Annotated in this window: 44 protein-coding genes, 1 tRNA gene and 3 pseudogenes (1 of these 48 running past the window's edge); 18 read left to right on the forward strand and 30 right to left on the reverse strand. The window is 61.9% G+C overall.

Features of this window, described 5'->3' with window-relative positions; translation table 11 throughout:
* The 10 genes from AC07VG_RS08975 to AC07VG_RS09020 all read right to left on the reverse strand — a co-directional run.
* Positions 1-827, reverse strand: the 5' portion of a protein-coding gene (locus tag AC07VG_RS08975) for a phage baseplate assembly protein (RefSeq protein WP_494999459.1). Its footprint begins 220 nt before the window's first position; 827 of the gene's 1,047 nt are visible here — the first part of the coding sequence; the start codon lies at positions 825-827; its stop codon lies off the left edge, out of view.
* A 3-nt stretch (positions 828-830) separates the two neighbouring features.
* Positions 831-2,117: a DNA circularization protein gene (locus tag AC07VG_RS08980; RefSeq protein WP_494999458.1), complete on the reverse strand. Its 1,287-nt coding sequence runs from the start codon at positions 2,115-2,117 to the stop codon at positions 831-833.
* Positions 2,098-3,822 carry a phage tail protein gene (locus AC07VG_RS08985; RefSeq protein WP_494999457.1) on the reverse strand — a complete coding sequence of 575 codons (1,725 nt, stop codon included), beginning with the start codon at positions 3,820-3,822 and terminating at the stop codon, positions 2,098-2,100. Before AC07VG_RS08985 ends, AC07VG_RS08980 begins: the two co-directional genes overlap by 20 nt.
* 181 nt (positions 3,823-4,003) lie before the next feature.
* A complete protein-coding gene (locus AC07VG_RS08990; RefSeq protein WP_100938666.1) occupies positions 4,004-4,300 on the reverse strand; it encodes a phage tail assembly protein in 297 nt (98 codons plus the stop codon).
* Positions 4,297-4,644, reverse strand: coding sequence for a phage tail tube protein (locus AC07VG_RS08995; protein WP_248794566.1), 348 nt, complete (start codon positions 4,642-4,644; stop codon positions 4,297-4,299). The genes AC07VG_RS08990 and AC07VG_RS08995 overlap by 4 nt, the downstream gene beginning before the upstream one ends.
* A gap of 66 nt (positions 4,645-4,710) precedes the next feature.
* On the reverse strand, positions 4,711-6,207 hold the full coding sequence (locus tag AC07VG_RS09000; RefSeq protein ID WP_494999455.1) for a phage tail sheath subtilisin-like domain-containing protein: 1,497 nt from the start codon (positions 6,205-6,207) through the stop codon (positions 4,711-4,713).
* Entirely contained in the window at positions 6,207-6,389 is a 183-nt protein-coding gene (locus AC07VG_RS09005) for a DUF2635 domain-containing protein (RefSeq protein ID WP_248794568.1), read from the reverse strand. Before AC07VG_RS09005 ends, AC07VG_RS09000 begins: the two co-directional genes overlap by 1 nt.
* On the reverse strand, positions 6,386-6,970 hold the full coding sequence (locus AC07VG_RS09010) for a phage tail terminator protein (protein ID WP_495020889.1): 585 nt from the start codon (positions 6,968-6,970) through the stop codon (positions 6,386-6,388). The genes AC07VG_RS09005 and AC07VG_RS09010 overlap by 4 nt, the downstream gene beginning before the upstream one ends.
* A 171-nt stretch (positions 6,971-7,141) precedes the next feature.
* Positions 7,142-7,489, reverse strand: a complete 348-nt coding sequence (locus AC07VG_RS09015; RefSeq protein ID WP_100938660.1) for a phage holin family protein — start codon at positions 7,487-7,489, stop codon at positions 7,142-7,144.
* Between the two features lie 603 nt (positions 7,490-8,092).
* Positions 8,093-8,836, reverse strand: a complete 744-nt coding sequence (locus AC07VG_RS09020) for a LexA family transcriptional regulator (RefSeq protein WP_494999453.1) — start codon at positions 8,834-8,836, stop codon at positions 8,093-8,095.
* 188 nt (positions 8,837-9,024) lie between these two features.
* Between AC07VG_RS09020 and mutS the strand changes: the two genes are divergently transcribed.
* Entirely contained in the window at positions 9,025-11,604 is a 2,580-nt protein-coding gene (gene mutS / locus AC07VG_RS09025) for a DNA mismatch repair protein MutS (protein WP_495020890.1), read from the forward strand.
* A gap of 142 nt (positions 11,605-11,746) precedes the next feature.
* On the forward strand, positions 11,747-12,070 hold the full coding sequence (gene fdxA / locus AC07VG_RS09030; RefSeq protein ID WP_100938647.1) for a ferredoxin FdxA: 324 nt from the start codon (positions 11,747-11,749) through the stop codon (positions 12,068-12,070).
* Positions 12,071-12,585: 515 nt separating this feature from the next.
* Here fdxA and AC07VG_RS09035 read toward each other — a convergent pair.
* The 8 genes and pseudogenes from AC07VG_RS09035 to AC07VG_RS09070 form a co-directional block, all read right to left on the reverse strand.
* Positions 12,586-12,810 carry a hypothetical protein gene (locus AC07VG_RS09035; RefSeq protein WP_495020891.1) on the reverse strand — a complete coding sequence of 75 codons (225 nt, stop codon included), beginning with the start codon at positions 12,808-12,810 and terminating at the stop codon, positions 12,586-12,588.
* A 178-nt stretch (positions 12,811-12,988) separates the two neighbouring features.
* Positions 12,989-14,269, reverse strand: coding sequence for a sensor histidine kinase (locus AC07VG_RS09040; RefSeq protein WP_494999450.1), 1,281 nt, complete (start codon positions 14,267-14,269; stop codon positions 12,989-12,991).
* On the reverse strand, positions 14,259-14,942 hold the full coding sequence (gene colR, locus AC07VG_RS09045; RefSeq protein WP_494999449.1) for a two-component system response regulator ColR: 684 nt from the start codon (positions 14,940-14,942) through the stop codon (positions 14,259-14,261). Before colR ends, AC07VG_RS09040 begins: the two co-directional genes overlap by 11 nt.
* Before the next feature lie 168 nt (positions 14,943-15,110).
* Positions 15,111-16,754: a chaperonin GroEL gene (gene groL, locus AC07VG_RS09050; RefSeq protein WP_494999448.1), complete on the reverse strand. Its 1,644-nt coding sequence runs from the start codon at positions 16,752-16,754 to the stop codon at positions 15,111-15,113.
* A 49-nt stretch (positions 16,755-16,803) separates the two neighbouring features.
* A complete protein-coding gene (locus tag AC07VG_RS09055) occupies positions 16,804-17,097 on the reverse strand; it encodes a co-chaperone GroES (RefSeq protein WP_121137262.1) in 294 nt (97 codons plus the stop codon).
* A gap of 250 nt (positions 17,098-17,347) precedes the next feature.
* Complete coding sequence (locus AC07VG_RS09060) at positions 17,348-17,821, reverse strand: FxsA family protein (RefSeq protein WP_494999447.1); 474 nt, start codon at positions 17,819-17,821, stop codon at positions 17,348-17,350.
* 71 nt (positions 17,822-17,892) lie between these two features.
* On the reverse strand, positions 17,893-18,618 hold the full coding sequence (locus tag AC07VG_RS09065; protein WP_495020892.1) for a HugZ family pyridoxamine 5'-phosphate oxidase: 726 nt from the start codon (positions 18,616-18,618) through the stop codon (positions 17,893-17,895).
* 87 nt (positions 18,619-18,705) lie between these two features.
* A pseudogene (locus AC07VG_RS09070) lies at positions 18,706-18,828 on the reverse strand (DUF481 domain-containing protein); the annotation flags it as partial.
* Between the two features lie 74 nt (positions 18,829-18,902).
* Here AC07VG_RS09070 and AC07VG_RS09075 point away from each other — a divergent pair.
* The 4 genes from AC07VG_RS09075 (at position 18,903) to AC07VG_RS09090 (ending at position 23,648) form a co-directional block, all read left to right on the forward strand.
* Complete coding sequence (locus AC07VG_RS09075) at positions 18,903-19,256, forward strand: MGMT family protein (RefSeq protein ID WP_494999445.1); 354 nt, start codon at positions 18,903-18,905, stop codon at positions 19,254-19,256.
* A 43-nt stretch (positions 19,257-19,299) separates the two neighbouring features.
* On the forward strand, positions 19,300-20,844 hold the full coding sequence (locus AC07VG_RS09080) for an AmpG family muropeptide MFS transporter (protein ID WP_494999444.1): 1,545 nt from the start codon (positions 19,300-19,302) through the stop codon (positions 20,842-20,844).
* A gap of 117 nt (positions 20,845-20,961) precedes the next feature.
* Positions 20,962-22,677: a proline--tRNA ligase gene (locus AC07VG_RS09085; RefSeq protein ID WP_494999443.1), complete on the forward strand. Its 1,716-nt coding sequence runs from the start codon at positions 20,962-20,964 to the stop codon at positions 22,675-22,677.
* A 17-nt stretch (positions 22,678-22,694) separates the two neighbouring features.
* Entirely contained in the window at positions 22,695-23,648 is a 954-nt protein-coding gene (locus AC07VG_RS09090; protein WP_494999442.1) for a hypothetical protein, read from the forward strand.
* 146 nt (positions 23,649-23,794) lie between these two features.
* Here AC07VG_RS09090 and dinB read toward each other — a convergent pair whose 3' ends face one another.
* On the reverse strand, positions 23,795-24,856 hold the full coding sequence (gene dinB / locus AC07VG_RS09095; protein ID WP_494999441.1) for a DNA polymerase IV: 1,062 nt from the start codon (positions 24,854-24,856) through the stop codon (positions 23,795-23,797).
* Between the two features lie 293 nt (positions 24,857-25,149).
* On the opposite strand from dinB, the gene AC07VG_RS09100 reads away from it, so the two are divergent.
* From AC07VG_RS09100 to AC07VG_RS09110, 3 genes are all read left to right on the forward strand, one after another.
* Positions 25,150-25,226, forward strand: a tRNA-Met gene (locus tag AC07VG_RS09100).
* 278 nt (positions 25,227-25,504) lie between these two features.
* Entirely contained in the window at positions 25,505-28,147 is a 2,643-nt protein-coding gene (gene mprF, locus AC07VG_RS09105; protein WP_495020893.1) for a bifunctional lysylphosphatidylglycerol flippase/synthetase MprF, read from the forward strand.
* Complete coding sequence (locus AC07VG_RS09110) at positions 28,147-29,427, forward strand: virulence factor family protein (RefSeq protein ID WP_495020894.1); 1,281 nt, start codon at positions 28,147-28,149, stop codon at positions 29,425-29,427. The genes mprF and AC07VG_RS09110 overlap by 1 nt, the downstream gene beginning before the upstream one ends.
* Positions 29,428-29,656: 229 nt before the next feature.
* On the opposite strand, the gene AC07VG_RS09115 is transcribed toward AC07VG_RS09110, so the two are convergent.
* Entirely contained in the window at positions 29,657-31,558 is a 1,902-nt protein-coding gene (locus AC07VG_RS09115; RefSeq protein WP_494999438.1) for a potassium transporter Kup, read from the reverse strand.
* A 299-nt stretch (positions 31,559-31,857) separates the two neighbouring features.
* On the opposite strand from AC07VG_RS09115, the gene rimO reads away from it, so the two are divergent.
* The 5 genes from rimO to AC07VG_RS09140 all read left to right on the forward strand — a co-directional run bounded on the left by rimO (position 31,858) and on the right by AC07VG_RS09140 (position 35,923).
* Positions 31,858-33,195: a 30S ribosomal protein S12 methylthiotransferase RimO gene (gene rimO / locus AC07VG_RS09120; protein WP_494999437.1), complete on the forward strand. Its 1,338-nt coding sequence runs from the start codon at positions 31,858-31,860 to the stop codon at positions 33,193-33,195.
* Between the two features lie 102 nt (positions 33,196-33,297).
* On the forward strand, positions 33,298-33,747 hold the full coding sequence (locus tag AC07VG_RS09125) for a GNAT family N-acetyltransferase (RefSeq protein WP_494999436.1): 450 nt from the start codon (positions 33,298-33,300) through the stop codon (positions 33,745-33,747).
* A gap of 75 nt (positions 33,748-33,822) precedes the next feature.
* A complete protein-coding gene (locus tag AC07VG_RS09130) occupies positions 33,823-34,533 on the forward strand; it encodes an rRNA pseudouridine synthase (RefSeq protein WP_494999435.1) in 711 nt (236 codons plus the stop codon).
* A 54-nt stretch (positions 34,534-34,587) separates the two neighbouring features.
* Positions 34,588-35,049 (forward strand): YehS family protein, encoded by a 462-nt coding sequence (locus AC07VG_RS09135; protein WP_494999434.1) that lies wholly within the window; start codon positions 34,588-34,590, stop codon positions 35,047-35,049.
* A 103-nt stretch (positions 35,050-35,152) separates the two neighbouring features.
* Positions 35,153-35,923, forward strand: coding sequence for an SDR family oxidoreductase (locus tag AC07VG_RS09140; protein WP_494999433.1), 771 nt, complete (start codon positions 35,153-35,155; stop codon positions 35,921-35,923).
* A 186-nt stretch (positions 35,924-36,109) separates the two neighbouring features.
* On the opposite strand, the gene AC07VG_RS09145 is transcribed toward AC07VG_RS09140, so the two are convergent.
* Positions 36,110-37,207, reverse strand: a complete 1,098-nt coding sequence (locus tag AC07VG_RS09145; RefSeq protein WP_495020909.1) for a PLP-dependent cysteine synthase family protein — start codon at positions 37,205-37,207, stop codon at positions 36,110-36,112.
* Positions 37,208-37,524: 317 nt separating this feature from the next.
* Here AC07VG_RS09145 and nhaA point away from each other — a divergent pair, with 317 nt between their 5' ends.
* Positions 37,525-38,697 carry a Na+/H+ antiporter NhaA gene (gene nhaA / locus AC07VG_RS09150; protein ID WP_494999432.1) on the forward strand — a complete coding sequence of 391 codons (1,173 nt, stop codon included), beginning with the start codon at positions 37,525-37,527 and terminating at the stop codon, positions 38,695-38,697.
* Positions 38,698-38,756: 59 nt separating this feature from the next.
* Here nhaA and AC07VG_RS09155 read toward each other — a convergent pair whose 3' ends face one another.
* Positions 38,757-39,221 (reverse strand): outer membrane lipoprotein, encoded by a 465-nt coding sequence (locus tag AC07VG_RS09155; RefSeq protein ID WP_103496413.1) that lies wholly within the window; start codon positions 39,219-39,221, stop codon positions 38,757-38,759.
* Positions 39,222-39,451: 230 nt separating this feature from the next.
* Between AC07VG_RS09155 and AC07VG_RS09160 the strand changes: the two are divergent.
* A pseudogene (locus AC07VG_RS09160) lies at positions 39,452-39,685 on the forward strand (hypothetical protein); the annotation flags it as partial.
* Positions 39,686-39,771: 86 nt separating this feature from the next.
* Here AC07VG_RS09160 and pdxH read toward each other — a convergent pair.
* From pdxH to dinG, 5 genes are all read right to left on the reverse strand, one after another.
* Positions 39,772-40,419, reverse strand: a complete 648-nt coding sequence (pdxH, locus tag AC07VG_RS09165) for a pyridoxamine 5'-phosphate oxidase (RefSeq protein WP_494999431.1) — start codon at positions 40,417-40,419, stop codon at positions 39,772-39,774.
* 25 nt (positions 40,420-40,444) lie between these two features.
* Complete coding sequence (locus AC07VG_RS09170) at positions 40,445-41,536, reverse strand: OmpA family protein (RefSeq protein ID WP_495020895.1); 1,092 nt, start codon at positions 41,534-41,536, stop codon at positions 40,445-40,447.
* A 110-nt stretch (positions 41,537-41,646) separates the two neighbouring features.
* Positions 41,647-42,792, reverse strand: a complete 1,146-nt coding sequence (locus tag AC07VG_RS09175; RefSeq protein WP_494999871.1) for a serine hydrolase domain-containing protein — start codon at positions 42,790-42,792, stop codon at positions 41,647-41,649.
* 306 nt (positions 42,793-43,098) lie between these two features.
* Entirely contained in the window at positions 43,099-45,462 is a 2,364-nt protein-coding gene (locus tag AC07VG_RS09180; protein ID WP_495020896.1) for a beta-agarase, read from the reverse strand.
* A 97-nt stretch (positions 45,463-45,559) separates the two neighbouring features.
* Positions 45,560-47,704, reverse strand: a complete 2,145-nt coding sequence (gene dinG, locus AC07VG_RS09185) for an ATP-dependent DNA helicase DinG (protein ID WP_494999428.1) — start codon at positions 47,702-47,704, stop codon at positions 45,560-45,562.
* A 99-nt stretch (positions 47,705-47,803) separates the two neighbouring features.
* Between dinG and AC07VG_RS09190 the strand changes: the two genes are divergently transcribed.
* Complete coding sequence (locus tag AC07VG_RS09190; protein WP_495020897.1) at positions 47,804-48,268, forward strand: CopD family protein; 465 nt, start codon at positions 47,804-47,806, stop codon at positions 48,266-48,268.
* A gap of 154 nt (positions 48,269-48,422) precedes the next feature.
* On the opposite strand, the gene AC07VG_RS09195 is transcribed toward AC07VG_RS09190, so the two are convergent.
* The gene (locus AC07VG_RS09195; RefSeq protein WP_494999426.1) at positions 48,423-49,181 is read right to left on the reverse strand and encodes a collagen-like protein; all 759 of its coding nucleotides are present in this window, start codon (positions 49,179-49,181) and stop codon (positions 48,423-48,425) included.
* The gene (locus AC07VG_RS09200) at positions 49,174-49,452 is read right to left on the reverse strand and encodes a DUF1145 domain-containing protein (protein ID WP_494999425.1); all 279 of its coding nucleotides are present in this window, start codon (positions 49,450-49,452) and stop codon (positions 49,174-49,176) included. The genes AC07VG_RS09195 and AC07VG_RS09200 overlap by 8 nt, the downstream gene beginning before the upstream one ends.
* Positions 49,453-49,561: 109 nt before the next feature.
* On the opposite strand from AC07VG_RS09200, the gene AC07VG_RS09205 reads away from it, so the two are divergent.
* Positions 49,562-50,059, forward strand: a complete 498-nt coding sequence (locus AC07VG_RS09205; protein ID WP_494999424.1) for a DUF6231 family protein — start codon at positions 49,562-49,564, stop codon at positions 50,057-50,059.
* A 457-nt stretch (positions 50,060-50,516) separates the two neighbouring features.
* Here the strand turns inward: AC07VG_RS09205 and AC07VG_RS09210 are convergent.
* Positions 50,517-50,682 (reverse strand): annotated as a pseudogene (locus AC07VG_RS09210) (hypothetical protein); the annotation flags it as partial.
* Positions 50,683-50,900: the final 218 nt, after the last annotated feature.

Consider the following 50,900-nt stretch of genomic DNA (forward strand, 5'->3'; position numbering starts at 1 on the left):
TTCAGCACCCTGGCGCGGCGTGCCGCCCGCTCCCAGTCAGCCCGTTGCTGGGCCAGCACCGGAGTGATCTGCGCGCTTTCGCTGATCACCGTGACGCGCTTGCGATCCGGATTGGCCTCGCTGGACACCCCGAAGACTTCGCTCACCGCACTGCCGCTGTTCTGGTCGCTGCCCTTGTGCTGGCCGATCACCCGGTACTCGGAGAACACCGCGCTGTAGTCCCTCGGCGTATTGGCCGAAAGAATATTCTTGCCCAGTTCCAGTACATCAGTCGCCCGCCCGGCGCTGCCGGGTTTGGCGAGTACCAGGTTGCCGCTCGCATCATCGGTGGAGAACACCCGATACAAGGTCAGCAACCGATCGATGGACTTGAATACCGTCTCACCCGGCACGATGCTGTGGGTTTGCAGTTTGGTGGTTTCCGGGATCTCGCTACGCACAGTGATCTTGTAGGGTTTGGCCAGCGCTTCGACGATCTTCAGCAGGCTCTGTTCACGCCACTGGCTCGGCTGGTTGACGGCCGCACAATCCACCAGGTCCTGGGTCAGCGAACTGCCCTCGACGGTCAGGCTGATCTGATTGCCGTCATAGCTGATAGGCGCCTTGAACACATAACCGGTCAGCACCAAGTCGCAGCCGATCAGCACCGAACAACGGGCACCGGCCTTGATCGGCACGGCCACGGTCTGTCCCGGCCATTTCCAGGTGATACCGAGCTTGAAGGTACGGAACTGACGCTCGAGATCAGCACTGATCTCGATGGTCTTCCAGCCCTCATAACTCAGGCCGTCGACCAACAGGACGACGGCATTGTCGATGTCGTTCATGGCTTACTCCCGGGAGATCTGCAACGGCGCCGGCGGGATGAAACCGGGGTGCGAAATCCGGTTGCGCTGCACCACCTCACCCACTCGCGTGGCATCGCCGAGTTTCTGGTAAGACACGACCAGCGCCGGCTGGGTGCTCTTGGGTGTCAGGTCAACCAGCCGCACCCCGTTGGATGCCACCGCGTTGAGATGCTGCGTTAGTGCCTGACGGACGGTACTGAGTGCCTGGTACTGCACCGCGTCGGCCTTGAGCGCCGCCTGCCAGATCACCTCGTTGAGGCTGTCACGCAGCGCCAGCACATCGTCGACCACCGGTACATCGGCCCGTTGCACCGGCTGCTGGGCTTGTTGGGCCAGTGACGGTGTGGTCGTCAGTTTCACCGCCGGCGTCGCCACCGGAATCATTGACACAAACTGGGAGATCTGGACCAGCAAGGCATCCTGGATCAGGTTCACCGTGGCCTGTGAGGCCGCGGCGGAGTCCTTGCCAATGGTCAGTTGTGAGGTGTCGAGGGACTTGGCGTCCTCGACCTGTTTCGAGAGGTCGGCCAGCATGCCGTGATAGCCCTGGACGGCAAAGTCTTTCAAGCCCCGTACTTCGCCCACAACGCTCTTGACTTCGCCGACCAAGCCCTTGAATTCGCCCAGCACGCCTTTAACCGCGGCACTCACTTGCTGGGGGAACTCCTTGATCGTGCGAACCAGGGCGTAGATGTTCGCGTATGTCTCGATCAGCGGCTGCAACTCCTGTTCGATCACGTGATACGCCAAGGTAATGCCCTTGCGCAGGTTTTCCAGGCCGACCCGCGCCTGGTTGATCTGTGACATCGCCCCATCGAAACGCGCCAGCGAAGAGTCGAGCAATGTGTCCGACGCCACCTGCAATTGCTTCTGGGTGTCGACGACGACCTTGGGGAACTGCAGCGGTTCATCCGGATAGAACTTCAGGTTGAAGGTCACCAGCCCGCCATCCTTGCGGGTCTGGGTCATATCACAGGCGCCGACCTTGACCTGCATCCGGCCCAGCCACGGGTGGACCAGTTCGCCACTGCCCTCCTCCAGAGCCTTGAGCAGGCTGTCGCGCTGCTCAAGGCAATCGGCACCGACGATAAACGCCGTCAGATCATGGATCTTCGCCTGCTGGCCGAGACCTTCGAAGAACGCTTGGTCACGCTGAGGGTATTCGTGCAACTGGCCTTTCTGGCCGACCGGGGTTTTCGCCACGTCGACCCAGAACGGTACGCCGCGAAACGACGCCGGCAACAAACGATCACGCCAGCTGGTCGCCATAGGTACCTCCGAGGGAAAGCGAGCGATAGCCGACGCGAGGCGTCAGGTCCAGGCCCGGTTGATTGGTTTGCGCTTGGTCGACGCGCAAGCCCGCTGGCGCGTCTTTGAAGCTCACGGTCAAACCGCCTTCAAGTTGTGTGCGGTTGTTGGCGGCGGTTTGCTGGACCAGGCCGCTGGCGTTGCTGGTCAGACCGGAGTCAGTACCGCTCGACGAATCGCCCCAGTTCCAGAAAGAAGAACCGCTGTCATTGGCCGCCTTGGCATTGCTCGCCTCTTGTTGCTGCGCCAGGCCCTCGACCTTGCCGGTGACCTTGGCGACAAAGTCACCGAAACCACCACTGAACAACTCTTTGATCGGCGTGATAAAGCTTTGCAACTTGCTCCACCAGCCCGCGAACCAGGCGACAATCGGATCCCAGTTCTTGATGATCATCCCCAGCGGCGACCAGTCGAACATCGTCTGGAAAAAGTCCATGACGGGGGCCGCCAGGCTTTGCAACACCTCCCACAAGGCAGAAAAGACCTGGCTGATGGGCTCCCAGTTGGCAACGATCAGCCCGACAGGAGACCAGTCGAACAAGCTCTGGAAGAAGTCCTTGAGTAACTGCGCCGGGTCTTGCAGTGCCGCCCAGATAGTGTCGAAGTAAGCGCTGATAGCGCCCCAGTTGTTGATGACCGGCCCCAGCGGTGACCAGTCGAACAGCGTCTTGAGAAAGTCCACCGCCGGTGCGCTCAGCGCTTTGATCGTGTCCCAGAACGCCCCGAAGTAAGCGCTGATCGCCCCCCAGTTATTGACGATCAGCCCCAGCGGCGACCAGTCGAACACGCCCTTGAGAAAGTCCATCACCGGCGCGGCCAAGGCCTTGAGCAAGCGCCAGATCGAATCGAAGAGCCCTGTCAGCGGCACCCAGTTGTCCATGACCAGGCCCAGCGGCGTCCAGGAAAACAGCGCCTTGAAAAACTCGAACACCGAAACGGCCGCCGTCGTGATCGACTCCCAAAGGCCAGCGAAAAACCCGCTGATCGTCTCCCAGCCCGCGGTAATCATCGGCATCGGCGACCAATCGAGCACCGCGTGCAATCCCGACATGAAGCTGGCCGCCGCGCTTTTGATGCCGTCCCAAAGCCCGCTGAAAAAGCCTGAAATCGGTTTCCAGTAAGCAACAATCAGCGCCGCGGCAAGGGCAAAGCCCACCACGACCAAACCGATCGGCGAAGCGAGCACAGCCACCACCGCCGCCACCCCGGCCACCGCCGCTTGCAGGACGGTGAACGCCACCGCACCCGCCGCCAGGCCCTGGACCAGATTCGGATTGGCCGCCACGAACTCGGCGACGCGGCTCACCAGCGGCACCAACGCCGTCACTACGGAGTTCACCACAGGCAACAACGCCTGGCCGAACTTCAGGGAAACCTTGTCGACCGCTTCACTCAAACTGGCCAGATTTTTTGCCGTGGGCCCTGAATCAGCCCCCTCGGCCCCCTCGGCCCCCTTGCGGGCCGAGGCCAGGGTGTTTTCTGCCTCGATCGCTGCCTTGACACCCTCGACAAAAGGCGCCGCCAGTCCTTCGCCCTTGAACAGCGCCGAGAGATCCAGCTCACCCAGGCCGCTGTCCTCGAGGCTCTTTTTGAAACTTTCGACTTTCTTGCTGACCGCTGACATGTCGTCGTCCATTTTCTGGACGCCATTCACGACAAGAGCCATGTTCACAACCGTCTGGGGATTTGCCGTGAGCGTATTAGTTGTCGTAGCCATCACTGCACCTGCTGCATCGCATTGATCCGTTGCGCGTGCTCCAGGGATTCCCGGAGCACATCCAGTGGCCTGGCCATCATCTGTTCGGGGTCAACCTTCCAGAACCAGGCCAGGTCATAGGCGACCGCAATCAGCTCGCCGATGGCTGCGATGCCGCACTCATGAAAAAACCCGCCACCGCCCAGCTCAAGGTGTTGAGGTCGGACAGGTCCAGCTGGTTGACCGACGATGGCGGGATACCGGCGCAGACCGCGATGTACTTGGCCGCGACATCCATGTCGAGGCTGACGTCTTCGCCCTTGTCGATCTTGTACGGCAGCGCCTTGATCGCCCGCACTTCCTGCACCGTCGGACGACGCAGGGTGAGTTCGCTCAGTGGTTCGCCGTGGGCCTCGATGGGCACCTGCAACTTCACTGGATCAGTCATTGCCAGGTCCCCTTGATGCCTTCGAATTTCAACGCGATGGTCGCATCGTCACCCTTGGCGGATGGGGTGTCGGTCAGATAGGCACCGGCCAGGACGTAGACCTTGCCATTGCTGAACTCGCAGGTGACGGTCATGTCGGTACCGGCGACCAGTTGCTTGAGCGGGAAATCCGGCGTGTACAGCGCGGTTACCGCGAAAGTGGGGGCGACGTCGGTTTCCTTGTAGAAACCCGGCACGACCGTTTCCCGTTTGACGAACATCAGCGGGGCTTCGCAGCCGCCGTTGATAGTCAGTTGAGCGCCGTCCACTTTGACGTAGCAGGTGCCCGCAATCAGTTGACCCATGGTGTATCTCCTTGCAATAAAAAGCCCGCATCGAGCGGGCTGGGGTTACGCAGTGTGGGCAGGCGATCAGGCCGCCGCGTCGTACTGCAGGCGGAACTGGTTGAGCAGCGCAAACACCCGCAGGCCATTGATGTAGTCCGGCGGGAACAGCACGTTGACCCGGCTCGGGTCCAGGCTGTCGCGCTCGACGATCAGGTGCTCGGCGAACATTTCGGCGTTCTCCACATGGCCTTCCAGTTCGAGCTTGGCGTACTGGGCGATCAGTTCACCGCGGATGGTGCTTGGGGTGATGATCGGCTGGCCGGCGCCGAAGCGGGTGCCGTCGGCCGCGAGCTTGTGCCGACCGTACTTGCTGGTGATCACGCTTTGCAGGCGGCGCACGATAAAGGCCGACTGGTGCATGGTCTCGCTGTCCAGGTAGGAGTTGTCCGCCTGGCCGTAAGCGTTCTTCTGGTAGGTGGTGATCGCCCGCTGGATACGCACGTAACCGCCTTCGTAGTACGCGGTGGCCAGACCGTAGCTGAGCAGCGACTGGCGTTCGGTCAGGGTGAAACGCTCACTCGCGGCAGCCGGGTCGATACCCGGCAGGCTGCCGCTCTGGGTCGGACGGCTGGCGTCGGCGGAGATGAACACCGAAGTGCGCGCGGCCAAGGCAGCGGCCTGGACCCAGACCGGTTGTGGCACACCCGGCTCCATGGCCAGGAGGGTCACGTGCTGGTCGTTGCGGGTTTGACCGGCGGCCACCAGGGTGCCGACAGTGCCGCGCTTGGCGCTGTAGACATGGCCGAACAGCTGCTTGGACCAGGACCAGCGGCCGACGCTGTCGTCCATCGCCGCTTGCCAGGCATTCAGGGTCACCACATCGGACCAGGGCTGGCAGATGAACTCGAAGGGCTCGTCGCCGAGTGCCGCGAGCGCGGCAACTTGATCCGGTACACCGCTACCACCGGCCATTGGCGCGGTGACGATGGTCAGGCCGGCCGGGGTCTGCTCGCCATTGCTTTTGCCCAGGCGGTTGAACTGCAGGCTGATGTCGTTGCCGCTGTCACCGGTCCATTTGCAGCTCAGCGTCACGGTACTATCGACAGCCACGGCGCTGACCGGCAGGTCGGTAGCGGCATTGACTTGCAGCGCCAGGGTGGTGGCAACCTGGGCAGCGGTCGCTCCGTTGACCACGGCGGCCTGGACCCGCACACCACCGACATACAGGTTGAGCACGCCGCTTTCGGTGGCGGCGCCCGTCAGTTTCAGATCGGCCTTGGCCAGGCCGCCCACGGTATTGCGCAGTGGCAGGCACCAGATCTCGCCGACCGGATCGGTCTTGCGCCAGGTGTCGTACATCGCGGCGAGCATCGAGCCCTGGCCGCCAATGCTTTTCGCCAGGGCGACGCTGGAAACCAGTACCAGGCTGCCGACTTCGGTGCTGGTGACGTTGTCATTGACCTGGGCGACGATCAGCCGACGCAGGGTCGACGACGCGCTATTGGCCGCCGAGTTGTCCATTTCGGCGTAGAACAGCGGAACACGCAGGTCCGCGGGGATATTGCTGAATCCGATAGCCATTATTGGGCATCCTGTGGTTGTGCCGCTTGCACGGCGTTGAGGGTGATATCGCCATCGGCCAGACGACGGCGCCACCAGGCGCCGTCAGCCACTTCACGGCCTTCGAGCGGTAGCAGGTCGCCGGCTTCCGGGTCCGGTACGGCGCGGCCTGGGGCCGGCACTACGGTGATGCGTTGGGTCATTGCGTTACGTCTCCAGAGAAAGTCAGCTCCAGGCGCCCGTCGGGGCCTGGGCGGTGCAGATTGGGGTCGGCGGGATCGATGGCATCGACCTTCACCGTGACCCCGGTAAAAGACGGCAAGCCGTCCAATTCGCGCTCGTGCCAGGTTTCCGCTGGGTCCGTGGAGCGGTTGCGCCCCAGTTGGAACTCGGCGAAGAAATGCAGGCGATAGAGCAGGCGGCTGGCGTTGATCGAGATCAGTTCGCCACCGTCGTATTCGATGGGGTTGTAATCGGTGTCGGGTTTGAAGCCGACCAGGGCGCGCCAGAGCTCGGCGCGCAAGCCGTGGAGTTGGTCGAAGGCTTGAGCGCCGTTGCTGGCGTCGAGCACCAGGGTCAGTTCCAGGCGATCGGTCAAGGTTTGGTGGGTGACGTTTTGTGAGGCGTCCTTGCTTGCCAGATCGGTGATCACGCTGACAAATGCCGCTGGGGTTTGCAGCGTGGTGTTGCTTTGCAACAGGTCGAGATCAAGGCCGGTCGAGATGTGTTGGGCAAGACTGGGGCATTGAGCACGCAGTTGCGTGAGGATCGGGGTGATGTTCATGGGGGGGCACCGGGTAATAAGAAACCGTCGATTGACGGGTTCGACAGACGATCACTCGCCTTCAGAAAGCCCGCGTCCTTGCGGGCTGGGCCCTGCTCTCGGGCCCGGCAGCTCCAGTCCGTTGGTGATATCCGAGGGGGGCATGAGCATTTTGTGCGGATCGCTGTCCGTCTATTGTTCCGGCCGGGTCTCCGGGGGAGGCACTTCGTCCACCCCCAGGCGCTTGGCCGCCCAGCGTTCATAAAGGCCGATGGCGGCATCCGCACCAGCCATGGCGGTCAGGCAGCCAAAGGCACCGGCGGTCCAGATCGACACCCCGGCGGCATACAGCAGCATGATGGTCGACACGCCACAGACCATGCAGGCCCCGGAACGCAGTACCAGGCGCCGCAGCAGCACCCAACCGCGGGCACCGTCCTTGTCGGCGCGCCACATTTCGCCGGAAACCCCGCCGACCACGGCCAGCAAGATGACCAGCCAGATAGGCATGTCCACCAACGCTTGTTGCTCGCTCGTCATGTCGCGCCTCCTGCAATAAAAAAGGGCCATTCATTGGCCGGTGATGGTTTGGGCTTGTCGTTCAAGGTGAAGGGTTCTCTTCAGAGCCCGCGTTCGGTGGGCATTCCAAAAAGCCCGGTCGCCCAGGCTTTTCAGTAATGCGGTCCTGATGCCCTGCCCTGAAACCGCTCGCGCTTTCGGCGATGGCGGCGCCAGCCGGACACCTGATCTTTCGGCGCTACTGGCGCGGTACGGATCGATTCAAATTGTTTCTCCGACCGCGACCCTGTCCGCCGGATAACTGCTTACGGTGCTTTACGCTGCACACCCGGGTCAGTTGCCAACCCTCTGAACCGTCAAGGCCGGTTCATCGCTGCCTGTTCTTTGAAGCGGTGCCACTAAAGAGCGCTGGGTTGCCCCTGGCATCTCTGCCTGTCACCAACCTTTCCGGCCGGCTTGAGACAAAGAATATGCATGTATGCATATACAGTCAATGCACAAATGCATTTATTTATGCATTGTCGATGCACGAACGCATGGAAGCCGCGCGGCTCAAGGGTTTTGGCTTTTTTGCAGGCGTAAAAAAACCCACATCGCTGTGGGTTTTTTCCGAATCAGGAAGGCTTAGCGGGCGTACATGCCCCACCAGAAGACATGCCCGAGGATGGTGATCTGCTCTTCCTGGATCTCCTGGAAGCTGTAGTCCTCATCTGGATGTTCGTCGCGATTGAAGCTGCGCAGGCGAATCCCGGTCGGTAGACGATAAAGCTGCTTCACCCGCAGTTGGCCGTTGTGGTTGATGGCGTAAAGGTCGCCGTCGACGATATCGCCGATGGCGCTCTTGCCGGCGTTGACCCCGACCGTGGCTCCGTCGCGCAGCACCGGCAACATGCTGTTGCCACGCACGGTCACGCATTTGGCCTGGTCGAACTGCACGCCGTTGTGGCGCAGGCTGCGCTTGCCGAAGCGCAGGCTGGCCTTCTCGCTTTCTTCTATGACGAATCTTCCTGATCCAGCAGCCAATTCAACCTCGCGAAGAAAGGGAACGGACACTTCGTCTTCATCGACGGGCGTGTCATCGTCCCACAGGCTTATATCCTTGAGTTCGGAGTGCAGCGTGCCCTGCTCCTGATCCCGGGCGACGGCAACCGCCGCGCGTCCGCGCAACTGGTCGGTACTGATGCCGAAGTACTCGGCGATCTTCGAAATGTGTTTGTCCGAAGGATCGACGATCTTCCCGCTGAGAATCCGCGACAAGGTGGATTGGGGCACGCCGGTACGACGGTGAAGCTCCGTGGGGGAGATCCCGTGGCGATCGAGCAATGCTCGTAGGACGGTAGAAACGTTGCGTATTTGCATAACGCGCATATTGCTTGCGCTTTTTGAGATTGGCAAATGCCGATTTGCATATTTTATGCATAACCATTTGCACAAGCTTCAAAAGGCCATGCCTGCGGACGCCGGACCGCCCGTGTTAACCTTGCCCTCATCGAAAAAGTCCCGCGCCAGGCGCTCGACTTCGCACTCCACTCAAAACGAATCCGCCTAAGTATCCGATGAGTAAAAATAGCCCCGATCTGTCCAGCCACACGCCAATGATGCAGCAATACTGGCGCCTGAAGAACCAACACCCCGACCAGCTGATGTTCTACCGCATGGGCGACTTCTACGAGATCTTCTACGAAGACGCGAAGAAGGCCGCCAAGCTGCTGGACATCACCCTGACTGCTCGTGGGCAATCGGCCGGACAGGCCATTCCAATGTGTGGGATTCCTTACCATTCCCTCGAGGGCTATCTCGCCAAGCTGGTCAAGCTCGGCGAGTCGGTGGTGATCTGCGAGCAGATCGGCGATCCAGCCACCAGCAAGGGGCCGGTGGAGCGCCAGGTGGTGCGGATCATCACCCCTGGTACCGTCAGCGACGAAGCGCTGCTCGATGAGCGCCGCGATAACCTGATCGCCGCCGTGCTCGGCGACGAGCGCCTGTTCGGCCTGGCCGTGCTGGACATCACCAGCGGTAACTTCACGGTCCTGGAAATCAAGGGCTGGGAAAACCTGCTGGCGGAGCTGGAGCGGATCAATCCGGTCGAACTGATGATCCCGGACGACTGGCCACAGGGCTTGCCTGCGGAAAAGCGTCGTGGGACACGTCGTCGCGCCCCGTGGGATTTCGAACGGGACTCTGCGCTCAAAAGCCTCTGCCAGCAATTCTCCGTGCAGGATCTCAAAGGCTTCGGCTGCGAAACCCTGACCCTGGCCATCGGCGCCGCCGGTTGCCTGCTCAGCTACGCCAAGGAAACCCAGCGCACCGCCCTGCCGCACTTGCGCCGCCTGCGCCATGAACGCCTGGACGACACCGTGGTGCTCGATGGCGCCAGCCGCCGTAACCTGGAACTGGATACCAACCTCGCCGGTGGTCGCGAAAACACCCTGCAATCGGTAGTCGACCGTTGTCAGACCGCCATGGGCAGCCGTCTGCTGACCCGCTGGTTGAACCGCCCGTTGCGCGACCTGCGTGTCTTGCAGGCACGCCAGAGCTCCATCACTTGCCTGCTGGAAAGCTACCGCTTCGAAAAACTGCAGCCGCAGCTCAAGGAAATCGGTGACATCGAGCGGATCCTCGCGCGGATCGGTTTGCGCAACGCCCGCCCTCGTGACCTGGCACGCCTGCGCGATGCCCTCGGCGCCCTGCCGCAGTTGCAGGATGCGATGCTCGAACTGGACGCCCCGCACCTCAAGCAACTGGCCGTCACCACCAAGACCTATCCGGAGCTGGCGATCCTGCTGGAACGCGCCATCATCGATAACCCGCCGGCGATTATCCGTGACGGTGGCGTCCTGAAAACCGGCTACGACGCCGAGCTGGACGAGTTACTGTCGCTGAGCGAAAACGCCGGGCAGTTCCTGATCGACCTGGAGGCCCGGGAAAAAGCCCGCACCGGCCTGGCCAACCTCAAGGTCGGCTACAACCGGGTCCACGGCTACTTCATCGAGTTGCCCAGCAAGCAGGCGGAATCGGCCCCGGCGGACTACATCCGGCGCCAGACCCTCAAGGGTGCCGAGCGCTTTATCACCCCGGAACTCAAGGAGTTCGAGGACAAGGCACTGTCGGCCAAGAGCCGCGCCCTGGCCCGGGAGAAGATGCTCTACGAAGCCTTGCTCGAGACCCTGATCGGCGAACTACCGCCCTTGCAGGACACCGCCGCGGCCCTGGCCGAGCTGGATGTGCTGAGCAATCTGGCCGAGCGGGCACTGAACCTGGACCTGAACTGCCCGCGCTTTGTCGACGAGCCGTGCATGCGCATCAGCCAGGGGCGCCACCCGGTGGTCGAGCAAGTGCTGAGCACACCGTTCGTGGCCAACGACCTGGCGCTCGACGACAACACCCGCATGCTGGTGATCACCGGTCCGAACATGGGCGGTAAATCCACCTACATGCGCCAGACCGCCCTGATCGTGCTGCTGGCCCATATCGGCAGTTTCGTCCCGGCGGCCAGCTGCGAGTTGTCCCAGGTGGATCGGATCTTCACCCGGATCGGTTCCAGCGACGACCTGGCCGGCGGGCGTTCGACCTTCATGGTGGAAATGAGCGAAACCGCCAACATCCTGCACAACGCCACCGAGCGCAGCCTGGTGCTGATGGACGAAGTCGGCCGCGGCACCAGCACCTTCGACGGCCTGTCCCTGGCCTGGGCTGCGGCGGAACGTCTCGCTCACCTGCGGGCCTACACCCTGTTCGCCACTCACTACTTCGAACTGACCGTACTGCCGGAAAGCGAGCCGCTGGTGGCCAACGTGCATCTCAACGCCACCGAGCACAATGAGCGGATCGTCTTCCTCCACCACGTGCTGCCTGGCCCGGCCAGCCAGAGCTACGGCCTGGCGGTGGCGCAGTTGGCCGGCGTGCCGAGCGATGTGATCAGCCGCGCCCGCGAGCACCTGAGCCGCCTGGAAACCACCAGCCTGCCCCACGAGCAACCGGTCGCCAAACCCGGGAAACCGGCCGCGCCGATGCAAAGCGATATGTTCGCCAGCCTGCCGCACCCGGTCCTGGATGAACTGGCCAAGCTCAACCTCGACGACCTGACGCCGCGTCGTGCACTGGAAATGCTCTATACATTAAAGACACGGATCTAACGCAGCGGACAACAAGCTGCTAGAATCTCGCGCGGTTTGGGATGCTGCGGACTATTAGCCTGGTTCGCAGACTATCGCTCCCAAACCTGGCGAGCCCATTCTGATAGGGTCTCGCTGCCGCCGCCTGAGGAGAGAACTAGAAATGACCTTCGTCGTCACCGACAACTGCATCAAGTGCAAGTACACCGACTGCGTAGAAGTCTGTCCGGTGGACTGCTTTTACGAAGGCCCGAACTTCCTGGTCATTCACCCGGATGAGTGCATCGACTGCGCGCTTTGCGAGCCGGAATGCCCTGCTGTGGCTATTTTCTCCGAGGATGAAGTCCCGGAGGACATGCAAGAGTTCATTCAGTTGAACGTTGAGCTGGCCGAGATCTGGCCCAACATCACTGAGAAGAAAGAGTCGCTGCCGGACGCTGAAGAGTGGGATGGCAAAAAAGGCAAGATCAAGGATCTCGAACGCTGATTGCAGCGTGTCCGACAAAAAGGCCCTTTGCGGGCCTTTTTTTGTGCGGCACTTTTCTACAGGCAAAAAAAAGGGGCGGTATGACCCGCCCACATTTTTTCCCTAGTCCCTTTTTTCCCTTTCATCGTCCTGATGAATCGCATCCCGCGATGTTCCTTCCAGCAATCTGTCCTTGATCGCCGTGTCTATCCGTCGACACAGGGGCGATATTAAAGACTTTCTGAGTTGCCGCAACAGGATCCAAAATGCCATCACCGCAACATTGGATCCATTAAAATTACAAAAAACCTATATATTTCAATTGGTTAACTGAAACACTCAGTAATCGAGACGGCAAATTATCCTCGATCGCTTACGCAAGATGTAAGCAATGGCTTACACACTCAAGCAGCTAAAAAAGAACTTCTGGATCCAACTCTGGTCTGGGACGCCCAGGAGCAACCGTGGACCAAGCAAAGGTCGCCCATAAAAAAGGCCTCGATCAATGCGAGGCCTGCGAGGCGGACAGAATGCTTTCAACTTTGCGGCTTGAGCCCTTGGGAAAGGCCGAACATGAACAACAGCAGATCGTGATCGGGTTTGGCATCGGTCACCTTGACGACACGGGGCAGAGGACAATGCCCGGCCCCCACCGCCGCGGTCAGCACCTTGGGACCTGGCTGCTCCCAGGCCACCAGGGCCAGGGAAGCCACAGCCAGCGCGCTGACCAGAAACAAACCTCGAGCGACTTCTAACTTCATTACCATAAGCCTTTGACAGGACTGCTGAACACCTATTCTCAAAATAGCTGAGTTTTCCTTGGGCCGTGGCACTCAACGACGAATGGCGTCGTGGCCGTTTGAGATCAAACTGCGTGTCTCAAGGCTTACCTGGGAGATCAGAAATCCGCCCCTTCCCAGGTGAAAATTTCGCCGCCGATCAGGCATCAGACCCGTGCAGGTCGACATGAAAACGGCAGCCGTTGGGTTGCATGGTGGTCAGGCTGACATGCCAACCCTGGTTTTCGCAGATCCGCTGGACCAGCGAAAGGCCCAGCCCGAGGCCTTCGCCGCGCTTTTCGTTACCCCGTACGAAGGGCTGGAACATGGCTTCGCGCTTCTCTTCGGGAATCCCCACGCCGCTGTCTTCCACCACGAACCCGGCAGGCTCCAGGCTCAAGCGGATAAAGCCCTGGTCGGTGTAGTGCAACGCATTGCGCAGCAGGTTACCCATCACCGCGTGCAAAAAGATGGCGTTGTAGCGGATATCCAGGGGGTTGCCAAGATCGACGATCAAGCTCAGGCCCTTTTCTTCAATGGGGCCGCGCCACAGACCGAGCAGGTCCTCCGCCACCGCGTTCAGGGAAACCTGCGGCGACATGCTCGCGTCCTCGCGCTGGGCCCGGGCCAGCATCAGGAAGGTCTGCACCAGCTCGCGCATTTCCTCGCTGGCCCGGGCAATACGTGCAACCTGATTGCGCCCGCGCGAGTCGATGGCCGGGTTTTCCAGCAGCAGTTCACAGGAGCTCGCCAACACCATCAACGGTGTGCGCAGTTCGTGGCTGACATCGCTGGTGAACAGCCGCTCACGGGTCAGGGCATCACGCAAGCGACCCAGGGTGGCATCGAACGCCACCGCCAGCTCACCCACTTCATCGGCGGCGTAGTCGGGTGCCAAGGGCGGTGCCAGCCCCAGTAACTGATCGCGATGACGCACCTGGCGGGCCAGGCGCACCACCGGGGCCATCACTCGTCGGGCCAGGATCCAGCCAAGGAACACCGCCAGGACCAGGGCCAGGACGAAGCCCACCAGCACCACGGCAAACAGCACGCGCTCACGCTCTTCAAAATCACTCTGGTCCTGCAACAGCACATAACGCCGACCGTCGACCACCTCGACCATGGCGTGGTAGGACACCTGCTCGCGAAACACTTCATGGAACCCGGCATCCAGGTGACGAAGATCCCTTGGCAAGGCAAAGTCGCCCTGACCACCACTGAAGTAGAACAGCTGGTCGGGCTCGGGCCGGTGCTTCCAGTCGCTGACACTGTCCATCAGCAACAGACGTTGCAGATCGCCCCCCAGGCCGGCGGAAATCAGTTTTTCCTCAACCAGGTGAACCGTCGCCACGATGCCCAAGGCAAAAGTCCCCGCCACCAAGGCGCTCATCAGCGCAAAGGCGATGATGATCCGCTGGGCGAGGCTTTGTTTAAACTCCATCGCGGCCTTCGGCCAGGCGATAACCAACACCATGCACGGTATGCAGCAAGGCCTTTTCGAAGGGTTTGTCGATCACCTGGCGCAATTGGTGGACGTGACTGCGCAAGCTGTCGCTGTCCGGGCAATCGTCGCCCCACAGGGCTTCCTCGAGGACTTCGCGGCGTAGCACGTGGGGGCTTTTCTGCATCAGTACCGCCAGCAGTTTCAGGCCCACGGGGTTGAGCTTGAGCAGGCGCCCTTCTCGGGTCACTTCCAGGGTGTCGAGGTCGTAGCTCAGCTCACCGACCTGCAAGGCCCGCCGTCCACCGCCCTGAGCCCGACGCAGCACCGCTTCGATCCGCGCCGCCAGCTCCGACAAGGCGAACGGCTTGAGCAGGTAGTCGTCAGCCCCGGACTTGAAGCCCTGCAGACGATCATCCAGTTGGTCGCGGGCAGTGAGCATGATCACCGGGGTGTCGCGCCGGGCATCTTCACGCAGGCGCTTGCACAGGGTGAAACCATCGATCCCGGGCAACATGATATCCAGCACGATCAGGTCGTAGTGCTCGGTGGCGGCCAGGTGCAAGCCCGACAAGCCGTCCTGCGCACAGTCCACGGTATAGCCTTTAAGCCCCAGGTAATCAGCCAGGTTGGCGAGGATATCGCGGTTGTCTTCAACCAGTAGAATTCGCATGGGTACTCTCTCCGTACGCGGTAACGGCCATGTCTTGGCCCGCGCAGCTTAAGGGCAAGCCTGTGGTAGCTACAAGCTGCACGATAAAAGCAGCCGTTGCGTCTGTGGCTTGCCGAAAAAAAGAAACCCCGCACAAGGCGGGGTTTCTTTGTAGCGGGTGGGGCCGACTTACATCATGCCGCCCATACCGCCCATGCCGCCCATATCTGGCATACCACCGCCAGCTGGAGCGTCTTCCTTGATCTCGGCGATCATGGCTTCGGTGGTGATCATCAGGCTGGCAATCGACGAAGCCGCTTGCAGAGCCGAACGAGTCACTTTGGCCGGATCCAGGATACCCATTTCGATCATGTCGCCGTATTCGCCGGTCGCAGCGTTGTAACCGAAGTTACCCTCGCCTTGCTTGACCTTGTCGACCACGACGCTTGGCTCGTCGCCGGAGTTGGCAACGATCTGACGCAGTGGCGCTTCAACAGCGCGACGCAGCAACTGGATACCGACGTTCTGATCGGAGTTGTCGCCCTTCAGCTCGGAGATGGCCTGCAGAGCGCGAACCAGCGCCACGCCACCGCCAGGTACCACGCCTTCTTCAACGGCCGCACGGGTAGCGTGCAGGGCGTCTTCAACGCGGGCTTTCTTCTCTTTCATTTCAACTTCGGAACCGGCGCCAACCTTGATCACTGCAACGCCGCCGGACAGCTTGGCCAGACGCTCTTGCAGTTTTTCACGGTCGTAGTCGGAGGAAGTATCGGCAACCTGGGCACGGATCTGAGCGATACGGGCTTCGATATCGCCTTGTACGCCAGCACCGTCGACGATGATGGTGTTTTCCTTGGACAGGGTCACGCGCTTGGCGTTACCCAGGTGTTCCAGGGTGGCGCTTTCCAGGCTCAGGCCGATTTCTTCGGAGATCACGGTGCCGCCGGTCAGGACAGCGATGTCCTGCAGCATGGCCTTGCGACGATCGCCGAAGCCCGGAGCCTTGACGGCTGCGACCTTGACGATACCGCGCATGTTGTTCACAACCAGAGTCGCCAGGGCTTCGCCTTCAACGTCTTCGGCCACGATCAGCAGTGGACGGCCGGCTTTGGCAACGGCTTCCAGCACTGGCAGCATTTCGCGGATGTTGGAGATCTTCTTGTCCACCAGCAGGATCAGCGGACCGTCGAGCTCGGCGGTCATGGTCTCTGGCTTGTTGACGAAGTACGGGGACAGGTAGCCACGGTCGAACTGCATGCCTTCTACAACCGACAGTTCGTTTTCCAGGCCCGAGCCTTCTTCAACGGTGATCACGCCTTCTTTACCGACTTTTTCCATGGCTTCGGCAATGATGTCGCCGATGGTGCTGTCGGAGTTGGCGGAGATGGTGCCGACCTGAGCGATGGCCTTGGTGTCAGCGCAAGGCTTGGACAGGGCTTTGAGCTCTTTGACGATGGCGATGGTCGCCTTGTCGATGCCGCGCTTGAGGTCCATCGGGTTCATGCCGGCAGCGACAGCCTTCAGGCCTTCGTTGACGATCGACTGGGCCAGTACGGTGGCGGTGGTGGTGCCGTCGCCAGCGTCATCGTTGGCACGGGAAGCAACGTCCTTGACCAGCTGCGCGCCCATGTTTTCGAAACGGTCTTTCAGCTCGATTTCCTTGGCAACGGAAACGCCGTCCTTGGTGATGGTCGGAGCGCCGAAGCTCTTCTCGATGATCACGTTACGGCCTTTCGGACCCAGGGTCGCTTTTACCGCGTCAGCCAGGACGTTGACACCTTTGAGCATTTTTTTGCGGGCGGAGTCGCCAAACAGAACTTCTTTAGCAGCCATGATCGTAATTCCTTGAATACTTTGTCGTAACGGGAAAAATGAGCGGGTATCAGCCTTCGAGAACAGCGAGAATCTCGTTCTCAGCCATTACCAGCAGGTCTTCGCCGTCTACTTTCACAGTGTTGCTGCCGGAGTAAGGGCCAAACACCACCTTGTCACCCACTTTCACGGCCAACGCACGGACTTCACCGTTGTCCAGCACGCGGCCGGTGCCTACAGCGAGAACTTCACCGTGGTTGGCTTTCTCGGCGGCCGAACCTGGCAGCACGATACCGCCTGCGGTTTTCTTCTCTTCTTCGCTGCGACGGATGACGACGCGGTCATGCAGAGGACGAAGCTTCATTGTCGATCTCTCCTAATTATGGTTTTCAAGGGCCGATGTCGATACCGACCGGTTTAGCAAATCCGGCGTTGCCGGTTGCGGCTCGCCAAGCGAACCGCGAAAGACTGTCTGGCGATTTTCGCCAAAACCTTGCGGTGACCGTTACATAAGGTCACCCAAGGCGATTTCAAGGGCAAGGTGACGTTTTTTTTACCTGAGCGTGTCGAAAACCAACACCGCAGCCGAAGGTGCCGTGTCGATGCCATGACCATCAGGAGTCGCGGTGTTCGAACTCGCCTTCGATCACCTGGGGTTGCCGGCTATTGGCCGGTACCGACCCCGACGGACCACGAGATTGCAAGTCGTCGGCAAAGGCCCGCTGACGCAGCGCCTGCTCTTCGACCCGCCGACGCATCCGGTCGGCCAGCAAGCGACGGCTCATCGGCAGCAGCAGGACCAGACCGATAATGTCGCTGATAAACCCCGGCAGCAGCAGCAGGCCGCCGCTCAGGGCCAGCATCAGGCCCTCGAGCATGGTCTGCGCCGGCAGTTCGCCACGGTTCAGGCTTTCCCGCGCCCGCAACGCCGTGGCGATCCCCGCGACCCGCAGGACCAGCCCACCGAGCATCGAACCGAGAATGATCAACGCCAGGGCCGGGAAAAACCCGATCGCGGTGCTGACCTGGAAAAATACATACAGCTCTAGCACTGGAAACAGCAGAAAGAGCAATAGAAAAGCGCGCATCAAATGGTTCCTCTACGGAAGAATGCCTTCCACTTCACCTTAGATGACGTCGGCAGTTCGTGAATTCAAGCTCAAACCACTGCGTTTTTTGGCCAATGCTCGGCGTGAGCCAGGGAAACCAAGGCTTCGCGAACTTGTGTCGGCGTGTTGCAAGGTGCTTCGAAGGGCAGCCAGTACAGCGCCTGGCCAATGCGCAGGTGCATGCCTTCGGTGTCGATACCCGCCAGTTGTGCCGGCACCACATCCGGCAGGCCGGCCAGGGCGACGTAGTGGGCGATGGCCTTGGCGTGGTCGCTGTTCATGTGCTCGACCATGCCAGCCTCGGCCTTGCCGGCGAAGGGATTGGCCAGGGTCACCTGATCCAGCCAGTGGATCGCCCCGAAGCCGCCAATGTAACGATGCCGCACCGGGTTGAGCACCCAGAAATCGAAATCGTGGGCCTGGTGGTAGTTCTGCGAGTCGGGGAAGTAACGGTAGTAGCGCGCGGCCGCCGCTTCGATCGCCTCGGGATCGCTGAGTTTTTCGGCCTCGGCCAGGTAGGTCAGGCGCCCGGCAGCCTGCACGTCCGCGGCTTCGCGCTCGCCCACCAGCAAGGAACACTTGGGGTCCTTTTGCAGGTTATGGGTGTGCTGGGCGATCCGGCTGATCAGGATCAGCGCCCGGCCCTGGTCGTCAAGGCAGTAAGGCACCACGGAGCCAAACGGGAAACCGGGCATGGCCTTGGAGTGCGTGGACAACACACCCCGGTACTCCTTGAGCAGCAGCTCGCGGGCATTCTTGGCAACTTCAACGCTCACCTTTTGACTCCTCGTCAGAAACCGTCGACAAGCCCTGAGACCCGCGAATGGAAATCAATGACAAAATAAACGTTATCCGCGACGGATGCCAGGCTCGGCAAGGCCGATCTTACCGCTCAGGCAATCGCCGTTCTTCAACCGGACGCTATCGGCCAGCAACGCCGTCGAGGCGCTGAAAACGGCAAGCCCCAGCAGGGTTCTGGATAATATAAGCAGAGAGAGGACTCGGGTTTGCGCGATAGAACCTACACCTACAGCCAAATCCCTGAACAGGATTGCCCCCGATGACAGAACACAGCAGCGCAGCCGAAAGCCCCGCGCAGATGCGCCGCACGGCCCTTTACCTGACCCTGGCGCAAGTCCCCGCAGGCCGGGTCGTGACCTATGGCCAACTCGCCGAACTGGCAGGCCTCGGGCGTGCCGCGCGCTGGGTCGGACGGACCTTGAGCCAATTGCCCGCCGACACGCGACTGCCCTGGCACCGGGTACTGGGTGCCGGCGGTCGGATCAGCCTGCCCGCCGGCAGCCCATCCGGCGACGAACAGCGAGCCCGGCTGCGGACTGAAGGCCTGAGCGTGCTGAACAATCGTGTCGATATCAAGCGCCATGGCTGGCGCCCGATAGAGCACAGCGGTTAGAGTGCGCGCTTTGTTTCCGTCAACCTGAGGCAGATTCCAGCCCATGCCCCGTAAAACCTGGCGCGCCGCGCTCGCCGCTTATGCCAGCCCCTCGACACTCGTGCTGTTGCTGCTCGGCTTCGCCGCCGGCCTGCCTTATATGTTGGTGTTTTCCACGCTTTCCGTCTGGCTGCGTGAAGCCGGCGTGGCCCGCGAAACCATCGGTTATGCCAGCCTGATCGGCCTTGCCTACGCCTTCAAATGGGTGTGGTCGCCGCTGCTCGACCAATGGCGCCTGCCGTTGCTCGGCAAGCTCGGTCGACGCCGTTCCTGGCTGGTGCTGGCACAGATCCTGATCGTCCTCGGATTAATCGGCATGGGTTTCTGCGATCCACAGAAACATCTGTCCTGGCTGATCGCCATTGCCGTGGTCGTGGCCTTTGCCTCCGCAACCCAGGACATCGCGGTGGACGCCTATCGCCTGGAAATCGCCAACGACAGCCAGCAGGCCGCCCTTGCCGCCAGCTATATGTCCGGCTATCGGGTCGCCGCCCTGCTGGCCACCGCCGGCGCGCTGTTTATCGCCGAAGGCTTCGGTTCCACCGGTTTCAGCTACAAGCATTCGGCCTGGACCGGCACCTACGTGTTGTTCGGCCTGCTGATGGTCCCGGCGCTGCTCACCACCTTCTTCATGCGCGAACCGCCGGTGCCGCTGCGCACCCAGCTCTCCGCCGGACGCTACAGCTTTGTGCACCAACTGGCCTCGGTCTTCGTGCTGATCGTCCTGCTGGTCTCGGTACCGGCGATGTTCACCCAGCTCTACAACACCGATTTCGCCAGCGTGCTGTTCCAGGGCCGGAGCATGCTCAACCTGCTGCTGGAAGACCGCGCCTTCCTGCGCGCCATCCTCTATACCCTCCTCACCACCCTCTGCCTGTCGAGCATGGGCCGCCGCGGCCTGGCGCCGGTACTGACGCCGGTCAATGATTTCATCGTCCGCTATCGCTGGCAGGCCCTGCTGCTGCTGGGGCTGATCGCCACCTACCGGATGTCGGACACGGTCATGGGGGTGATGGCCAACGTGTTCTATATCGACCAGGGCTTCACCAAGGACCAGATCGCCGGAGTCAGCAAGATCTTCGGTCTGATCATGACCCTGCTGGGAGCCGGCATGGGCGGCCTGCTGATCGTGCGCTTCGGCATCCTGCCGATCCTGTTCATCGGCGGCGCGGCCTCGTCGGCGACCAACCTGCTGTTCATGCTGCTGGCCGACATGGGTCCGAACCTGAAGATGCTGATCGTCACCATCTCCCTGGACAACTTCAGTTCCGGCATGGCGACCTCGGCCTTCGTCGCCTACCTGTCGAGCCTGACCAACCTGAAGTTCTCCGCCACCCAGTACGCCCTGCTCAGCTCGATCATGCTGCTGTTGCCGCGCTTGATCGGTGGTTATTCCGGGGTGATGGTGGAAAAGTTCGGCTACCACAAGTTCTTCATAATCACTACCGTGATAGGCATACCGACCCTGATCCTGATTGCCCTGCACTGGTATCAATCCAGTCGTGGCGAAGGCCCGGAACCTGCCGCCGTCGGCGAAGAAACCCCGTAAACACTGGCCCCCGCCGCCCTCCTCCGGGGCGGCGCGGCGACACGCCTGTACGTCGCCGGATCACACCCGTACAATGCCCAGTCATTTTCAGTCATCAGCAAGCGACAACGGCCAACCATGCGCACCAGTCAATATTTGCTCGCCACACAGAAAGAAACGCCTTCCGACGCGGTTGTGATCAGCCATCAGTTGATGCTGCGCGCCGGGATGATCCGCAAACTCGCTTCCGGCCTGTACACCTGGCTGCCCATGGGCCTGCGCGTGATGCGCAAGGTCGAAGCCATCGTGCGCGAGGAAATGAACGCGGCCGGGGCCCTGGAAGTGCTGATGCCCGGTATCCAGCCGGCTGAACTGTGGCAGGAATCCGGTCGTTGGGAACAATACGGCCCTGAGCTGCTGCGCCTGAAAGATCGCCACGACCGCGACTTCTGCGCCGGCCCCACCCACGAAGAAGTGATCACCGATCTGTGCCGCAACGAGCTGAGCAGCTACAAGCAGCTGCCGATCAACCTGTACCAGATCCAGACCAAATTCCGTGACGAAATCCGTCCACGCTTCGGCTTGATGCGCGGTCGCGAATTCATCATGAAGGACGCCTACTCCTTCCACGTCGACCAGGCCTCGCTGCAGGTCACCTACGACCGCATGCACCAGGCGTACTGCAACGTCTTTACCCGCCTGGGCCTGAAGTTCCGCCCGGTGGAAGCGGACAACGGCTCCATCGGCGGCGCGGGCTCCCATGAGTTCCACGTGCTGGCCGAGTCCGGCGAAGACGATATCGTCTTCAGCAACGGTTCCGAGTACGCCGCGAACATCGAGAAGGCCGAAGCCGTGCCTCGCGAAACCTCGCGCGCGGCGCCGAGCGAAGCGCTGCGTCTGGTCGATACCCCGGACGCGAAAACCATCGCGCGACTGGTCGAAGGCTACAACCTGGCGATCGAAAAGACCGTCAAGACCCTGATCGTCCACGCCGAAGAAGAAGGTAAGCTGATTGCCCTGATCATCCGCGGCGATCACGAACTGAACGAAATCAAGGCCGCCAACCAGCCTGGCGTCGCCAGTCCGCTGGTCATGGCCTCCGATGCCGAACTGCGTGACGCCATCGGCGCCGGTGCCGGCTCCCTCGGCCCGCTGAACCTGCCGCTGCCGATCATCATCGACCGCTCGGTCGAGCTGATGAGCGACTTCGGTATCGGCGCCAACATCGACGACAAGCACTACTTCGGCGTCAACTGGGAACGCGACCTGCCGGTCCCGACCGTGGCCGACCTGCGCAACGTCGTGGCCGGCGATCCGAGCCCGGACGGCAAGGGCACCCTGGAGATCAAGCGCGGCATCGAAGTCGGCCACATCTTCCAGCTGGGCACCAAGTACAGCGAAGCGATGAAGTGCCAGGTACTGGGCGAAAACGGCAAGCCGGTAACCCTGACCATGGGCTGCTACGGTATCGGCGTATCCCGCGTGGTCGCCGCCGCCATCGAGCAGAACAACGACGCCAACGGGATCATCTGGAGCGACTCCCTGGCGCCGTTCCAGATCGCCCTGGTACCGCTGCGCTATGAAACCGAGCAGGTTCGCGAAGCCACCGACAAGCTCTACGCCGAATTGACGGCCGCTGGCTTCGAAGTGCTGCTGGACGACCGTGACAAGAAAACCAGCCCGGGCATCAAGTTCGCGGACATGGAACTGATTGGCATTCCCCATCGGATCGTGGTCAGCGACCGCGGCCTGGCCGAAGGCAACCTGGAATACAAGAGCCGTACCGAGGCCGAGGCGCAAGCCCTGCCGGTCGCCGAGGTGCTGTCGTTCCTTCAGGCCCGTATCCGTCGCTAAGTCCAGATAGAGCGCCCATGTTCAATCGAAGTACCTTAGCCCTCGGGGGCGCCGCCTTGTGCGGCGCCCTGCTGGTCAGCGGCTGTGCCAACCAGATGTCACAACGCACCGAGCATGAAGAGCGCGTCGAGCGCAAACTGCTCGAACACAATCTGCAGATCGATGTCGGTGATCCCAAGGTCCTGGAGCTGCCGCAACGTCGCGTGCGGATTCACGAGCAAAAAACCTTCGAAGTCACCGAGTTCGACGTCACCCGTCGCTATGAGCGCTACACACCCTATCAAGGCTGGCGCAAGGTCTATGAAATCCCGCTGGGGGCCGTGGCGCTGGTCGGCGGTATCGGTGCCAACGTGGCGAATATCTTTGCCCTCGGCCACCTGCCGGACAACATGACCCATGGCTGGCTCAAGGACGGCATCGACGGCCTCAATCCGTTCATGAACGTCGAGTCCGGCGGGCGTGCCCAGCAGAACCTGGCCGGGGTCGAGGAAGTCCAGCGCGACAAGCGCCTGGAACACTCAAGCCTGCCGTGGTCCGAACGGCCGGTGGAAGTGCTTGCCGGCAAGCAGACCGCCGAACTGACCACCGACCGCAATGGTGTGTTGCGCCTCAACCTGCTGGACAGCCCGTTTGCCGAGCAGGACCTGTATCGCATCGGTAATCTGCAGATCCGCGTGGAAGATGCCCAGGGTCAAGCCCACTCGGACTCGAGCCTGTCCATCAGCAGCAAGCTGCGCGGTAAGCTGCTGGAGGCCCATGACCTGATCTACAACGACCTGGAGGGTGACGACGTCAACCAATGGGTGCACCGGGTCAAGCGCCTGTCAGAGCTGGGACTGGAGGACGAAGCCAGTGAGCTGGAACAGAGCCTGATCGAACTGACCCGCAACGATCCCGAGTTGCAGCGTGAGTTTCTCCAGACCCTGACCAAGAAGGCCGGGCGACTGGTGGCGGACCCCGGGGCCAACTAAGGCGTTCAGACGAAATACTGAATCTGTAGGCGCCCGGCTTGCCGGCGATAGCGTCCGCGAGAGCGATGCAAGGCCCAAGGGCCCCATCGCCGGCAAGCCGGGCGCCTACAAGTTGCTCGGTGCGTCCAGGAAAGCAAGCGCCGGCCTCAGCCGCTGAACAACTCCAGCTGCTCATGCCCACCGCGCAAATCCTGCAGCCGCACCCCAATCCCCAGCAGCCGCACCGGCCGCTCGCCTCGGGCAAAGGCCTGGCTCAGCAACTGCCGATAACTCTCCAGGTCCCGCCCGGCTCCGGCCTGCTCCAGGGTCGTCTGGGTAAAGTCGTGAAACTTTATTTTGACGAACGGCTTGCCCGGTCGATAGCTGCTGTCGAGTCGGGCGACACGTCCCGCAAGGGTCTCCATCAGTTCGGGTAGCTTTTCCAGGCAACTGGCAAGGTCCGGCAGGTCGGCATCGTAGGTATTTTCGACACTGACCGACTGGCGCCGGTTGTCGTTATGCACCAGTCGCTCATCGATCCCCCGAGCCAGCCCCCACAGACGCTCGCCAAAACTGCCAAACTCGCGGACCAGGGCCAGCTTGCCCCACTCGCGCAATTGCCGGCAATCGACAATCCCCAGCCGCCCGAGCTTGTCCGCCGTGACCTTGCCAACCCCGTGCAATTTGTTGACCGGCAAGCCGGCGACGAAATCCTCCACCTGGTCCGGAGTGATCACAAACAACCCATTGGGCTTTTTCCAGTCGCTGGCAATCTTGGCCAAGAACTTGTTTGGCGCCACCCCGGCAGAGACGGTGATATGCAATTGCTTCGAGACCCGACGCCGGATGTCCTGGGCAATGCGCGTCGCGCTGCCGGCAAAATGCGGGCTGTCGGACACATCCAGATAGGCTTCATCCAGAGACAAGGGTTCGATCAGGTCGGTGTAGTCGCGAAAGATCGCCTGGATATCTTTCGACGCTTCCTTATAGGCATCCATCCGCGGCTTGACGATGACCAGGTCCGGACACAGGCTCAAGGCATGCCGCGACGACATCGCCGAACGCACGCCAAAGGCTCGCGCCTCGTAATTGCAGGTGGCGATCACCCCACGCCGATCCGCTGAGCCGCCCACCGCCATGGGCTTGCCGGCCAGGCTCGGGTTGTCACGCATCTCGATGGCGGCGTAGAAGCAATCACAGTCAACGTGGATGATTTTGCGTTGCGTCATGAAAACACGGGTTCATTCAGGGAACGGAAACGGTACAGGCCAGCAGTATCTCACTGACACCTGTATATAGCACCAGTAGTTTGATTCTTCCTCTTTGCCCGTAGGAAATAGCCCTATTGAATTTAGTTTCTCAATCGAAAAGCATCCGCCGATAGAGCTGCAACCCTTGCCCGGCATGGCCCCGGGGCTTGGCACAGGCACCGCCTCAAGCGCTAAGCAATTGAACAATAAAGGGGTTTTCCTAATTAAGGTTTGACAGCCGAGCGTTTCGCTGTAGAATACCGCCACACAGACGCGGGATGGAGCAGTCTGGTAGCTCGTCGGGCTCATAACCCGAAGGTCGTCGGTTCAAATCCGGCTCCCGCAACCAAACATCAGAAAAGGCTGCTCGAAAGAGTGGCCTTTTTTGTATCCGCCGAAAAAACTTTCATCCAATCAGTGCTGCAAGGATCGAACCCTCGACGGATACCGCAGTCAATGGCTGCACAGGCTAAGCTGAATCCGCAACAAACTTCCTCTACAACAGCCCGGGGCGTGGGTCGCCGTACAACGGCCAGACACGTTAATATTTGCACTTATTTTGTCCATAGGGATTGGTAACTTGGCTGGATACCCCCATCCTGTCGCGCACAATCCTAGAGGTGATTGATGCGCGCCAACTCGTCCGAACCACACGAAACTGTTACAGCGACACACCCGATCACCGCCACCCGTCTCCGTTGGCTGGATCTGTTGAGCAAGTACCGGCAGTCCGTCGGCTTGGCCGTCACCCTGTTTCTGTTCGCCATCGCCCTGATCGCCTGTCGTCACCTGTTGATCGAACTCGATCTGGACGCCTTGCACGATTCGATTCTCAGCGTGCCCAAGCCAGCCTTGGGCGGTGCGCTGGCCGCGACCGCCATCGGCTTCATTATTCTGCTGGGCTATGAGTGGTCCGCCAGTCGCTACGCCGACGTGAAACTGCCGGCGCGCACCCTGGCGCTCGGCGGCTTCACCGCCTTCGCCATCGGCAATGCCATCGGCCTGTCGTTGCTGTCCGGCGGCTCGGTGCGCTATCGACTCTATGCCCGCCACGGCCTGGGCGCCTCCGAAGTCGCGCGGATGACCCTGTTCGCCAGCCTGTCGCTAGGTTGCGCGCTGCCACCCTTGGCCGCCCTGGCGACCCTGAGCAACCTGCCCGCGGCATCCGAAGCCCTGCACCTGCCCACCTACCTGCTCGGCGGCATCGCCGTGCTCGTGCTGGCCCTCGCGGCACTGCTGGCGGCCGGCATCTATCGCCGGCGCCTGCCGGAACAACCGATCAAGGAAAACCTGCTGGTCAAGGTGGGACGTCGCACCCTGCGCCTGCCCAGTGCGCGCCTGACCCTGCTGCAACTGCTGATCACCGCCCTGGACGTGGCCGCCGCCGCGACCGTGCTCTATCTGCTGTTGCCCGAGGCACCACCGTTCGGCGCATTCCTGCTGGTGTATCTGCTGGCCCTGGCCGCCGGCGTACTCAGCCATGTGCCTGGCGGTGTCGGCGTGTTCGAAGCCATCCTGCTGGCGGCCTTTGCCAATCAGCTGGGCGCCGCACCGTTGGCCGCCGCGCTACTGCTCTATCGCCTGATCTATGTGCTGTTGCCGTTGCTGCTGGCCTGCCTGGCCCTGTTGAGTACCGAAGCCCAGCGCCTGATGACCACCCGGCAAAGCATGCGGGTCGCTTCCGGCTTCGCCGCGCCGATCCTCGCCGTGTTGGTGTTCCTCTCCGGCGTGGTCCTGCTGTTCTCCGGCGCCACCCCGGAAATCGACACGCGCTTGGAAGGCATCGACTTCCTGGTCCCGGATCGCCTGATCGACGCCTCGCACTTCGGTGCCAGCCTGGTGGGCGTGCTGTGCCTGCTGCTGGCCCAGGGCCTGCGTCGCCGCCTGTCCGCCGCCTGGATGCTGACCATGACCTTGCTGCTGGTGGGCGCCCTGCTCTCCCTGCTCAAGGGCTTCGACTGGGAAGAAGCCTGCATGCTGACGGCCACCGCCTGTCTGCTGGGGATTTTCCGCCGCTCCTTCTATCGACCCAGCCGCCTCACCGAACTGCCGTTCTCGCCGCTGTACCTGGTGGCCAGCCTCTGCGTGCTCGGTGCCTCGGTCTGGCTGCTGCTGTTCGCTTACCAGGACGTCCCCTACAGCCACGAGCTGTGGTGGCAGTTCGCACTGGATGGCGACGCACCCCGCGGCCTGCGTTCGCTGCTGGGGGCTGCCGTGGTCCTGGTCGCCGTTTCGCTGACCTGGCTGCTGCGCACCGCACGTCCAGTGATTCACCAGCCCACGCCGGATGAAATGGAGCGGGCGGTCAAGGTGCTGATGGCCTCGGACCAGCCTGACGGCGGCCTGGCCCTGACCGGCGACAAGGCCTTCCTGTTTCACCCCACCGACACTGCGTTCCTCATGTACGCCCGCCGTGGCCGCAGCCTGGTGGCGCTGTACGATCCGATCGGGCCGGCGCGCCAGCGTGCCGAACTGATCTGGCAATTCCGCGATCTCTGCGACACCCACCATGCTCGTCCGGTGTTCTATCAGGTGCGCGCGGAGAACCTGCCGTACTACATGGACATCGGCCTGACCGCCATCAAGCTCGGCGAAGAAGCGCGAGTCGACCTGCAGCGCTTTGACCTTGAATCCAAGGGCAAGGAGATGAAAGACCTGCGCTACACCTGGAACCGTGGCGGCCGTGACGGCCTGTCGTTGGAAATCTACGAACCGGGACAGGCCCCGCTGGATGAACTCAAGGTCATCTCCGATGCCTGGCTCACCGGCAAGAACGTGCGCGAGAAAGGTTTCTCCCTGGGCCGCTTCAGCCCCGAGTACATCAACCACTTCCGTGTTGCAATCGTGCATTTCGAGGGGCGCCCGGTGGCGTTCGCCAACTTGCTCGAGACCCACGGCCATGAACTGGCCAGCCTCGACCTGATGCGCTCGCACCCCGACGCCCCCAAGCTGACCATGGAGTTCTTGATGGTTGGCCTGATTCAGCATTATAAGGCTCACGGATACGCACGCTTCAGCCTCGGGATGGTGCCGTTGTCGGGCCTGCAACCGCGGCGCGGCGCACCACTGACCCAGCGCCTGGGCTCGATGGTGTTCCAGCGCGGCGAGCAGCTCTACAACTTCCAGGGCCTGCGTCGCTTCAAGGACAAGTTCCAGCCTGACTGGGAACCTCGTTACATGGCCGTGCCAGCCGGACTTGATCCGTTGGTCGCATTGGCCGATACCGCCGCCCTGATTGCGGGCGGCCTGACTGGATTGGTGAAACGCTGATGATTCAACGCTCCTGGCGGTTTTTACTGGTAATCGTGCTGCTCCTGGCCGCACTCGCGGGAGGTGGCTACTGGTTCTGGAACCGCCCCCCGCCGGAATCCACCCTTGAGCACCTGAGCCAGGCCGACGGTTCGACCCTGACTCGCCTGACCCCCGGCACTACGCCCAAGGCCCAGGTGGTCGTGGCGACCCTCGCCGAAGACGCCCTGAGCGACGCGCAATTGTCCGCCCTGAGTCGTAGTGGCGCGGCGTTGATCGTCCAGGTGATCCTGCCCAAGGACAACTGCACGCTGCAACAAAAGGCCCTGGACGGCGCCCTGCAACAATTGAAGGGCCCGGCGACCCTGGTCAGCGGCGTCGGCCCGGGCGCGTCCCTGGCCTGGAACTGGCTGGCGTCCCAGACCAGCGACAAGGCCCAGGCCATCTCGGTGGGGTTCGTCCTCGATCAACCGGATTGCACCCTCCCGGTACCGAAGAGCGCCGCCCATGGCCACTGGCTGGTAGCCTGGAACGACGGCCCGGATGATCCGAGCGCGGCGTTCGTGCGCGACCAGCCGAATGCCGAAACCAGCATCAGCGACTACGACATCCACCTGCCCCAGGTGCTGAACAACGAACTGCGCAAGATGCTGGTGGGTACGGACAACGGCGGCCTGGCCATTCCCGTGGTGGAAGTCCCGGCGGAGAAAGCCAGCGACACCGTGACCCTGTTCCTCTCCGGCGACGGTGGCTGGCGCGACCTGGACCGCGACGCGGCGGGCTATATGGCGAAGATGGGCTACTCGGTAGTGGGTATCGATACCCTGCGCTACTACTGGCAGCACAAGAGCCCGGAACAGACAGCCGCCGACCTGACCGAACTGATGCAGCACTATCGGCAGAAATGGGGCGCCAAGCGTTTCGTCCTGGCCGGTTACTCCTTCGGTGCCGACGTCCTGCCGGCGATCTACAACCGCCTGCCGGAAAACGAGCAACAGCGGGTCGATGCGATCATCCTGCTGGCTTTCGCCCGTAGCGGCAGCTTCGAGATCCACGTTGACGGCTGGCTGGGCAAGGCCGGCATGGAACTCGATACCGGTCCGGACATGGCCAAGCTGCCGGCAGCCAAGGTGTTGTGTATTTATGGCCAGGACGAAGTGAAGGAGAGTGGCTGCACCACCGAGACCGCGGTGGGAGAGCCCGTCAAATTGCCAGGGGGTCATCACTTCGACGAGAACTACCCGGCGTTGGCCAAGCGGTTGGTGGATGCTATCCAGAAGCGTCAGGCTAAAAGCGAGTAATGCGAGCCCTGTAGGAGCCAGCTTGCTGGCGATAGCGGCCTGACAGTCAACCCCTCTGTCACCTGATAAACCGCCTCGCCAGGCGCCTACCGATGCAGGCACAGCCCCCCTACAGCGCCCAACAGATCGCATCACCGGCCAGCCAGCTCCCACAGAGTCAGCGTAAGCCGCCCAAAGAAAAAGCCCCCGCTGCCGCAAGGCAACGGGGGCTTTTTCATACCAGGGACAATCAGATCTCGACCTGCGTCCCCAGTTCGATCACCCGGTTCACCGGCAGCTTGAAGAAGCGCAGGTTACCGTTGGCATTCTTCAGCATAAAGGCGAACAGGCTCTCCCTCCAGCGCGCCATGCCGACGATCTTCGACGCGATCACCGTCTCGCGACTGAGGAAATAGGTGGTGCGCATCGGGCTGAAATCCAGCTCATCCAGATGGCACAGCTTCAGCGCCTGCGGCACATCCGGCTCATCGATAAAGCCGAAGTGCAGGATGACCCGGAAGAACCCCTCACCATAGGAATCGACCTCAAACCGCCGCTGTGCCGGTACCCGTGGAATATCTTCATAGACCACCGTCAGCAACACCACCTGCTCATGCAGCACCTGGTTGTGCAGCAAATTGTGCAACAACGCATGGGGTACCGCATCCGGCCGCGCGGTGAGGAACACCGCCGTACCCTGGACCCGATGGGGCGGCTGCACCCGAATGCTACCGATAAAGATCGGCAACGGCAGGCCACCTTCATCGAGGCGATCCATCAGCAGCTCCTTGCCGCGTTTCCAGGTGGTCATGAGGATAAACAGCACGATCCCCGCCAACACCGGAAAGGCACCGCCCTGGACGATCTTGGGCACGTTGGCGGCGAAGAACAACCCGTCCACCAGCAGGAAGCCCACCAGGATCGGCACGGTCAGGATCGGCGACCATTTCCACAACAGCAACATCACCGCCGCCACCAGGATACTGGTGATCAGCATGGTCCCGGTCACCGCCACACCATAAGCCGAGGCCAGGGCGTTGGACGAGCCAAACCCGATGACCAGCAGGATCACGCCGATCATCAGGGTCCAGTTCACCGCACCGATGTAGATCTGCCCCTGCTCGGCACTCGAGGTGTGCTGGATATACATGCGCGGGATGTAGCCCAACTGGATCGCCTGGCGGGTCAGGGAGAACGCCCCGGAGATCACCGCCTGGGAAGCGATCACCGTCGCCAGGGTCGACAGCACCACCAGCGGTACCAAGGCCCAGGCTGGCGCCAGCAGATAGAAGGGGTTGCGTGCCGCGTCCGGGGTTTCCAGCAGCAAGGCACCCTGGCCGAAGTAGTTCAGCACCAGCGCCGGCAGCACCAGGGCGAACCAGGCGCGGGCAATCGGCTTACGCCCGAAGTGGCCCATGTCGGCATACAAGGCTTCGGCACCGGTCAGCGCCAGCACCACCGCCCCCAGAATCGTCACGCCCATGCCCGGGTGAACGACAAAGAAGTGCACGCCCCACATCGGGTTCAACGCGCTCAGCACTTCAGGGTGCAGGGAAATGCCATAGGCCCCCATGATCCCCAAGATCACGAACCACGCGACCATCACCGGCCCGAACAACTTGCCGATACTCGCGGTGCCATGTCTCTGGATCAGGAACAACCCCACCAGCACCACCAGCGACAGCGGCACCACCCAATGCTCCAGCCCGTCGAAGGCGATTTCCAGACCCTCGACCGCCGACAGCACCGAAATGGCCGGGGTGATCATGCTGTCACCATAGAACAGTGCCGCGCCGATCAACCCGAGCACCACCAGCGTCGACTGCAATTTCGGGTAGGACGCCGATGCCCGCCGCGCCAACGCGGTCAGGGCCATGATCCCGCCCTCACCCTGGTTGTCGGCACGCAGGATAAACAACACGTACTTGATCGAAACCACCCAGATCAGCGACCAGAAGATCAGTGCCAGAATCCCGAAGACACCGTCATGGTCGACCTGCACCCCGTAACCGCCAGTGAACACCTCCTTGAGGGTATATAACGGGCTGGTGCCGATGTCGCCGTACACCACCCCTACCGCCGCTACCAGCATGCCCAACGGCTTTGCCGTCGAGTGCCCGACCTGCCCCTCACTCACTGCCTGACCACCCATCAACTACTCCTACACCCCGGACTAAGGCTTCTTTCAAGAAGCACTATGCTTTTTCACGCAGCATGCGCTGTTTTTCTTACAGTTGCCGACGATTTATAAGTCATCAGTTATTTGAAACAAAAAATGACAGCGACTCGCATCGGACGAAGCATAGCGCAGCACTCGTCGCATTTCCCTGCATAAAGCTGGTCAAGTGCCTCGAGCGTCGCTAGAATTGCGCACTTTTTGATCAGAGGCGCATCAGCGCCCACGCGACGCCCTTGTCCCAAGCGGCTCGACACCCTATACCGAGGTTAGACATGTCCACCCCTACCGCGCCAGCCAACCCCAAGGTCGGCTTCGTATCCCTGGGTTGCCCGAAAGCACTGGTCGACTCCGAGCGCATCCTTACGCAACTGCGCATGGAAGGCTATGACGTGGTGTCCACCTACCAGGACGCCGATGTCGTGGTGGTCAACACCTGCGGCTTTATCGACAGCGCCAAGGCCGAATCCCTGGAAGTGATCGGCGAAGCCATCAAGGAAAACGGCAAGGTGATCGTCACCGGCTGCATGGGCGTCGAAGAAGGCAACATCCGCAAGGTGCACCCCAGCGTACTGGCCGTGACCGGCCCGCAGCAGTACGAGCAGGTGGTCAATGCCGTGCACCAGGTGGTGCCGCCGCGCCAGGACCACAACCCGCTGATCGACCTGGTGCCGCCACAGGGCATCAAGCTGACCCCACGCCACTACGCTTACCTGAAGATTTCCGAAGGCTGCAACCACAGCTGCAGCTTCTGTATCATCCCGTCGATGCGCGGCAAGCTGGTCAGCCGCCCGGTCGGCGACGTGCTCGACGAGGCCCAGCGTCTGGTCAAGTCCGGGGTCAAGGAACTGCTGGTGATTTCCCAGGACACCAGCGCCTATGGCGTCGACGTGAAGTACCGCACCGGTTTCTGGAACGGCGCGCCGGTGAAAACCCGCATGACCGAACTGTGCGAAGCCCTCGGCAGCCTGGGTGTGTGGGTGCGCCTGCATTACGTCTACCCGTACCCGCATGTCGATGAACTGATCCCGTTGATGGCCGCCGGCAAGATCCTGCCGTACCTGGACATCCCGTTCCAGCACGCCAGCCCGAAAGTGCTCAAGTCGATGAAACGCCCGGCGTTCGAAGACAAGACCCTGGCGCGGATCAAGAACTGGCGGGAAATCTGCCCGGACCTGATCATCCGTTCGACCTTCATCGTCGGCTTCCCCGGCGAAACCGAGGAGGACTTCCAGTACCTGCTCGACTGGCTGACCGATGCCCAGCTCGACCGCGTCGGCTGCTTCCAGTACTCACCGGTGGAAGGCGCACCGGCCAACGACCTCGGCCTGGACGTGGTCCCGGATGACGTCAAGCAGGAGCGTTGGGATCGCTTCATGGCCCATCAACAGGCCATCAGCAGCGCCCGCCTGCAACTGCGCATCGGCCGCGATATCGAAGTGCTGATCGACGAAGTCGACGAACAAGGCGCGGTCGGTCGTTGTTTCTTCGACGCCCCGGAAATCGACGGCAACGTGTTCATCGAAGGTGCCGGCGATCTCAAGCCCGGCGACAAGGTCTGGTGCCGCGTCACCGACGCCGACGAATACGACCTCTGGGCGGAAACGATCTAAGTTGTAAATAAACTGAAAAGCCCCGCTCTTTCAACGAGATGCGGGGCTTTTTTACGGCTATAGTCTGGCTCATGAACAACCGTGACGGAAGGAATCTGCCGCATGCGCCAGCTCCCGGTGATCCAAACCCCCAAGCCCGGTGACTACCCGGAACTGGCCCGACTCTGGGAAGCCTCGGTGCGTGCCACCCATGACTTCCTGCCGGACAGCTACATCGAACTGCTGAAGAACATGCTGCTGACCCACTACCTGGATGCGGTCATGCTGATCTGCACCCGCGATTCGCGCCAGCGCATCACCGGGTTTGCCGGGGTCGCGGCGGGCAAAGTCGAAATGTTGTTTATCGCCCCGCAGGCACGCGGTACCGGCCTGGGCAAACTGCTGCTGCGCTACGCTATCGAACACCTGAATGCCGATGAACTGGACGTCAACGAACAAAACTCCCAGGCCGTCGGTTTCTACTTCAAGCAAGGCTTCGAGGTGATCGGGCGCTCGGAGAAGGATGGCATGGGCCAGCCCTATCCGTTGCTGCATCTGCGCCTGAAGCGCTGAGTGCGACAAATGTTGCCGGGCTTAACCGGCGCCAGGCAGGTACAATAGCCGCCCCCCTTTTTTACGGCCGCCGTCATGTCTGAACCCACTCGCCTTTCCAAACGCCTGATCGAGCTGGTCGGCTGCTCCCGTCGGGAGGCCGAACTGTTCATCGAAGGCGGCTGGGTCACGGTCGATGGCGAAGTCATCGACGAACCGCAGTTCAAGGTCGAGGCCCAGAAAGTCGAACTGGATCCCGAAGCCAAGGCCACCGCCCCGGAACCGGTAACCCTGCTGCTGCACCAACCGCTCGGCCTGGACCTCGACGCGGCCATGCAACTGCTGCGCGCCGAGACGCTCTCCGAGGAACACCGTTATGGCAAGCGTCCGCTCAAGGGGCACTTCCTGCGCCTGACCGCGGGGACCGACCTGCAAGCCGGCGCCAGCGGCCTGGTGGTGTTTACCCAGGACTGGAAAATCCTCCGTAAGCTCACCGCCGACACCGCCAAGATCGAGCAGGAATATGTGGTGGAGGTCAGCGGCGACATCGTCGAGCACGGCCTCAACCGACTGAGCCACGGCCTGACCTACAAAGGCCGCGAGCTGCCCGCCGTGAAAGCCAGCTGGCAGAACGAGAACCGCCTGCGTTTCGCGATGAAAAATCCGCAACCGGGGGTGATCGCGCTGTTTTGCCAGGCGGTCGGGCTCAAGGTCGTGTCCATTCGGCGGATCCGCATTGGCGGTGTCTCCATCGGCAAGGTGCCCGTGGGTCAATGGCGCTATCTGTCGACCAAAGAAAAATTCTAATCCCCTTTTCAGCGCCGCGCAGATGCGCGGCGTCTACCTCTCAGGATGGTTCCCATGATTCACAACGACGTACTGCGTAGCGTGCGCTACATGCTCGACATCAGCGACAACAAGGTCGTCGAGCTCATCAAGCTGACCGGCTTCGACGTGGCCAAGGCCGATGTCATCAGCTACCTGAAAAAGGACGAGGAAGAAGGCTTCGTGCATTGCCCGGACGAGGTCATGGCGTATTTTCTCGACGGCCTGGTGATCTTCAAGCGTGGCAAGGACGAGAGCCGCGCGCCGCTGCCGGTCGAGTTGCCAGTGACCAACAACATCATCCTGAAGAAACTGCGGGTCGCCTTCGAACTGAAGGAAGATGACATGCACGCCATTCTCAAGGCCGCCGAGTTCCCGGTGTCCAAGCCGGAGCTGAGCGCGCTGTTCCGCAAGTTCGGTCACACCAACTACCGCCCCTGCGGCGACCAGTTGCTGCGCAACTTCCTCAAGGGCCTGACCCTGCGCGTTCGCGGCTGATCCGCGGCATCGTGCATGGCGCATCATTGCGCCGCCCAATAGTGGCTCCGTTTTTGACTCCTGACGGCTAGGGTATGGACACCTTTCGCACTCAGGATTCGCCATGCACCCCTACTTCTCCCTGCAAGGCCGCACTGCGCTGGTGACCGGCGGTACCCGCGGCATCGGCAAGATGATTGCCAAGGCCTTTGTCGAGGCCGGTGCCAAGGTCTACGTCTGTGCCCGGGATGCCGAGGCCTGCCAGCAGACCGCCGATGAACTCGGCGCCCTGGGCCACTGCCAGGCCCTGGCCGCCAACCTGGCGACCGAGGAAGGTGTGCTGGCGCTGGCGACACGTCTGGGTGAGCAGATCGATCGGCTGGATATCCTCGTCAACAACGCCGGCACCACCTGGGGCGCACCGCTGGAAAGCTACCCGGTGAAGGGCTGGGAAAAGGTCATGCAGTTGAACGTGACCTCGGTCTTCAACTGCATCCAGCAATTCCTGCCGCTGCTGCGCAAGGCCGGTTCGGCGGCGAACCCGGCGCGAATCATCAATATCGGTTCGGTCGCGGGGATTTCCTCGTTCGGCGAACAGGCCTATGCCTACGGCCCGAGCAAGGCCGCCCTGCATCAACTGTCACGGATCCTGGCGCGCGAACTGGTCAGCCAGCACATCAACGTCAATGTGATCGCGCCGGGACGCTTCCCGAGCAAGATGACCCAACATATCGGCAGCGACGAGCAGGCGTTGGCTGAAGATACCGCGTTGATTCCCATGAAACGCTGGGGTCGCGAGGAAGAGATGGCGGCGCTGGCGATCAGTTTGGCGAGTACGGCCGGGGCTTATATGACCGGGAATATCATCCCGCTGGACGGTGGCTTCAGCCTGTAATCACAGGAACTGCCGAGGACTAACTTGTGGAACCCCATACCTGTGGGAGCAGAGCTTGCTCGCGAAGGGGCCCTCAAGAGCGCTATAAGCTTCGCGGCGGTGCGGCGATCCGACAAGCACCGCTCCCACAGGTTTTCTGCCATACGTAACACTCAGATACGGCTCAGGACGGTGGGAGCGTTCGGATCAGATCCCGGCCCGCAACACACTCTCGGGCAGCGCCTCGCCGCGCTCGACACTGGCCGCCACGGTCGCGATCAGGCTGTCCAGCTCATAGCCCTGGGCCGCCAGCCATTGCGGGTCGTAGTAGGTGGTGGCGTAACGCTCGCCGCCGTCACAGAGGATCGCCACGATCGAACCACTATCCCCCGCCTGGACCATCTGCCGCGCCGCCATCAGCGCACCGATCAGGTTGGTCCCGCTGGACCCCCCGACCCGCCGCCCCAGGCGCTGTGCCAGGTAGTGCATGGCTGCCAGGGACAAGGCATCCGGCACCTTGACCATGGCATCGATCACCTTGGGCAGGAACGACGCCTCGACCCGCGGACGACCGATGCCTTCGATTCGCGAACCGCAGTCCAGGCGCAGGCTGGCGTCACCGGTCTGGTAAAAATCGAAGAACACCGAACGCTCGGCATCGGCACACAACACCCGGGTGCAATGCTGGCGATAGCGCACATAACGACCCAGGGTCGCCGTGGTGCCGCCGGTACCCGGGCTGGAAATCAACCAGCTCGGCTCCGGGTGACGCTCGCAACGCAGTTGCTGGAAAATCGACTCGGCGATGTTGTTGTTCGCCCGCCAGTCAGTGGCTCGCTCGGCGTAGGTGAACTGGTCCATGAAATGACCGCCGCTCTCCCGGGCCAGGCGCTCGGATTCGGCATAGATCTGCGTCGGGTCCTGCACCAGGTGGCTCTTGCCGCCGTAGAAGGCGATCTGCGCGATCTTTTCCTGGGAGGTGGTGGCCGGCATCACCGCGATAAAGGGCAAGCCCAACAGGCGCGCGAAGTAGGCTTCGGAGATCGCCGTCGAGCCACTGGACGCCTCGATCACCGGCGCGCCCGGGCGCAGCCAGCCATTACACAGCGCATAGAGGAACAGCGAACGGGCCAGGCGATGCTTCAGGCTGCCGGTCGGATGGCTGGATTCGTCCTTGAAGTACAACTCGATGCCCGGCAGGCCCGGCAACGGTAAAGGGATCAGGTGGGTATCGGCACTGCGCTGGAAGTCGGCTTCAATGATCCGAATCGCTTCCCGGGCCCACTGTCGGTTGTCGCTCATGATGGCTACTCGTCTTGGAACGGAGGCGCTCGAAAGCACTGACGGCCGGCTGCGCCACTGCGCCCAAGGCCAAACCGTTGAAGGATAAACAGAGATCGGACCCCTGACAGGCCCCACCGCAATAATCCGCTAACTATAGGAAGTTTCCTACGCAGCGCACAGATACAGTGAAGACGCATTTAGACACACAACTGCTAGGCTCTTTGCGATCACCCTTCAACGACTCGCTTATAACAAAAACGAATATAATTTTTGTTTTAACAACTAACAGTACGGGTTAGGGTGTCCTACCTTTTTGAATTCATCGATGGAGAGCGACCTTGCCTCTGCGTAGCACTTTCACCCGTTTCTTTCAGTTGGAAGCTGCCAGCGGTCTGCTATTGATAGCCGCTGCAGCCCTGGCCCTGATTATCAACAATTCGCCACTGTCGCACCTCTACGCCGGTCTGCTGGACGTACCGGTGGTGGCCCAGGTCGGCGCCCTGAAAATCGCCAAGCCCCTGCTGCTGTGGATCAACGACGGCCTGATGGCGTTGTTCTTCCTGTTGATCGGCCTGGAGGTCAAGCGCGAACTCCTCGAAGGTCATCTGTCCAAGCCGTCGCAGGTGGTGCTACCCGGTGCGGCGGCCATTGGCGGCATGGTGGTGCCGGCGCTGATCTACTGGTTCCTCAACCGTGACAACCCGGCGGCGCTGGGCGGCTGGGCAATCCCCATGGCCACCGATATCGCCTTCGCCCTCGGCGTGCTGGCCTTGCTCGGCAAACGGGTACCGGTGTCACTGAAACTGTTTCTGATGACCCTGGCGATCATCGACGACCTGGGCGCGATCATCGTCATCGCGATCTTCTATTCCCATGAACTGTCGACGCTCTCGCTGATGCTGGCAGGGGCCTGCCTGGTGGCGCTGATCGCGATGAATCGCCTGGGAGTGATCAAGCTCGGACCGTATCTGGTGATCGGCCTGATTCTCTGGGTCTGCGTGCTCAAGAGCGGCGTGCATGCCACGCTGGCCGGCGTGACCCTGGCCTTTTGCATCCCGTTGCGCACCCGCAACGCCGAAGCCTCGCCGCTGCTGAGCCTGGAGCACGCGCTGCATCCCTGGGTGGCGTTCGGCATCCTGCCGCTGTTCGCCTTTGCCAATGCCGGCGTGTCCCTGGCCGGCGTGAACCTGGACAGCTTTACCCACCATGTGCCGATGGGCATCGCCGCCGGCCTGCTGATCGGCAAGACGGTCGGGGTCTTCGGCCTGACCTGGCTGGCGGTCCGCGCCGGCCTGGCGGCGCTGCCCCACGGCGCCAATTGGGGGCAGTTGTTCGGCGTGGCGATCCTCTGCGGTATAGGTTTCACCATGAGCCTGTTCGTCGGCTCCCTGGCCTTTATGCCGGGTCACAGCGACTACGCGGGCATGGACCGCATGGGCATTCTCACCGGTTCGATCCTGGCGGCGCTGATCGGCTACGCCGTGACGGCCGTGGCCAGTCGCAAGCCCTGAAAAAAGAAAACCCCGACCAGTTTCCTGGCCGGGGTTTCTTTTTTAGACCGATCGCGAAATCAGTGGGAAACGCGGCTGGTACCGCCAACGGTGGAAATACGCACACGCTCGCCAACCCGGAAGATTTCGTTCGGCTGAACTTCCTGCACATAGGCACGCATGCTGCCGTCGTCTTCACGCACGGTGATTTCAACACCCTGGGCGCTGGTCAGGCCTTTTTCAGCCATGTTGCCCAGCACGCCACCGGCGACCGCACCGATCACTGCGGTCACGATACTGCCACGGCCACCACCGATGGCGCTGCCGCCGACACCGCCGACAATCGCACCGGCACCGGCACCGATAGGCGAATTGCTACCTTCGATTTTCACCGGACGCAGCGACTCGATGGTGCCCATGCGAATGGTCTGAACGCGACGCGCTTCGTCACGGGAATAGGAATCGCCAGTCAGGCTGTTGGTGCAACCACCCAGCAACATAGCCATTGTGGAAAAGGAAGCAATCAACAAAACAGACTTACGCATAGGATCAACTCCAAAGGAAATGACTTTAATTAAACTCCGCAGCTTGATCCCTGTCACGGCACCGCACGGATAAAATGGTTTCATTCAGCGCCAGTACAGCCTCGACGTCCAAATAAACGGGGACATAGGGTAGCGCGATTACGATCCGCCTGCCCCGGCTGCCAAACAGTTGAAACAATCAGTAACAACTGAATCGCTACGATAACTACCCCAACTCGCAAAGAACCGGCATGGACTACTTCATCATCGCAATCACTACAGTAGCCGGGTTGTATTTCCATGGCTGGCTGTATATCAGGATCAGACGCTGGACGGACCGCGATCTGGCGTTATCGCTAGCGGGAGACAACGAATTACACAAAAAGTTCATGCTCGAACGCCTGGCCGCGGCCAGGGAGCAGAAGATCAAGCGTCGGGACCTGCAACAATGGCTTGAAGCCGCCGCCGCCAGTTATCCAGGTCAAGGCCTGGAAGAACACTCGCCAGGCAGCGATCAGGCGAACACTTGTTCAACGTCGCCTGATCGAAGCGCTGACGGCTCGCGCCAACGCTAAGGCGCGAGACGCTGGCGCGCCCAGTCCGCGCCGACCAGACGGTAGTCGAGGCGGTCGTGCAGGCGGCTCGCGCGGCCCTGCCAGAACTCGATACGCTCCGGCAGTAAACGATAACCGCCCCAGTGCTCGGGACAATCGGGCTGTGTATCGCTGAAGCGCGCTTCGGTGTTCTTGAGCAAGCCTTCGAGTTCCGCCCGGTCGGCAATCACCCGACTTTGCGGCGAAGCCCAGGCCCCCAGGCGGCTACCCAACGGACGCACCTGGAAGTAGGCATCCGATTCCTGCTCCGAGACCTTGACCACTCGCCCCTCGATCCGCACCTGGCGTTCCAGGGTCGGCCAGAAGAAGGTCATCGCGGCAAAGGGACGGACCGCCAGTTGCCGGCCCTTGTCGCTTTCGTAGTTGGTGAAGAAGGTAAACCCCGCCTCGTCCAACCCCTTGAGCAACAGGATGCGGCAATGCGGGCGCCCTTCCTCGTCCACCGTGGCCAGGGTCATGGCATTGGCCTCGACGGGCGCCTGCTCGGTCTTCACCGCCTCGGCAAACCACTGGTGGAACAGCGCGAACGGCTCGGCCGGAGCCTGGGCCTCGGTGAGCCCATCACGGGTGTAGTCGCGGCGCATATCCGCCAGGGTTTGAGTCACGGCGCGTTCCTTCTTGATCGTCAGGTCAGTTCTTGGTCGAGCTGTCGCCGCTGTCGTCTTTCTTCGCCGGCGCTGCTGCCTTGTCCGCCGCTGGCTTGGTCGCCGCTTTCTTGACCGCAGCCTTCTTGTGGACAGAAGCCTTCTTGGCCGCTGCCTTGCCCTTGCCCTTGGTCGTGGCTTTCTTCGCCACAGGCGCTGGAGCCACTGCCGGCTTGACAGCCGCCACCTGGGTGACCGGAAGCGGAGCCGGAACCGGAATGCTGTATTTGCTCAACAGTGCAACCATCGTGTTCTGCGGCGTCAGGATGATTTCCACGCGACGGTTCAGGGCACGGCCTTCGTTGCTGTCGTTGGCGGCACGCGGCATGTCCGCGCCCATGCCACGCAGCATCAGGCGATCACGATGCAGGCCGCTGAGGCCGAAGATCGCCGCTACGGACTGAGCCCGTTGCTGGCTCAGGGCCTGGGTCGACTCGGCGCTGGCACTGTTGTCACCATGGCCGAGGATCAGCACGGCAGTCTTGGGATCACCCTCAACGGTCTTGGCGATTCGGGTGAAGGGACCGAGGGTCACCGGCAGCAACATTTCCGGGCGCTTGGGGTTGTAGAAACCGTCCACCGGGGCAATCACCACCAGCACGTTTTCACGCCGCTCCAACTTCAGGGCGCTGTTCTGGATCGCGGTACGCAGGCGTGGCTCGTAGTCGTCGAGCCAGGCCTGGGTGATTTTCGGATCGGGCATCGGCACGGCCTTGACCGGCGGCTGGGCAGCTTCCTGGGCCTTTTCCGAACTGCCGAACGGCCACCACCAGTGAGTGGCAGGGTCGACCTTTGGCGCTGGGGTCGTCGCGGCGGCAACGGCTGGAGCGGTTGAAGCCGCCGCGGGGGCTACTGGAGCGTTTGCCTTGGCAACATCCTTGGCGGCTGACGCAGCTGCGGCGGGCTTGACCGGGAGCTTGGCAGCATCCTTGGCTACGGCTGCCGCAGACGCGGCGGGTGTACTAGTGCCAGCTGTCGCCGGGGCTTGAGCAATGTCCTTGTCCGCACTTTGTGGAATTTGCGCACAACCGGTCACGGTCAGACAGAGGGCCAGGGCGAGAGACTTGTTCGATGACATTGGATATCCACAAATGAGATAGGGAAACGAGGACCGTCAGGCCCCATGAAACAGTGTATTGGAAAGCAAAAAAGTCACAGGGTTCCGGCCTACGAATTTATCTGCGCATTCTACAGACAGCCGGTAAGAATCCGTACTAGCTTCTGTGCCCGCGGGTCCATCAATACATAAGGGCCGAGGGTATTGGTGACGAAGCCGAAGGCGACATCGTGCTCAGGGTCGGCAAACCCGACGGAGCCGCCGGCACCCGGGTGGCCGAAGGCCTTGGCCCCGAGACCGAAGGTGGCGTTGGCGACGTCCGGCTGATCGAGCATGCAACCCAGGCCGAAACGGGTCTGGGTCAACAGCGTCTTGTCCAGGCCCAGACTGTGCTGGCGGGTCAGTTCCTCCAGCATATCGGCCTCCAGCAGGCGACCGTCGAGCAGGCCGCTGTAGAACCCCGCCAGGCTGCGTGCGTTGCCATGCCCGTTGGCGGCCGGCTGCTGCATGCGCCGCCACTCCGGCTTGTTGGTACTGGTCATGATCGACGGTGGGTTGGTGAACGCCCGGGTGCTCATCGCCTCGGGTTCGCGCATGGTCACTTGCAGCAGGCGCTGGGCCGCGGCGTCGCCGACATTGCCCTTGCCCCGGGCGATATGGGCCACGCGATGGAATTCCTGGTCCGCCAGGCCGACATGGAAGTCCAGCCCCAGCGGCCGGGCAACCCGCGCCACGATGGACTCACCCGGCCCGCGCCCGTCGGCGCGCCGGAGCAATTCTCCGACCAGCCAGCCATAGGTGATCGCGGCGTAGCCATGGCCCTCGCCAGGAGTCCACCAAGGCGCTTCGGCCGCCAGGGCGTCGACCATGGTCTGCCAGTTGTACAGCGCCTCGGGGGGCAGCAACTGGCGCAAGGCCGGTAAGCCGGCCTGATGGCAGAGCAACTGGCGCAGGGTGATAGCGGCCTTGCCGGCGGCGGCGAACTCGGGCCAATACTGGGCAACCGGAACATCCAGTTGCAATTTACCCTCGGCCACCAGTTGCAGCGCGGTGACGGCGGTAAAGGTCTTGGTGCAGGAAAACAGGTTGGCGATGGTGTCGCTGTGCCAGGCCTCGGCACCGTCCTTGTCGGCGGTACCGGCCCAGAGATCAACCACGGTTTCCCCGCCAATCTGGATACAGAGCGCGGCGCCGCGCTCCTGGGGATCGTCGAAAAGGGCCGCGAAGGCTTCGCGCACCGCCTCGAATTGAAGTTCGAAATGACCCTGAATCTGCACCCGTGACTCTCCCGCCGCAACACCTACCAAAGTGGCCTGCATTGTTCCAGCGATTGGCGGGTTTGGGAACAGACGTGAATCAGACTATTCGTAACACCTTGCAAGAATTGTCAGGCATTGAGCAAAGCGCTGTAGGAATTGGAATCATCGACCCAAAACACCACAAAACTGTAGGAGCGAGCTTGCTCGCGATGAGGCCAGGGAGCCATGCATCGCCTGTTCGGCCCCTATCGCCAGCAAGCCGGCGCCTACAGGAACGGTGTTTATTCAAGAAATCAATCCGTGCGCCCGTGGTCCGAGAGCCGCTCAATGGCCGTTGCCGGAGTGACCACCGGGATGGTCGGCCCCCTGTTCACCCGCACTGCCGGAACGGGCGTTGCCACCGCTGTCATCCTGGCCGATGCCCTTGGCAGCTTTCTGCTGCGCCTCCACCTTGGCTTTCTCGGCTTCCTTGTTGAGCAACGCCAAGGCCTGCAGATTGCTCTTGCGCACGCTCTCGACAAAGCCCTGGAACGGCACATCGGTCATGCCCACCAGGCCGAAATGACCGTTTTCGCCGTCCAGCAGGCGTCCCGTCACAGGCTGGTCGAGGTACTGGAACCAGTGCACACCGACGATCGAGGGCTCGGCCACCGCCTGCTTGAGGAATGCGGCATAGGCCGGGCCACGATCTTCTTCCCGGGCCAGTTCCGTCACCCCGCCCCAGAACGGACCGCGATCTTTCGAGCCGAAGTTGAATTCGGTGATCAGTACCGGTTTGTTCAACGCCTCCAACCGGTCGAAGTCGTAACCGTCCTGGGGCTTGAGGGTGTAGAAGTTGAAACTCAGCACATCGCAGTACTGGGCACAGGACGCCACGGCCTCAGGCGTGCTGACAGCAAAACGACCGCCCAGCAGCAGATGGTTCGGCGCATGCCATTTCAGCGAGTCGGAAATGGTCTTGAAGTAGGTGTCGGCAAACACCTTCTGGAAATACTTCAGGTCCGCCTCGATTTGCGGGTGCGCGGGATTCGGCAGCGGTGCCTCGAAGCCCGGGTCCTCCATCTGTTCCCAGGTCGGAATATCCACGCCCCAGGCCTGGGACAGACCCTGCTGGTTGCGGTACTTGTCACGCAACTGCTTGAGGAAGGCACGCTTGGCCGGTACGTCGGTGGTCATGCGCAACGTGCCGTAGGCCAGGGCGTAACGGGATTTCGGATCATCGCCGGGACCGGCCCAGGCCAGTTCGTTGTCGGCGAAATAGCCGAGCAGCCAAGGGTCGTCGCGATGATCGCGGGTGGCAATCGCCACCGCGCGCTCGGTGGCCATGGCAAAACGCGGGTCGAACGGGTCGGGCATGCCGCCCCACCAGTCGCTGCCGGTACTGATACTGGTGTAGTCGCCGACGATGGACAGCGGCAAGGTGTAAGGCACGCGGTCGTTCAGGCTCAGGGCCGGATCGCTCCAGTTACCGAGGGTGTTGAAGCCCCAGGCCAACAGGCGATCCAGGGTGTGTTTCTGCCAACGCTGGGCGTCCAGGCCCGGGGCGCAGGGCACCTTGGGCTCCGTCGGCGCGGCGGTCGCGCACGGCGAACCATAGGTGCGCTCCAGGTTGGCGCCATAGAAATCGAACCAGCGCCCGGACTTGAAAGCCCGGCCCTGGGAGGCTCCGCTGGTGGTGCTGTTGTCGGCCTTGCCGTAGTAGGCGGCCAGGGGCTCACCGTCCTTGGGCAGGTCGCTGAACATGCCTTCACGACCTTCGACATAGGTCTGCTGGTCATGGGCACTCACGGTATTCACACCCAGGGAGTAGAACGGATGCCCCTCCGGCGTCACCAGGTACCAGCGGCCGTCGTGCTTTTCCGTGCGAAAGAAGCCAGTGGCATCAAAGAGCGGGCCCTTGAGCGAACCGCCGAACTTGTCCCGGGCACTGCGTTCGCGCTCGCTCAGCCAGGTCTTCAGTTGCTGGCTTTCCTTGCTCGCGACGGCCTTGAGCTGATCGTCGCTGCTGATTTTTTCCGGCCACTTGGCCCGGGTGGACTGGCCGTAGCCGTCCACCAGCGAGCTGTAGACAGCCGCGATCACATCGTCGCCATTCTGCACGCCGAAACGTTCCAGAAGGATGTTCTGGGCGACTTTCGGCGCGTCCATCGACAGGGTCACCGACACCACCTGCTGGCGATTCAGTTCGCCCCGGCTACTGGCCAGTAACACCCGCTGGCCATCAACCGTCGTCGGCATCGGCGGACCGACGCGCATGCCCTGGCTCAACGCTGAACTGGCCTGCAGCGGCACCAGCAAGGTCTGCGCCGGGCCGGCCGGCAGATCGACGCGGCTGCTGAGGGTCTTGCCGTCGCTGCTCTGGATCGTCACATTGAGGGTCAACGCCCAATCCATCGCACTCTGGATCCGCAGGCTCATGGCGCCCGCCTGCGACCAGTCCCAGGCCCCGGTCTGCGGCGTAAGGCGCAGGCTCGGTTGCAGCGCTGGATTGAAGGTGATCCGCCGCAGCACTTCGCCCTCGGCCGTCTGTTCCGCGTTGTATTGCGGCAGGCTGGCATCCACGGTTGTCACCTGCACCACATCGGCGGGACGAACGAAGTTGAACAGCGTCTGTTGCCCGGCAGGCGCAGCCCAGAGCGGCGCGGCGAACAACAAGGCGAAAACGGCGGGCAGCGTACGGCCAATCATATGAATCAAACTCTCCCTTACGGCCAGTCAGAGGCCAGCGTGACGCCAAGCGGCGCCATCCGTAGACAACGAAATTGGTAATTCAACCTACATCACATTAAGAAATTTCCCGCCGGAACGGCGGCAAGGCATTGAGGATAGCTTTACCGTAGCGCTGGGTGACCAAACGCCGGTCGAGCAAGGTGATGATGCCCCGGTCCTCTTCGGTGCGCAGCAGCCGACCGCAGGCCTGGACCAGCTTGAGGGAGGCGTCCGGCACGGAGATTTCCATGAACGGGTTGCCGCCCCGGGCTTCGATCCATTCGGCCAGCGCCGCCTCGACCGGATCGTCCGGGACCGAGAAGGGAATCTTGGCGATCACCACGTGTTCGCAGTAGGCACCGGGCAAGTCCACCCCTTCGGCAAAGCTCGCCAGGCCGAACAGTACGCTGGAGTCACCACCGTCGACCCGCGCCTTGTGCTTGTTGAGGGTCTCCTGTTTCGACAGGTTGCCCTGGATAAACACCTGCTTGCGCCAGTCGCGGTCCAGGCCGTCGAACACGTCCTGCATCTGTTTACGCGAGGAAAACAGCACCAGGGTGCCCTTGGAACCCTCCACCAGTTCCGGCAGGTCGCGAATGATCGCGGCGGTATGCGCCGCGGCGTCGCGGGGATCGGCGTTGAGATTCGGCACCCGCAGCACACCGGCATCGGCATGATGGAAGGGGCTCGGCACCACCGCCGTCACGGCTTTCTTCGGCAAGCCGGCGCGCATGCGGAAACGGTCGAAGGTGCCCAGAGCGGTCAGGGTCGCCGAGGTCACCAGGGCGCCATAGGCCACGTTCCACAGGTTGCGCCGGAGCATTTCCGCGGCCAGGATCGGGCTGGCGTTGACCTCGATATCAAACAGCGCACCGCTTTCGGCCAGACTCAACCAGCGCGCCATGGGCGGGTTGTCTTCCGGGTCTTCGGCGGTAAAGGCGGTCCACAGCTCCCAGTTGCCCTGGGCGCGAGACAGCAGGCTGCCGAACAGCGGATACCACTCCTCGGCCTGGTGACTGGCGATGCCGATATTGACCTCGCCGTCCATGCCCTCCTTGAGCAATTCGGTCAGGCGGGTGAAGAGGTCGTTGAGGCGGGCAAAGCCTTTCTTCAGCTCGATGCCCATCTCGCGGATATGCTCCGGAATCACCCCGCCGACAAAGCGATGGCGCGGCCGCTCGCGGCCCTCGGTGTCTTCGCCGGTCTTGAAGTCGGCCAGTTGCTCGCAGGCGCTGAACATGAACTGCTGGTGGGTCTTGATCTCCCGCGCCAGCTCCGGCACCTGCTCGATCAGCTTGCCCAGGTCGCCCGGCAGCGGATGCTGGGCCAGCAGCTTGGTCAGGTTCTTGGCGGTCTGCTCCAGCCAGTCGGCGGTGGAGCGCAGGCGCGTGTAGTGGGCAAAGTGGCCGATAGCCTTGTCCGGCAGGTGGTGGCCTTCGTCGAACACATACAGGGTGTCGCGCGGGTCGGGCAACACCGCGCCACCGCCCAGGGCCAGATCGGCGAGCACCATGTCATGGTTGGTGACGATCACGTCGACCTTGCCCATGCCTTCGCGGGCCTTGTAGAAGGCGCACTGGCCGAAGTTCGGGCAATGGCGGTTGGTGCACTGACTGTGATCGGTGGTCAGGCGCGCCCAATCGGCGTCCTCCAGGGCCGAAGGCCAACTGTCGCGGTCGCCATCCCATTTATTTCCGGCGAGCTTCTCGATCATGCTGGTGAAGAGTTTCTGGCTGGCCTCGTCGACCTCGATACGAAACCCTTCCTCTTCGAACAACTGCGCGGTGGCGGTCTGCGCGTGACCTTCCTGCAACAGCATGTCGAGCTTGGACAGGCACATGTAGCGCCCGCGCCCCTTGGCCAGGGCGAAGCTGAAGTTCAAACCGCTGTTGCGCATCAGGTCGGGCAGGTCCTTGTAGACGATCTGCTCCTGCAGCGCGACGGTGGCGGTAGCGATCACCAGGCGCTTGCCGGCGGCCTTGGCGGTGGGAATCGCCGCCAGGCTGTAGGCCACGGTCTTGCCGGTACCGGTCCCCGCCTCCACCGCGACCACGGCCGGGTCGCCACTGCGCCGGCCTTCGTCATCGGTGTCGATATCGCCGAGGACCTTGGCCACTTCGGCGATCATCAGGCGCTGGCCGTAACGCGGCTTGAGGCTCTTGGCTTCGAGAAAACGCGAGTAGGCGCCCTGGATCGTGGTTTTGAGTTCGGTGCTGATCATGAGTCTTCAGGCGCAAGAAACGCTGGATAAATTTTCAGTGGTTCGAATGGACGGCTATCATACCCCGCTAAACCCTCGCGCGCCGCACGGAGTACCCGAATGACCGCTTTTGCCCTTGTCTACACCCTGCATGTCCTGGCCGCACTGGTCTGGGTCGGCGGTATGTTCTTCGCCTGGATGATCCTGCGCCCGGCGGCCATGGCCGCGCTGGAGGGGCCGGCCCGACTGAAACTGTGGGTCCAGGTGTTCCAGCGCTTCTTCGTCTGGGTCTGGGTCGCGGTGGTGCTTCTGCCAATCAGCGGCGTCGGCCTGATCCAGTTGCGTTTCAGCGGGTTCGAGACTGCACCACGTTATGTGCAGGTCATGATGGGCCTGTATATCGTCATGGTTGCACTGTTTATTCGTATCCAGTCATTGCAACTACCGGACTTGCGCCAGGCAGTGCAAGCCCAGGACTGGCCGGCGGGTGCGGCGGCGCTGGGGCGGATTCGGCGACTGGTGGGGATCAATCTGCTGATCGGCTTGGTGCTGGTGGCCATTGCCGCGGCACGCCCGATGTTTTGAGTGCGGTACTGGCTGAGCCCAGGAGCCGAGCCGAGCACGGACAGTGTTGGAGCTGGCTTGCCGGCTATGAGGCCCTTGAGCCTTGCATCGCTCTTGCGGCCGTCATCGCCGGCAAGCCGGCTCCTACAGGGTTTGTAGCGTTTTCACGGTCTTGTTACAGACGCTGAACCGTCACGCTGCCCGCCGGGCCAACCGCCCCCGGCTTGCCCGCGTGGCCCGGACGGCCTGGCTTGCCACCGTCGGTGTCGTAAACGAAGCAGCCCTTGGCCTTGCCACCCGCGCCCGGACGCCCCGCCGCACCGGCAAGGCCGCCGTTACCGCCATCGACCAGCACTTGGATCTGCGCCGCCGGATAATCCCGTGGCAACTGCAGCCGAACCTGCGCACCCGGCGCCCCCTGATGACCATCGCCGCCATTGTCGCCGTCCGCGCCTTGTCCGGCCGCGCCCCAGGTACAGCCCGGCTCATCGCCATTGGCCCCATCGAGCCCGACGTAGCCCGGCACGCCGGCGCCGCCACGGGCATCCACCGACAGCAAAGGACCGCTCAACGCATCGATACGCAGATCCAGGTTACGTCCCGGCGAAGGGGCTCGCTGGTAGGTACCCGGCGCTCCAATCGCGCTGATCTGGCTGCCGCTACCCAACTCGGCGTGTGTGGCCTTGAGGGCGAACCCCTGCTCGCTCGGCACAATGGCAATACGCGCCTCATGCCCCAGGTGCAGCTCACCGATATTCAGTTGCGTAACACTGGCGGGGACCAGCAAGGTGCCAAAGTCGGCCACATCCAGGCGCTCCAGTTGCAGCACCGAGGTACTGGCCGGCAAGCGCAGCAGGGAATTGGTTTCGACACTCACGACCTGGGCGAACGCCAGGGGGCTGCACAGCGCAGCCAGCAGACACAGGCTACGCATGTTGGCGTTCCTCACGGGTAGGCAAAGGCAGGACTTGCAGGTGGAACATGCCGAACAGCAGAATCTGCGCCCGGTCGCGCCAGGGATGGGCACGCTCCCGCAAGCTGCCATTGAACAGCATCACTTCCAGCAAATGCGTCAACAGCAGCATGCTCCCCGCCAGATCGACCAGGACCCGGAACGGACTGATCAGCGGCTGCACCAGGTTGACCAGCACCACCAGCCAGAACATCAGCGTCAACACCTTCCCCAGCCCCCAAAGCACCTTCATACGCCCCCCTGATGAGTTATTCTTTGGCGCACAGTAAGGCGAGTCAGGGTAGTTTGCCAGTGGCCGTTGAAAATTCGCCCATGTTTGCCGTTCCGAGCGAGGAATCCCGATGCTAGAAAGCCTTTCCACCCGCACCCCCCAGCAAGCACTGGCGGCGCTACTGGACCGTTATGCTCCGCAAAACCTGCTGCTGGTAGGGGCTGGCAGCTTTCCGGCACTCGACGCGTTTCAAGCCGCCCACCCCGAGACCCAGGTAGCCTTCGCCGAACCCGGCGCCCTGCCCGCCGCACTGGCCGCCCGGCGCTTCGACCTGGCGCTGGTGGTCGACTGCCTGGAGCACCTGCCCAAGCGTGACGGCCGACAATTGCTCGGCGGCATTCGCAACCTCAATGCCAGCCGGATCGCGGTGCTGGTGGACATGGCCGCCAGCGGCTGGCAGGACAGTGACTTCTTCGCCCTGGCCCTGCAAAACAGCGAACGTTTTGCCCGCGACGAGCAGGTACTGACGTTGTTCACCTATGATCTGAAGGAATACAAACAGGTACCGGACTGGTTGAATGCCAAGTTCTGGGCCAATCCGGAAAATTTCGGCAAGTACTGGTGGTGATTCCCGTGAGCACATCCATCTGTCCCTGTGGTAGCGGCAACCTGCTGGATTTTCTCTGGGCTCACCTATAAGGAGAGGACCTTCAGGCTATCGAGGTTTTCTGCGAATGTCTAACAGGTTTCTGACCGCTGTCTAACGCTTCAAGGGCTCTGGCTGGAGCTTCATGCATTCCAAATGGGACTGACCTACAGAGGCGCACGTAAAGGACCCAGGCGGGCGCAAAAAGGCTCAAGCGGGATGGCGTACAGGGGGGAACCTGCGAGCAAGCGCTGATTGAGGTGGTCACTCAGATTTTTCTGTCGGACTCTCAAAGACATCCGCCACGAGTTGAAGACGCCCACTACGACTGTCACCCGATCTACAACACTGCGCGCATCCACAGCGAGGGCACCTACAGGGGCGCCTGTGGGGGAATAATTGATGAGATGGTAATATCCAAATTTTCTGTATTTACGCATTAAGGGTCCGTAGCGGTTGACCTACGCCCCATAGCCAGAAGACCAACTGAACAGTCACCCAGACCACATAGACTGCCTGGGTAGCCCAGAGAATAGTACAGCCCCCCGAGATTTCTTGCGCTCCATCGCTGAGCGGATCATTAGCTCAGCCACTTGCGCCAGATTCAGGCTTTTACCTCAAATTCTCAAGCAGCACCCCGTCGAACTACAGCACATTGTCGTGGATTGATATTACGACTGGGTATAAAAACGCTCGTAATCCTCGGCATAACGCTTCAACCATTCGTGCTTGGAGATAGAACGGGGTGGACTTGCCCCTACCAGACCGGACACCAATTCCCCGTTAAATTGATGCCGCTGCCAAACGCCTAAATTCTCTCGGC

Source organism: Pseudomonas sp. GW821-FHT03C07, from assembly GCF_059420925.1.

Bases quoted from the DNA above. Each gene is read 5' to 3' on its own strand.
- mprF (WP_495020893.1), top strand. From the start codon at position 25,505: ATGCGCGCCAACTCGTCCGAACCACACGAAACTGTTACAGCGACACAC.
- mutS (WP_495020890.1), top strand. From the start codon at position 9,025: ATGAGTAAAAATAGCCCCGATCTGTCCAGCCACACGCCAATGATGCAG.
- AC07VG_RS09090 (WP_494999442.1), top strand. From the start codon at position 22,695: ATGTTCAATCGAAGTACCTTAGCCCTCGGGGGCGCCGCCTTGTGCGGC.
- AC07VG_RS09040 (WP_494999450.1), bottom strand. From the start codon at position 14,269: ATGGAGTTTAAACAAAGCCTCGCCCAGCGGATCATCATCGCCTTTGCG.
- fdxA (WP_100938647.1), top strand. From the start codon at position 11,747: ATGACCTTCGTCGTCACCGACAACTGCATCAAGTGCAAGTACACCGAC.
- AC07VG_RS09155 (WP_103496413.1), bottom strand. From the start codon at position 39,221: ATGCGTAAGTCTGTTTTGTTGATTGCTTCCTTTTCCACAATGGCTATG.
- AC07VG_RS09190 (WP_495020897.1), top strand. From the start codon at position 47,804: ATGACCGCTTTTGCCCTTGTCTACACCCTGCATGTCCTGGCCGCACTG.
- AC07VG_RS09015 (WP_100938660.1), bottom strand. From the start codon at position 7,489: ATGACGAGCGAGCAACAAGCGTTGGTGGACATGCCTATCTGGCTGGTC.
- groL (WP_494999448.1), bottom strand. From the start codon at position 16,754: ATGGCTGCTAAAGAAGTTCTGTTTGGCGACTCCGCCCGCAAAAAAATG.
- AC07VG_RS09195 (WP_494999426.1), bottom strand. From the start codon at position 49,181: ATGCGTAGCCTGTGTCTGCTGGCTGCGCTGTGCAGCCCCCTGGCGTTC.
- AC07VG_RS09200 (WP_494999425.1), bottom strand. From the start codon at position 49,452: ATGAAGGTGCTTTGGGGGCTGGGGAAGGTGTTGACGCTGATGTTCTGG.
- AC07VG_RS08990 (WP_100938666.1), bottom strand. From the start codon at position 4,300: ATGACTGATCCAGTGAAGTTGCAGGTGCCCATCGAGGCCCACGGCGAA.
- AC07VG_RS08995 (WP_248794566.1), bottom strand. From the start codon at position 4,644: ATGGGTCAACTGATTGCGGGCACCTGCTACGTCAAAGTGGACGGCGCT.
- dinG (WP_494999428.1), bottom strand. From the start codon at position 47,704: ATGATCAGCACCGAACTCAAAACCACGATCCAGGGCGCCTACTCGCGT.
- AC07VG_RS09170 (WP_495020895.1), bottom strand. From the start codon at position 41,536: ATGTCATCGAACAAGTCTCTCGCCCTGGCCCTCTGTCTGACCGTGACC.
- AC07VG_RS09000 (WP_494999455.1), bottom strand. From the start codon at position 6,207: ATGGCTATCGGATTCAGCAATATCCCCGCGGACCTGCGTGTTCCGCTG.
- colR (WP_494999449.1), bottom strand. From the start codon at position 14,942: ATGCGAATTCTACTGGTTGAAGACAACCGCGATATCCTCGCCAACCTG.
- AC07VG_RS09020 (WP_494999453.1), bottom strand. From the start codon at position 8,836: ATGCGCGTTATGCAAATACGCAACGTTTCTACCGTCCTACGAGCATTG.
- AC07VG_RS08980 (WP_494999458.1), bottom strand. From the start codon at position 2,117: ATGGCGACCAGCTGGCGTGATCGTTTGTTGCCGGCGTCGTTTCGCGGC.
- AC07VG_RS09205 (WP_494999424.1), top strand. From the start codon at position 49,562: ATGCTAGAAAGCCTTTCCACCCGCACCCCCCAGCAAGCACTGGCGGCG.
- AC07VG_RS09060 (WP_494999447.1), bottom strand. From the start codon at position 17,821: ATGCGCGCTTTTCTATTGCTCTTTCTGCTGTTTCCAGTGCTAGAGCTG.
- AC07VG_RS09075 (WP_494999445.1), top strand. From the start codon at position 18,903: ATGACAGAACACAGCAGCGCAGCCGAAAGCCCCGCGCAGATGCGCCGC.
- AC07VG_RS09125 (WP_494999436.1), top strand. From the start codon at position 33,298: ATGCGCCAGCTCCCGGTGATCCAAACCCCCAAGCCCGGTGACTACCCG.
- AC07VG_RS09135 (WP_494999434.1), top strand. From the start codon at position 34,588: ATGATTCACAACGACGTACTGCGTAGCGTGCGCTACATGCTCGACATC.
- AC07VG_RS09055 (WP_121137262.1), bottom strand. From the start codon at position 17,097: ATGAAGCTTCGTCCTCTGCATGACCGCGTCGTCATCCGTCGCAGCGAA.
- AC07VG_RS09035 (WP_495020891.1), bottom strand. From the start codon at position 12,810: ATGAAGTTAGAAGTCGCTCGAGGTTTGTTTCTGGTCAGCGCGCTGGCT.
- AC07VG_RS09140 (WP_494999433.1), top strand. From the start codon at position 35,153: ATGCACCCCTACTTCTCCCTGCAAGGCCGCACTGCGCTGGTGACCGGC.
- AC07VG_RS08985 (WP_494999457.1), bottom strand. From the start codon at position 3,822: ATGGCTCTTGTCGTGAATGGCGTCCAGAAAATGGACGACGACATGTCA.
- AC07VG_RS09110 (WP_495020894.1), top strand. From the start codon at position 28,147: ATGATTCAACGCTCCTGGCGGTTTTTACTGGTAATCGTGCTGCTCCTG.
- rimO (WP_494999437.1), top strand. From the start codon at position 31,858: ATGTCCACCCCTACCGCGCCAGCCAACCCCAAGGTCGGCTTCGTATCC.
- AC07VG_RS09010 (WP_495020889.1), bottom strand. From the start codon at position 6,970: ATGAACATCACCCCGATCCTCACGCAACTGCGTGCTCAATGCCCCAGT.
- AC07VG_RS09180 (WP_495020896.1), bottom strand. From the start codon at position 45,462: ATGATTGGCCGTACGCTGCCCGCCGTTTTCGCCTTGTTGTTCGCCGCG.
- AC07VG_RS09085 (WP_494999443.1), top strand. From the start codon at position 20,962: ATGCGCACCAGTCAATATTTGCTCGCCACACAGAAAGAAACGCCTTCC.
- AC07VG_RS09115 (WP_494999438.1), bottom strand. From the start codon at position 31,558: ATGGGTGGTCAGGCAGTGAGTGAGGGGCAGGTCGGGCACTCGACGGCA.
- AC07VG_RS09130 (WP_494999435.1), top strand. From the start codon at position 33,823: ATGTCTGAACCCACTCGCCTTTCCAAACGCCTGATCGAGCTGGTCGGC.
- AC07VG_RS09080 (WP_494999444.1), top strand. From the start codon at position 19,300: ATGCCCCGTAAAACCTGGCGCGCCGCGCTCGCCGCTTATGCCAGCCCC.
- dinB (WP_494999441.1), bottom strand. From the start codon at position 24,856: ATGACGCAACGCAAAATCATCCACGTTGACTGTGATTGCTTCTACGCC.
- AC07VG_RS09005 (WP_248794568.1), bottom strand. From the start codon at position 6,389: ATGACCCAACGCATCACCGTAGTGCCGGCCCCAGGCCGCGCCGTACCG.